This window comes from Anaeromicropila populeti (assembly GCF_900112775.1).
GTDB lineage: Bacteria > Bacillota > Clostridia > Lachnospirales > Lachnospiraceae > Anaeromicropila_A > Anaeromicropila_A populeti.
This window is the reverse complement of sequence record NZ_FOYZ01000002.1, coordinates 115,344-173,014: the sequence shown is the minus strand read 5'-3', so window position 1 is coordinate 173,014 and position 57,671 is coordinate 115,344. Positions and strand designations below refer to the sequence as shown.

The 57,671-nt window shown below is 35.7% G+C and carries 55 protein-coding genes (1 of these 55 only partly in view); 8 read left to right on the top strand and 47 right to left on the bottom strand.

Translation table 11 applies throughout. From position 1 onward, the window contains the following. Nucleotides 1-244 precede the first annotated feature (244 nt). Nucleotides 245-730 (bottom strand): Gx transporter family protein, encoded by a 486-nt coding sequence (locus tag BM305_RS02940; protein ID WP_092559203.1) that lies wholly within the window; start codon nucleotides 728-730, stop codon nucleotides 245-247. Nucleotides 731-751: 21 nt separating this feature from the next. Continuing rightward, nucleotides 752-1,117 carry a NusG domain II-containing protein gene (locus BM305_RS02935; RefSeq protein ID WP_092559202.1) on the bottom strand — a complete coding sequence of 122 codons (366 nt, stop codon included), beginning with the start codon at nucleotides 1,115-1,117 and terminating at the stop codon, nucleotides 752-754. 94 nt (nucleotides 1,118-1,211) lie between these two features. Here BM305_RS02935 and BM305_RS02930 point away from each other — a divergent pair, with 94 nt between their 5' ends. Next, the gene (locus tag BM305_RS02930; RefSeq protein ID WP_092559201.1) at nucleotides 1,212-2,228 is read left to right on the top strand and encodes an FAD:protein FMN transferase; all 1,017 of its coding nucleotides are present in this window, start codon (nucleotides 1,212-1,214) and stop codon (nucleotides 2,226-2,228) included. A gap of 246 nt (nucleotides 2,229-2,474) precedes the next feature. Here BM305_RS02930 and BM305_RS02925 read toward each other — a convergent pair whose 3' ends face one another. Genes BM305_RS02925 through rsxC form a run of 6 tightly spaced genes read right to left on the bottom strand, consistent with a single transcriptional unit; the run spans nucleotide 2,475 to nucleotide 7,548 of the window. Beyond that, nucleotides 2,475-3,266, bottom strand: coding sequence for an RnfABCDGE type electron transport complex subunit B (locus BM305_RS02925; RefSeq protein ID WP_092559200.1), 792 nt, complete (start codon nucleotides 3,264-3,266; stop codon nucleotides 2,475-2,477). Between the two features lie 15 nt (nucleotides 3,267-3,281). Further along, the gene (gene rsxA / locus BM305_RS02920) at nucleotides 3,282-3,857 is read right to left on the bottom strand and encodes an electron transport complex subunit RsxA (RefSeq protein ID WP_092559199.1); all 576 of its coding nucleotides are present in this window, start codon (nucleotides 3,855-3,857) and stop codon (nucleotides 3,282-3,284) included. A gap of 5 nt (nucleotides 3,858-3,862) precedes the next feature. Beyond that, nucleotides 3,863-4,582 carry an electron transport complex subunit RsxE gene (gene rsxE / locus BM305_RS02915; RefSeq protein WP_092559198.1) on the bottom strand — a complete coding sequence of 240 codons (720 nt, stop codon included), beginning with the start codon at nucleotides 4,580-4,582 and terminating at the stop codon, nucleotides 3,863-3,865. A 15-nt stretch (nucleotides 4,583-4,597) separates the two neighbouring features. Beyond that, nucleotides 4,598-5,233, bottom strand: a complete 636-nt coding sequence (locus BM305_RS02910; RefSeq protein ID WP_092559197.1) for an RnfABCDGE type electron transport complex subunit G — start codon at nucleotides 5,231-5,233, stop codon at nucleotides 4,598-4,600. Further along, entirely contained in the window at nucleotides 5,223-6,197 is a 975-nt protein-coding gene (locus BM305_RS02905; RefSeq protein ID WP_092559196.1) for an RnfABCDGE type electron transport complex subunit D, read from the bottom strand. The genes BM305_RS02910 and BM305_RS02905 overlap by 11 nt, the downstream gene beginning before the upstream one ends. 31 nt (nucleotides 6,198-6,228) lie before the next feature. Beyond that, on the bottom strand, nucleotides 6,229-7,548 hold the full coding sequence (gene rsxC, locus BM305_RS02900; protein ID WP_092559195.1) for an electron transport complex subunit RsxC: 1,320 nt from the start codon (nucleotides 7,546-7,548) through the stop codon (nucleotides 6,229-6,231). Between the two features lie 225 nt (nucleotides 7,549-7,773). Between rsxC and BM305_RS02895 the strand changes: the two genes are divergently transcribed. The 3 genes from BM305_RS02895 to BM305_RS02885 are packed head-to-tail and all read left to right on the top strand — an operon-like array spanning nucleotide 7,774 to nucleotide 10,007. After that, complete coding sequence (locus tag BM305_RS02895) at nucleotides 7,774-8,325, top strand: RNA polymerase sigma factor (RefSeq protein ID WP_177214517.1); 552 nt, start codon at nucleotides 7,774-7,776, stop codon at nucleotides 8,323-8,325. Next, nucleotides 8,315-9,004 (top strand): hypothetical protein, encoded by a 690-nt coding sequence (locus BM305_RS02890; protein ID WP_092559193.1) that lies wholly within the window; start codon nucleotides 8,315-8,317, stop codon nucleotides 9,002-9,004. The genes BM305_RS02895 and BM305_RS02890 overlap by 11 nt, the downstream gene beginning before the upstream one ends. A 19-nt stretch (nucleotides 9,005-9,023) precedes the next feature. Further along, entirely contained in the window at nucleotides 9,024-10,007 is a 984-nt protein-coding gene (locus tag BM305_RS02885) for a DUF4349 domain-containing protein (protein WP_177214516.1), read from the top strand. Between the two features lie 86 nt (nucleotides 10,008-10,093). Here BM305_RS02885 and spoIIID read toward each other — a convergent pair whose 3' ends face one another. The 13 genes from spoIIID to BM305_RS02820 form a co-directional block, all read right to left on the bottom strand. After that, nucleotides 10,094-10,363: a sporulation transcriptional regulator SpoIIID gene (gene spoIIID / locus BM305_RS02880; protein WP_092559191.1), complete on the bottom strand. Its 270-nt coding sequence runs from the start codon at nucleotides 10,361-10,363 to the stop codon at nucleotides 10,094-10,096. Between the two features lie 122 nt (nucleotides 10,364-10,485). Next, complete coding sequence (locus BM305_RS02875) at nucleotides 10,486-11,328, bottom strand: sugar phosphate isomerase/epimerase family protein (protein WP_092559190.1); 843 nt, start codon at nucleotides 11,326-11,328, stop codon at nucleotides 10,486-10,488. Nucleotides 11,329-11,362: 34 nt separating this feature from the next. After that, on the bottom strand, nucleotides 11,363-12,922 hold the full coding sequence (locus tag BM305_RS02870; protein ID WP_092559189.1) for a glycoside hydrolase family 28 protein: 1,560 nt from the start codon (nucleotides 12,920-12,922) through the stop codon (nucleotides 11,363-11,365). Between the two features lie 20 nt (nucleotides 12,923-12,942). Further along, the gene (locus BM305_RS02865) at nucleotides 12,943-13,800 is read right to left on the bottom strand and encodes a carbohydrate ABC transporter permease (protein ID WP_092559188.1); all 858 of its coding nucleotides are present in this window, start codon (nucleotides 13,798-13,800) and stop codon (nucleotides 12,943-12,945) included. 6 nt (nucleotides 13,801-13,806) lie between these two features. Beyond that, entirely contained in the window at nucleotides 13,807-14,748 is a 942-nt protein-coding gene (locus BM305_RS02860; RefSeq protein WP_177214515.1) for a carbohydrate ABC transporter permease, read from the bottom strand. Nucleotides 14,749-14,776: 28 nt separating this feature from the next. After that, nucleotides 14,777-15,664, bottom strand: a complete 888-nt coding sequence (locus tag BM305_RS02855) for a glycoside hydrolase family 88 protein (RefSeq protein WP_177214514.1) — start codon at nucleotides 15,662-15,664, stop codon at nucleotides 14,777-14,779. Nucleotides 15,665-15,737: 73 nt separating this feature from the next. Continuing rightward, on the bottom strand, nucleotides 15,738-17,111 hold the full coding sequence (locus BM305_RS02850; RefSeq protein ID WP_177214513.1) for an ABC transporter substrate-binding protein: 1,374 nt from the start codon (nucleotides 17,109-17,111) through the stop codon (nucleotides 15,738-15,740). 122 nt (nucleotides 17,112-17,233) lie between these two features. Then, nucleotides 17,234-18,022: a gluconate 5-dehydrogenase gene (locus BM305_RS02845; protein WP_092559185.1), complete on the bottom strand. Its 789-nt coding sequence runs from the start codon at nucleotides 18,020-18,022 to the stop codon at nucleotides 17,234-17,236. Between the two features lie 11 nt (nucleotides 18,023-18,033). Continuing rightward, nucleotides 18,034-18,861, bottom strand: coding sequence for a 5-dehydro-4-deoxy-D-glucuronate isomerase (kduI, locus tag BM305_RS02840; protein ID WP_092559184.1), 828 nt, complete (start codon nucleotides 18,859-18,861; stop codon nucleotides 18,034-18,036). Between the two features lie 20 nt (nucleotides 18,862-18,881). Continuing rightward, on the bottom strand, nucleotides 18,882-19,907 hold the full coding sequence (locus BM305_RS02835) for a sugar kinase (protein ID WP_092559183.1): 1,026 nt from the start codon (nucleotides 19,905-19,907) through the stop codon (nucleotides 18,882-18,884). Between the two features lie 33 nt (nucleotides 19,908-19,940). Beyond that, nucleotides 19,941-20,903 (bottom strand): bifunctional 4-hydroxy-2-oxoglutarate aldolase/2-dehydro-3-deoxy-phosphogluconate aldolase, encoded by a 963-nt coding sequence (locus BM305_RS02830; protein ID WP_092559182.1) that lies wholly within the window; start codon nucleotides 20,901-20,903, stop codon nucleotides 19,941-19,943. 57 nt (nucleotides 20,904-20,960) lie between these two features. Continuing rightward, nucleotides 20,961-22,451, bottom strand: coding sequence for a UxaA family hydrolase (locus BM305_RS02825; protein WP_092559181.1), 1,491 nt, complete (start codon nucleotides 22,449-22,451; stop codon nucleotides 20,961-20,963). A gap of 53 nt (nucleotides 22,452-22,504) precedes the next feature. Further along, nucleotides 22,505-23,968, bottom strand: a complete 1,464-nt coding sequence (locus tag BM305_RS02820) for a tagaturonate reductase (protein ID WP_092559180.1) — start codon at nucleotides 23,966-23,968, stop codon at nucleotides 22,505-22,507. A gap of 261 nt (nucleotides 23,969-24,229) precedes the next feature. On the opposite strand from BM305_RS02820, the gene BM305_RS02815 reads away from it, so the two are divergent. Both BM305_RS02815 and uxaC read left to right on the top strand, forming a co-directional pair. Then, nucleotides 24,230-25,234: a LacI family DNA-binding transcriptional regulator gene (locus tag BM305_RS02815; protein ID WP_092559179.1), complete on the top strand. Its 1,005-nt coding sequence runs from the start codon at nucleotides 24,230-24,232 to the stop codon at nucleotides 25,232-25,234. Between the two features lie 17 nt (nucleotides 25,235-25,251). Beyond that, on the top strand, nucleotides 25,252-26,658 hold the full coding sequence (uxaC, locus tag BM305_RS02810) for a glucuronate isomerase (RefSeq protein WP_092559178.1): 1,407 nt from the start codon (nucleotides 25,252-25,254) through the stop codon (nucleotides 26,656-26,658). A 143-nt stretch (nucleotides 26,659-26,801) separates the two neighbouring features. Here uxaC and BM305_RS18875 read toward each other — a convergent pair whose 3' ends face one another. From BM305_RS18875 to BM305_RS02770, 9 genes are all read right to left on the bottom strand, one after another. Further along, the gene (locus BM305_RS18875) at nucleotides 26,802-26,966 is read right to left on the bottom strand and encodes a hypothetical protein (protein ID WP_177214512.1); all 165 of its coding nucleotides are present in this window, start codon (nucleotides 26,964-26,966) and stop codon (nucleotides 26,802-26,804) included. Nucleotides 26,967-27,101: 135 nt separating this feature from the next. Next, the gene (locus BM305_RS02805) at nucleotides 27,102-28,052 is read right to left on the bottom strand and encodes an ABC transporter permease (protein ID WP_092559177.1); all 951 of its coding nucleotides are present in this window, start codon (nucleotides 28,050-28,052) and stop codon (nucleotides 27,102-27,104) included. Continuing rightward, nucleotides 28,042-29,154, bottom strand: coding sequence for an ABC transporter permease (locus BM305_RS02800; protein ID WP_092559176.1), 1,113 nt, complete (start codon nucleotides 29,152-29,154; stop codon nucleotides 28,042-28,044). The genes BM305_RS02805 and BM305_RS02800 overlap by 11 nt, the downstream gene beginning before the upstream one ends. Continuing rightward, the gene (locus BM305_RS02795) at nucleotides 29,147-30,664 is read right to left on the bottom strand and encodes an ABC transporter ATP-binding protein (RefSeq protein ID WP_092559437.1); all 1,518 of its coding nucleotides are present in this window, start codon (nucleotides 30,662-30,664) and stop codon (nucleotides 29,147-29,149) included. The genes BM305_RS02800 and BM305_RS02795 overlap by 8 nt, the downstream gene beginning before the upstream one ends. Nucleotides 30,665-30,708: 44 nt before the next feature. Continuing rightward, on the bottom strand, nucleotides 30,709-31,845 hold the full coding sequence (locus BM305_RS02790) for a BMP family ABC transporter substrate-binding protein (protein ID WP_092559175.1): 1,137 nt from the start codon (nucleotides 31,843-31,845) through the stop codon (nucleotides 30,709-30,711). 67 nt (nucleotides 31,846-31,912) lie between these two features. After that, nucleotides 31,913-32,488, bottom strand: a complete 576-nt coding sequence (locus BM305_RS02785) for a xanthine phosphoribosyltransferase (RefSeq protein ID WP_092559174.1) — start codon at nucleotides 32,486-32,488, stop codon at nucleotides 31,913-31,915. Between the two features lie 170 nt (nucleotides 32,489-32,658). Next, nucleotides 32,659-33,819, bottom strand: a complete 1,161-nt coding sequence (tig, locus tag BM305_RS02780; RefSeq protein WP_092559173.1) for a trigger factor — start codon at nucleotides 33,817-33,819, stop codon at nucleotides 32,659-32,661. A gap of 103 nt (nucleotides 33,820-33,922) precedes the next feature. Next, nucleotides 33,923-34,987: a GGDEF domain-containing protein gene (locus BM305_RS02775; RefSeq protein ID WP_092559172.1), complete on the bottom strand. Its 1,065-nt coding sequence runs from the start codon at nucleotides 34,985-34,987 to the stop codon at nucleotides 33,923-33,925. A gap of 180 nt (nucleotides 34,988-35,167) precedes the next feature. Then, nucleotides 35,168-35,626: an Lrp/AsnC family transcriptional regulator gene (locus BM305_RS02770; RefSeq protein ID WP_092559171.1), complete on the bottom strand. Its 459-nt coding sequence runs from the start codon at nucleotides 35,624-35,626 to the stop codon at nucleotides 35,168-35,170. Nucleotides 35,627-35,908: 282 nt separating this feature from the next. On the opposite strand from BM305_RS02770, the gene BM305_RS02765 reads away from it, so the two are divergent. Beyond that, nucleotides 35,909-36,574, top strand: coding sequence for a phosphatase PAP2 family protein (locus BM305_RS02765; protein ID WP_242940437.1), 666 nt, complete (start codon nucleotides 35,909-35,911; stop codon nucleotides 36,572-36,574). 50 nt (nucleotides 36,575-36,624) lie between these two features. Here BM305_RS02765 and BM305_RS02760 read toward each other — a convergent pair whose 3' ends face one another. The 13 genes from BM305_RS02760 to BM305_RS02700 form a co-directional block, all read right to left on the bottom strand. Next, nucleotides 36,625-37,641: a glycosyltransferase family 2 protein gene (locus tag BM305_RS02760; protein WP_092559170.1), complete on the bottom strand. Its 1,017-nt coding sequence runs from the start codon at nucleotides 37,639-37,641 to the stop codon at nucleotides 36,625-36,627. 97 nt (nucleotides 37,642-37,738) lie between these two features. Next, a complete protein-coding gene (locus tag BM305_RS02755) occupies nucleotides 37,739-39,064 on the bottom strand; it encodes a pyrimidine-nucleoside phosphorylase (RefSeq protein ID WP_092559169.1) in 1,326 nt (441 codons plus the stop codon). Between the two features lie 5 nt (nucleotides 39,065-39,069). Beyond that, a complete protein-coding gene (locus BM305_RS02750) occupies nucleotides 39,070-39,480 on the bottom strand; it encodes a cytidine deaminase (RefSeq protein ID WP_092559168.1) in 411 nt (136 codons plus the stop codon). Nucleotides 39,481-39,490: 10 nt separating this feature from the next. Next, nucleotides 39,491-40,156 (bottom strand): deoxyribose-phosphate aldolase, encoded by a 666-nt coding sequence (deoC, locus tag BM305_RS02745; protein ID WP_092559167.1) that lies wholly within the window; start codon nucleotides 40,154-40,156, stop codon nucleotides 39,491-39,493. 30 nt (nucleotides 40,157-40,186) lie between these two features. After that, nucleotides 40,187-41,104, bottom strand: coding sequence for an ABC transporter permease (locus BM305_RS02740; RefSeq protein WP_092559166.1), 918 nt, complete (start codon nucleotides 41,102-41,104; stop codon nucleotides 40,187-40,189). Further along, nucleotides 41,094-42,215, bottom strand: a complete 1,122-nt coding sequence (locus BM305_RS02735) for an ABC transporter permease (RefSeq protein WP_092559165.1) — start codon at nucleotides 42,213-42,215, stop codon at nucleotides 41,094-41,096. The genes BM305_RS02740 and BM305_RS02735 overlap by 11 nt, the downstream gene beginning before the upstream one ends. Next, nucleotides 42,199-43,710 (bottom strand): ABC transporter ATP-binding protein, encoded by a 1,512-nt coding sequence (locus tag BM305_RS02730; protein ID WP_242940449.1) that lies wholly within the window; start codon nucleotides 43,708-43,710, stop codon nucleotides 42,199-42,201. The genes BM305_RS02735 and BM305_RS02730 overlap by 17 nt, the downstream gene beginning before the upstream one ends. A 138-nt stretch (nucleotides 43,711-43,848) precedes the next feature. Then, entirely contained in the window at nucleotides 43,849-44,940 is a 1,092-nt protein-coding gene (locus tag BM305_RS02725; protein WP_092559163.1) for a BMP family lipoprotein, read from the bottom strand. Between the two features lie 134 nt (nucleotides 44,941-45,074). Continuing rightward, the gene (gene deoD, locus BM305_RS02720) at nucleotides 45,075-45,785 is read right to left on the bottom strand and encodes a purine-nucleoside phosphorylase (protein WP_092559162.1); all 711 of its coding nucleotides are present in this window, start codon (nucleotides 45,783-45,785) and stop codon (nucleotides 45,075-45,077) included. A gap of 24 nt (nucleotides 45,786-45,809) precedes the next feature. Further along, entirely contained in the window at nucleotides 45,810-46,997 is a 1,188-nt protein-coding gene (locus tag BM305_RS02715; RefSeq protein ID WP_092559161.1) for a phosphopentomutase, read from the bottom strand. 40 nt (nucleotides 46,998-47,037) lie between these two features. Further along, the gene (locus BM305_RS02710) at nucleotides 47,038-48,153 is read right to left on the bottom strand and encodes an aminopeptidase (protein WP_092559160.1); all 1,116 of its coding nucleotides are present in this window, start codon (nucleotides 48,151-48,153) and stop codon (nucleotides 47,038-47,040) included. Between the two features lie 45 nt (nucleotides 48,154-48,198). Then, nucleotides 48,199-50,748 carry a hypothetical protein gene (locus BM305_RS02705; RefSeq protein WP_092559159.1) on the bottom strand — a complete coding sequence of 850 codons (2,550 nt, stop codon included), beginning with the start codon at nucleotides 50,746-50,748 and terminating at the stop codon, nucleotides 48,199-48,201. A gap of 6 nt (nucleotides 50,749-50,754) precedes the next feature. After that, on the bottom strand, nucleotides 50,755-51,963 hold the full coding sequence (locus tag BM305_RS02700; RefSeq protein ID WP_092559158.1) for a class I SAM-dependent methyltransferase: 1,209 nt from the start codon (nucleotides 51,961-51,963) through the stop codon (nucleotides 50,755-50,757). Nucleotides 51,964-52,125: 162 nt separating this feature from the next. Here BM305_RS02700 and BM305_RS02695 point away from each other — a divergent pair, with 162 nt between their 5' ends. Then, entirely contained in the window at nucleotides 52,126-52,734 is a 609-nt protein-coding gene (locus BM305_RS02695) for a hypothetical protein (protein ID WP_092559157.1), read from the top strand. A 111-nt stretch (nucleotides 52,735-52,845) separates the two neighbouring features. Here the strand turns inward: BM305_RS02695 and BM305_RS02690 are convergent, their stop codons facing one another. From BM305_RS02690 to atpD, 4 genes are all read right to left on the bottom strand, one after another. Further along, complete coding sequence (locus BM305_RS02690; RefSeq protein WP_092559156.1) at nucleotides 52,846-55,902, bottom strand: extracellular solute-binding protein; 3,057 nt, start codon at nucleotides 55,900-55,902, stop codon at nucleotides 52,846-52,848. A 46-nt stretch (nucleotides 55,903-55,948) separates the two neighbouring features. After that, nucleotides 55,949-56,710: a YwmB family TATA-box binding protein gene (locus BM305_RS02685; protein ID WP_177214511.1), complete on the bottom strand. Its 762-nt coding sequence runs from the start codon at nucleotides 56,708-56,710 to the stop codon at nucleotides 55,949-55,951. Nucleotides 56,711-56,850: 140 nt separating this feature from the next. Beyond that, nucleotides 56,851-57,267 carry an ATP synthase F1 subunit epsilon gene (atpC, locus tag BM305_RS02680; RefSeq protein WP_092559154.1) on the bottom strand — a complete coding sequence of 139 codons (417 nt, stop codon included), beginning with the start codon at nucleotides 57,265-57,267 and terminating at the stop codon, nucleotides 56,851-56,853. A gap of 15 nt (nucleotides 57,268-57,282) precedes the next feature. After that, nucleotides 57,283-57,671 carry the 3' end of a F0F1 ATP synthase subunit beta gene (gene atpD / locus BM305_RS02675; RefSeq protein ID WP_092559153.1) on the bottom strand. It continues 1,003 nt past the right edge of the window, so the window shows 389 of its 1,392 coding nt (coding positions 1,004-1,392); its start codon lies beyond the right edge, outside the window — the gene reads right to left on this strand; it ends in the stop codon at nucleotides 57,283-57,285.

Below are 57,671 nucleotides of genomic sequence, written 5' to 3'. Positions count from 1 at the left end.
CTATTACAACTTGATTTATATATTTTTACCATTATAAACAAAATGTTTTCTTTTAAATTAAATTTTTTACCTTTTTGTTTCTAAACTGTTTCGAAACCACAATTTTATTTCACCTTATTCTTTAATGCATAACCTACTAAATAATACTATTATATCTTGGTTTTTCAGCATTTATGCTTAATTTATTTTATAATGCTAACAAAATAGTTACGAAACAAAACACGAAACTGACACATTTAATTATCTAATTTTTCCATTTGCTTAGTGTTGTTTTTGCTGCTATCCCTATAAAAAAACCAGTAATTGATCCACTAATTATCAAAACGCCTCCATAATACAACAACTCTTTCATCTCCAGTACTATCATTGCCACAATGAGCTGTCCTATATTATGAGCTACGCCGCCAGCAATACTAATTCCCACTGTGCTGAATTTCTTTGTTTTCATTAAAGTGACCATTACAATACCACTTAATAGTGAACCCGCCAGACTATAACTTAAACTGTACAGATTGCCGAAGGTAAAGCTTACCAGCAGCACTCTTAGAATTGAAATCTGAAGTGCTTCTCTCCCCCCAAATCGATAAAGTACCAGGACAGTTACTATATTAGCAAGTCCTAATTTAACCCCATAAATCCCAATATAAAAGGGTATCATATTTTCTATATAGCTCAAAATAAATGCCACTCCAATAAGCATTCCAAATTGTGTAATTTTCTTTACATTCATGTAGACTTCCCCCTTCAAACTTTATGATACGGCATCCAATTCTGCCTCTTCATCTCCCTTAATACTAACCACCACCTGATTAGGAAGACAGATAATAGATTCACCTGCTTTACTAATTTCTTTATGATGCACGCAATACTGGTTGGGGCAATCCGCATGGGTAATAGAAGCTTTTCCGTCCTTAATCTCCAAAACGTTCTTTTTACCTTTTGAATTTACAATTTCCAGAAAAATATCCTCCCTCAGACTTACAGTTTTATAAACTTGTCCTTCTACCTTTACTTGTACTACCAAGTTATTTTCTGAAAAAACAAACTCCCTTCCTATAAAAAAAGCACCTGCTAGAACCACCATTACAAGCACCAGAATAAAGTCATTTTTTTTCATTGCTTTTCCTCCAATTCATTTTCTTTCTTGACAGTATTTATACAAATTCCTATAATGAAGCTACAACTACTATTTATAGTTTAGGAGACTATATATGAAAAAATTAATAATACTCTTCATTATCTGTTTTACACTTTTGTTATCTGGATGCGAGAAGCTGTCTCTTTCCACCAAGAACCAGTCTTCTGATGAACCAGTTAGTGACACACAATTTGCTTTCAACACCTTTGTAACGATTACTCTTTATGATACAACTGATACTAGTCTTTTAGAGCAATGTTTTTCATTATGCAGGGAATATGAAAATAAATTCAGCCGTACACTAGAATCCAGCGAATTGTGGAATCTAAATCATTCCACCCTGTATCAAACCACTTTGTCTGATGACTTGGAATCACTTCTGGAGAAAGGCATGTATTACAGCCAGCTTTCTGACGGAAGCTTCGATATTACTATTGGAGCAGTCAGCCAACTGTGGGATTTTACAGCCGAATCGCCTGTACTTCCTGAAGAAAAAGAGATTCAGGCTCATCTTCCTTTTGTTAATTATAAAACAATTTCAATAGAAAATCATCAACTTATAAAAGAAAATACAAATACAGTAATTGACTTAGGTGCAATTGCAAAAGGTTACATTGCAGACAAGCTAAAACAGTTTTTGTTGGAAAACGGCGTAAAGAGTGGCATGATTAACCTTGGGGGAAATATCCTTTGTATTGGAGAAAAGCCAGATGGAGAGCCATTTAAAATTGGTATTCAGAAGCCCTTTGAAGACCGCAATGAAACAATCTGTGCTGTTGAAATCAGTGATTTGTCAGTAGTATCCTCTGGAATTTATGAACGTTATTTTAAAGCTAATGGTGTTTTATACCATCACATCCTAAACCCTCTAACTGGATATCCCGTTGAGAACAATTTAATATCTGTAACCATTATATCCAAAAATTCCGTAGACGGAGATGCCTTGAGCACACTATGCTTTTCTAAGGGGCTAAAAAATGGTTTAGAACTGATTAATTCTCTTTCTGATACCTATGCGGTTTTCATTACAGATGATTATGAACTTCATTTTTCAGAAGGGTTTGAAGATCATTTTAAAATAATTTCTTAGTTCCTTATACAAGAAATACGGATTAATTTCTATCGCAGAACAAAGTGTGTGTTCCACACACTTTGCCGCGCCTTGTGGGTGTGGCTGTCCTTTAGCCACAATATTCCTTGCCCACAAGTGCGCATCATCCTGCACCCTGTTTTTTAGGGTGCTATTTTATGTAATAGGATATGCGGAGTAACTTCCTATTACATAAAATAGACAATAGCCTGCTTATATGCATTCTATTGTCTATTTTACTTTTTCCTATATAATTACTTTTGCAGGACATTTTTCTGCACATTTTCCGCATCCAGTACATTTAGACTGATCAATATGCGCCAGATTATTTTCCAATGTAACTGCTCCTGCTTCACACTGTTTTACACAGATTCCACATCCTATACAACCTGCCTTACATACTTCTCTTACTATCTTACCTTTATCCTTAGAATTGCACTGTACAATGTGGGTTGCACTATATGGAACCAGTTCAATCAGCTGATTTGGACATACAGCAATACATTTACCGCAAGCCTTACATTTATCCTTATCCACTACTGCAACGCCATTCACAACTTCAATTGCATCAAACGGACACGCTCTTACGCATGTACCATATCCCATACAACCATAGGAACATTTCTTTTCCCCGTTTCCTGGTATTAATGCAAGCTTCTTACAATCGTGAATTCCATAATAATTATATTTAATTCCTGCTTTATCACAGGTACCAGCACACTTCACAAATGCAACCATTTTTTCTGCATCGCTGCTGTCTACTCCCATAACCTTTCCTATCTCCACAGCCTTATCTGGTCCGGCAACAGGACAGCTGTTAACAGGAGCATCTCCTGCGGCAATTGCCTTTGCCAATGCATCACAACCTGCAAATCCACATCCGCCACAGTTATTACCTGGTAAAAGTTCTCTGACAAAAAGTTCTTTTTCATCTACCTCCACTGCAAACTTGATTCCTGCTACACCAAGAAGAAGTCCAATTAATAATCCAGTGACTCCAATAACAGCTGCTGCTGTTATAACTGCTACAATATCCATCTAATCTCCTCCTTCCTAGAGCAAGCCTGCAAATCCACAGAATGCAATTGCCATAAGTCCTGCTGTAATCAAAACAATTGGTGATCCTTTAAACGACTCTGGCACATCATTATTTTCACACTTTTCACGAATTCCTGCTAAAATAATAATTGCAATGGTAAATCCCAGTGCAGTTCCAAAGCCATTCACAATACTATCAATAATTCCGTATTCCTTTTGCACATTAATCAATGCCACACCCAATACAGCACAGTTAGTTGTAATCAGAGGCAAGTACACACCTAAAGCACTATACAAAGATGGCATATTCTTTTTCAAAACCATTTCAACAAACTGAACAAGAGCAGCAATCAGCAAAATAAATACAATTGTCTGTAAATATTCCAGTTTAAATGGTACTAAAATCGCGTTATAGACAATACTGGTTAACGCAGATGCAATGGTAATAACAAAAATAACTGCTCCTCCCATTCCAGCTGCTGTATCTACTTTTTTGGAAACGCCTAAAAATGGGCATAGTCCAAGGAACTGACTTAGTACTACATTATTAACCAATGCTGCCGAAATCAAAATAATAACCATTTCTTTCATCTAAATCATTCCCCCTTTTCCTTACTTGCTTTTTGCTCAGATAACTTACTGTGATTTGCTGCACAAGCGGAACCACTGCAGCTGCTGCAATTCCCCCCACAGCTTATTGCTTCTGATGTTTTCTTATTGGTAGCACTTGGTGCCTTAAACTTATTCTGAAGCGCTGTCAGCATTGCCAGAACAAAGAAAGCACCTGGAGCCATAACAAAAATTGCGGCTGGCTCATAAGCATCTGGCATAATATTTAAGTCAAATATAGTTCCATTTCCAATAATTTCTCTGAAAATACCAATTGCTGTAAGTCCAACAGTAAATCCAAGTCCCATTCCAATTCCATCCAGTGCAGACAAAATAACTCCATTTTGTGATGCATAAGATTCTGCACGACCGAGAATAATACAGTTAACAACAATTAAAGGAATATAAATTCCTAGTGAATCATATAAAAACGGAATATACGCCTGCAATAACAACTGTACAATCGTTACCAGCGAGGCTACTACTACAATAAATGCAGGTATTCTAACCTTCCCAGGAATCACCTTTCGTAGTGCTGAAATTAGCATATTTGACATAATAAGTACTGCTGTTGTAGTCAAACCCATACCCATACCATTAATTGCTGATGAAGTAACTGCCAGCGTTGGACACATACCAAGCATCAGGACAAAGGTAGGGTTTTCTTTAATAATTCCGTTAAAAACACGTTCTGAATATTTGTTCATTTTTACCCCTCCTTACTAACCTTGTAGTGAATTGCAGTTTTTTGCAAAAGCCAATGCAGCATTCACTCCTTTTGTCACTGCCTTTGTTGTAATGGTTGCACTACTAATAGCATCAATTTCATTATCTTTTGTTTTACCAGTTTTTGTATACTCTATTGCATCTGCCTGTATTCCTACAAATTGATTCTTGAAATCACTTGTCGTACATTTTGCACCTAAACCAGCAGTCTCTGACATAGATAGCACTTCAAACCCTGTAATCATTCCATTAAAATCAATTCCCATAGATATTTCAATATTACCGCCATATCCTTCTGTAGCAGCAAAAGACATTACATAACCCAGTGGTGTTCCACTGTTATCTACAGCATAAAGAACCTCATTCATCTCTGCTCCTGTAATATCATTGTCAGTAAAGAACTGGGCTGAATTATCAACCAATGCTTTCAATCCTTCGTCTGCAACAAAATTATCTGCTTCTGAAAATACATTTGCATACGCTTCCTGTTTAGCCTTTTCATTAGCCTCTTTTATGGGCTCCTTTGTAATTCCATAACAAACGCCTAATAATAATCCCGCAACTAAAGTTATAGCAAACAGAATAACGGCATCCTTTACAAGTGTATTCTTTTTCTTCGTCTTATTTTCCATCTTTCAGCCCCTCCCTTCCAAAAGGTACCGGAATGGTAAATTTTTCGATTAATGGCACCAAGAGATTACAGAAAATAATGGCATAGGATACTCCTTCCGCAGAAGCTCCAAACATACGAAAAATCCCTGTAAAGCATCCTAATAAAATTCCATAAGCTATCTGTCCCATTGGTGTAATCGGGCTTGTTACATAATCTGTTGCCATAAAGAAGGCTCCCAGCATTAATCCACCTCCGCAAAGCTGTGCTGCAAGATAGTTCATGTCTAACCCTTTTCCACCAAAAAGCACTACAAAAACCGCAAATGTACCAATGTAAATAAATGGGATTTTCCAGTTTATTATTTTTTTCACAAGTAAGTAAACTGCACCCAATAAAATAGCTATTACGGATGTTTCACCTATAGTACCAGCAATTGTTCCAAAAAACATATCGCTAATACTTGTACCACTGGCACTAAGTACACTTACTACAGAAGCTGCTTTATCACCTTCTTTTAAAACAGCAAGAGGGGTTGCTCCTGTTACTCCGTCATAGGTAAATGAAGTCATTCTTCCTGCAAAGGAAATAAGCAGAAAGCACCTGGCTCCCAACGCCGGATTCATAAAGTTCTGGCCAAGGCCTCCGAAAAGCTGTTTTACAATAAGAATAGCAAACACTCCGCCAAGAAATGCAATCCAAAGCGGCAGTGTAGATGGAAGGTTCAGCCCTAACAACAATCCAGTAACAACTGCACTGTAATCATTTATTGTAATGGACTTTTTCATAAGTTTCTGATATACATATTCAGTAAGAACACACGAAATTATTGCTGTGAGAACAACAAATAATGCTTTTACCCCAAAATTGTAAATTCCAAATGCCGTTGCTGGCAGTAATGCAATTGCGACATCTCGCATAATACTTGATGTTGAATCTTTACTACGGACATGAGGCGAAGCTGAAACATTTAATAAATCATTCAAATGGTAACACCTCTTTCTTTTCTAATGCAGCTTATTTTTTTCTATTTTCCAAAATGCTTCTTCTTGTTTGTTTGAATGATTGGGTCAGTCTGCGCTTTGCTGGACAAACATAAGTACAACTGCCACATTCATAACATTCCATTCCATACAGCTTCTGGAATCCTTCATCATCAAAATGATCGGAATATTCCAGCATCTTCTGTGGAATCAACTTACTTGGGCACGCTGCAACACATCGTCCACACCGAATACAATTGGTAGGTTCATGCTCCGCTACCTGATCCTTTGTAAGACAAAGTAATGCGGAAGATGTCTTTGTTACTGGTACATGTAAATCAAACAAAGCCATTCCCATCATTGGACCACCTGAGACAACCTTCGCAGGTTCTGTCGTAAATCCACCTGCTTCTTCCACTAACTCTTCATATATAGTACCTGTTCTTACATTAAAATTCTGCGGAGTCTTAATAGCATCTCCCGTTACAGTAACAATCCTGCGAATCAATGGTGTAGATTCACATACTGCCATATAAACAGATATCACCGAGTCAATATTGTTTACAACACACCCCACATCCGACGGCAGCATGGAGGAATTAATCTTACGGCCTGTGGATGCATAAATTAATTGTCTTTCTGCTCCTTGGGGATATTTAGTTTTTAACACCTTGACTGAAATCCTGTCTTCATTCTTAACCAGTTCCTGTATCTTCTTAATTGCCTCTGGCTTATTGTCTTCAATCGAAATAATTCCCTGCGCTTTTTCAAAAAGCTGTAAGATTACTTTTAAACCATTCACTATTTTCTCTGGCTCTTCTAGCATCATCCGATAATCTGATGTTAAATAGGGCTCACACTCTGCACCATTTACGATAACATAATCAATGCTGGTATCATCCTTTGGTGTGAGCTTAATGTGCGTTGGAAATCCTGCACCACCCATACCAACAATACCAGCTTCCTTAATGTACGTTCGTATTTCCTCTTTGGATAGTTTTTTTAATTCTCTCTTCTCGCCAAATCCTTTTACTTTTTCATACTTGTTATCATTTTCAACTATGATGGATTGTGACATAGCACCTGATACGGTTAGCCTTGGTTCAATTGCCTTTACTGTACCAGATACAGAACTACAAATGTTTGCAGAAACAAAACCGGATGCCTCGCCTATCTTCTGACCTACCAGAATCTGCTGGCCTACTTCTACAATTGGTTTTGCAGGTGCTCCAATATGCTGTGACATTGGGAATACTAATTCCCCTTTGGGTTGTACAATTTTAATGGGCAAGTCTTTTGACAAGTCTTTTCCCTCAAAAGGATGTACCCCCCCTAAAAATGTTGCAGCCTTCATATTATCCCTCCTTTAAACATTGCTTTCATGCCATTATACCATAATTAATAATTTTTATAAATAAGTAATTAAAGTTATTTTTGAAGTGACAAAAGTTACATGTTATTGTATTCACTTCCAGTCTTTGATATAGTTATTTTATAAAAATTTTTTATAATTCTTGTAGTAAAGTTTAAATACTCTTCGTTTTTATAGTTAGAAAGCGAAGACATGGAGGTGGTTCTCATGTTGCTTTTCCTCACCTTAATTGACTTACCAGAGGATAAAGACAAATTTAATGAAATATATCAACGTTACAAACACATGATGTGGTACGTGGCAAATGAGATTGTAGTGGATCCTCATTTAGCAGAAGATGCTGTGCAGGATGCATTTCTTTCTCTATCCATGCACATGAACAAGGTTGGGGAAGTTACAAGCAGCCAGACAAAAAAATTTATTTTTACAATTGTAAAACATAAGGCAATTGACTTGCTTAGAAAACGCACACGGCAAAACGAATTTTTAGGAGATACCTACGAAGACTTATCCACAAAACAAGACTTGTTAAGTGATTTTATCCACAAAGACAACTATAAAGCCTTGCTTATTTGTGTAAAAAAGCTGGATGCTATTTATCGTATAGTGTTTGAATACAAGTATGTTCATCAGCTTACAGACAAAGAGATTGCAAAGTTGTTAAATGTAACAGAAAAGGTAGTAAATGTGCGTATTTTCAGAGCTAGAAAAAAGCTTCAGAAACTGCTGGAGGAGGAGGTTGGATTCCATGAAAAATAGTAATACTTTGCCAGAGGCAGAACTCCTGTCAAAAGTCCTAAATCAGATTATGGAGGAGGAACTGGCGCAGATTCCGCCTGAACGAGAATTAAAAATAATGCATGACTTTTCGGAAGAATTTGTAGTATCTATTTCTCAGCTTAGTGACTCAATTAAAAAGAAGCCGCCTAAAAAAGGACTGTTTGAAAAACGTCGCTTGTCCTCTTATCTAAAAATTGCTGCGGCTTTTGCAATTGTTTTGAATGTACTATTTGCACTTGCATTTATAAAAAGTTTATCCATAGAAAAAAAGGACTCTTGCAATAAAACCGAATTGGCTAATGATTCATCAGAATCTGCGTGTGACCAACGCAGTATAACAATAACTGCTGATTCCGCTTCTTTAATCAATGGGTATCTTCAAGTTACAATTACCTTTGAAAATGTAACATCCGATTCCCTATCTATAGCTCCATCCTTTGAACTGTTTGGTGAAACAGAATCTGGCTGGGAATCTATTAATTATGAATTTGCTTTAAATTGTGGTGAGGCTGTTTCTATTTCTGGCCACCAATATGTAACCAAAACCTATTATCTGGACACATCTGCTGTTTATACTGCCTCAAACCACTATCGTCTTAGGCTTTTATACCAAGACCAGTTATATGAAGCAGATTTCGTTGCAGAAAATCCAAAATAAGATTGAGAGGAAGATTTTTATGAAATATCTTGTACGCTATTTTTATTTTATTCTAATAACAGCTTTTCTTACCGCAGGCCTTTTGGGGTGCAGCAGTAAAAAAGACAGTACCCCTTATGAGATGACTCAAGATCAAACTTCGGAAAGTCAGTCATTAGAAAACGGTGTCTCCTATGAAACAGATTTTGACGAAAAGATAACCGTTGCTGATGAAGCGGCAGAGCCCGAAACAGCTGGTGACACAAATACAACTGAATCCTCCACTATTACAGATGCCGTTATTGATACGAGAAAGCTAATTAAAAATGTTTATATGGATATTGAGACAAAAACGTTTCAAAGCATGATTTCAACAATTAATACGCGAGTAAACTTTTATGGAGGCTACTTTGATCAAACCAACATAAATGGAACCAGCTATGGAGAAGAAACAGAAAAGAATGGACATATGGTAATTCGTATACCACAGGCAAGCCTAAACGATTTTATTGATGATTTATCTGGATTAGGTAACATAGTTAACAGAAAAGACTCTGTGGAAGATGTTACATTAAAATATGTAGATCTTGAAACTCATGTAAAAACATTAAGAATTGAATTGAATGCATTATTAAAACTGTTGGAAGAGTCTGCGGATTTACAAGACATATTTACTATTCAAAGCCAGATTACACAGGTACGCTATGAAATCGAATCCTACGAATCCTCATTACGTGCATTGCAAAATCAAGTTACCTATAGTACTGTTACTTTAGATTTATACGAAGTCAAGGATGAGGAAATAGCGGAGGAAAATCCTGGGGCTTTTGAGGAAATTGCAGAGAATTTTAAAAATAACATAATTGAAATTGCAGATGGATTAACTAATATACTTGTAGTTTTCATTAGTAATATTCCTTACATTATATTATGGGGCATTTTTATTTTTATCCTATATCGTATTTATAAGATAATAAAAGTAAAAAGCAAAAAAACTGCCGAAAATACAGAGGATAACAAGTAAACTTATTTGTTCATTAAATAGCGGCTGCACGATACCCATTATTATCCTATCGTGCAGCCGTATTTGTATTCCCAGTGATTCGATTACTAATACCTTGTATTGCACTGCTGTTTGTGCAGATATTTCTCCTTTGTTGCCAGTCCTCCACGTATATGCCTCTCTGACTTGTTTAAGTCAAGTACAATTCTTGCCTTACTGGCTAAAGTCGGATTAATCTGAACTAACCTTTCGGTCACATCTTTATGTACTGTAGATTTTGATATGCCAAATTGCTTTGCTGTCTGTCTGACAGTTGCATTAAAGTCAATAATGTAGTTCGCAATATCTACAGCTCTTTCTTCAATATATCCTTTCATATTTAAGCTCCGAAGCCTCGGAAGACCCCCTACAATACTTGTTTTTACATTGTATGCAGAGGTTAACCTAAGTATGTATTTGGATATATCAGATTATCCGTTATACTCTAGTTCTGACTCATTTACTCACAGCATTCGTTCCACAGTCTCTGTATATACTTTCTAGCTTCTACAGCATTAGCAGGAACTGTGTTTTCCAATGTAACATGAATGTGTGGCTTCTTTTTCTTAATAAACTCTATAATCTTGTCATATTTCATTAATCCAGTACCTGCCGCAACAGATACAAGTTCCCTGTTATCCACGATAAAGTCTTTAATATGAACAACAGACACATAATCTCCTAATACTTCAATTGCTTCTGCTATAACTTCTTGCTGATTCATATAATTTTCAATTCCAAGCAGATTAACTGGATCTAAAATTATTTGCAAATTAGGCGACTGAATTCTGTCTAAAACTTCTTTTGCACGAAGAGGATTATACACAATATGCTTCCATACAGGTTCAATTGCTACAACTACTCCCATACTTTCTGCATATGCTACTACTGTACTCAGATTATCTATAAAAAAATTTAATGCTTCTTCACTTCTACAAGCAGGTTCATATTGATATGCTTCATTGGGGGCTCCTGTTTCCGTACCAACAACGCCACAGCCTAAAATGGAAGCAAATCGGATATTTGCCATGTAAGTTTCCTTAATTTTTTCAAGTTTATCTGCATTTGGATTTGCCAGATTTAAATAGCATCCTAATACCGCGATATCAATTTCATATTGATTAAAGAGTTTTTTCAGATACATGGCAAAACCAGGTGTTAATGCCTCATTTGCCACAGAATATTCTTTTATTACTTTACTAAGTGCCAGATGTGCGCACTGAAACTTCTGTTCCTTCACTACAGCCAGGCGTTCTTCTAATGGTAAATTAATTGTATCATGTAAACGAATTCCTATCTGCATATCGATTCTAACCTTTCCTTATCTCATCTATACTCTATTTGTTCTGCTGAACAGAATCTACATTTTCCAGCTGAATGGTTTCTCCAGCATTTCCTGAGATATGAACATTATTTAATAGTAATGTAGTAACATTATATGCGTAAATTCCCAGCCTGCTACATGGCTCAATATCATCCATCATGGCCGGAATACCTTGTTCTGGATTATCTGCAAAGGTAGCTGTAATATTTGTCATTTCAATCATATCAATTTTCTTTTCAGGCAAACCACAAAAATAAGCTACTGCATAATGACAATTTTCACAAGTAATATTTCTAAAAAACAAACTCTTTATATGAGGTGTTCTGTCATCAACAGGAAGGCATTCTTTACTTTTCACATACTCTGAATGTCCATCTGGATCACAAAAATAGAAGCTGTTTGCCACAAAAGGAGATAGGACATGATTCATAGTTATATTTTCAAATATAACATCTTCAATTACAGCCTGCTTACCTCTGCCTCTTCTGGTTTTAATACGCAGACCTCTGTCCGTATTCTGAAAAATACAGTCTTTGACAACCAACTTTCTTATGCCGCCAGCCATTTCACTTCCAACCGTAACTGCTCCATGTCCATTTTCCATTAAGCACTGCCTAATTAAAATATTTTCGGATGGAACTTTATATTTTGCACCCATATAAAGCTTTCCGGATTTCACCGCAATACAATCATCACCTAGGGAAAAGTGCACGCCCATAATCGTTACATCTCTGCATGATTCTGGATCCAATCCATCTGTGTTAGGAGAATCTGCTGGGTTATTAATAAATAAATTATAAAAACTTAAATTTTCACTAAAATAAGGATGAATTGTCCACGATGGACTGTCCTTAAAAGTAATTCCCTGCACCGTAACATTTTTACAATGGTTTAAAAACAACAGTCTTGGTCGAAATGCACCTCTCATAAGCTTAGCATTTTCCCACCAGTTATCAAAGCTTGCCATTCCATGAATTGTCCCTTGTCCATAAATCATTACATTTTCAACTTCAATTCCTGTAATAATGGAAGAAAACATCGGAAGTGGATTCCCTTCCCATGTACCAAGATTATATTCACTCTTTTCATCATAGCTTTCAATTAATCCAGGTAATACAGCAAATCTGCTGCGATCAGTGATAGCCACCAGTACTGCACCCTTTTCAAGTTCAAGTTTTATATTGCTTTTTAAAAATAAGCTGGTAACCAAATAATTACCAGCTGGAATTAGTACTCTTCCGTCCTTGGGGCATGCTAAAATTGCTGTTTGAATAAAAGAAGTATCGTCAGATAAGCCGTCTCCCTTTGCCCCAAATGCCTTTACGTTAAGAGTTACATATTCATAGTCTGTCGTAAATTCAATTGCTTCTGATTGATTCAGAGAGCCCTCTACCCTTATCATGTAATGAGTAGAGGGTTTTAAATCTGTCAGACTGGTTACTACTTGATTTGTAGTACCATATTCTATATTATTTACAACTAACCTGTATTCTTCCTTGCAATAGAAAACTCCACCATCCTCAATTTCAATTACTGCATTTCTTGCAGATTTCATAATTAAATTAAGTTTCATTTTCTCTCACTTTCTATTCCTTATCCCTTAACACTACCTGCTGAAATACCTTCTACAAAGGAATTCTGAGCCAAAAAGAAGATAATCAGAGAAGGAATAATGGATATTAATGATATTGCTAATACACGGTTCCATTGGAAACCAACATCACCGTCCATAGACAACTTAACAAAAATTGCTGCTGGATAGCGTGCAGGTGTTTTAACATAAAGCAATGGTCCCATAAAGTCATTGTTCGACCACATGAACTGGAACAACGCACAAGATACGATAGCTGGCTTTAACATTGGTACAATAATCTTAACAAGTGTCTGTACTACGTTACAACCATCAATTTCCGCTGCCTCTTCAAGTTCTTTTGGAATATTACGTAAAAACTGAATTAACATAAAGACGAAATAAGTATCAATAGCAAATAGGGTAGGTACTATAATAGGAAGATACCATTTAGAATCAATCCAGCCCATTTTACTATACATCATATATTGAGGTATATTCAAAACTACCTGTGGCAAAAATAAGGTTGACATCATAACTGCAAACAGAAAACTTTTTCCTTTGAAATTAAATCTGGCAAATCCATATGCTGTAACAGTTGCTGAAATAATTGTAAATACAACCTTAGGAATAACATATTTATAAGTATTAATCATGGCAGTCATAATATTAATATCACCACCATAGCTTTTAAATGCATTTTTATAACCACTAAATGTTGGATCATTTACCCACAATGAAATACCGCTAAATATTTCATTGTTTGTTTTAAAGGTTGCCGATATCATCCACAATAACGGATAAACCATGATAAATCCAACAATAATTAAAACAGCATATTTTAAAAATGTTGCTAAATATTTCTTTTTACCCAATGTCATTTTTAATTACCTCCCATCTTCATCAGAATAATATACCCAATATTTCTGACTTAAGAATGAAATTACTGTGAATATCATAATAACGATAAACATCACCCATGCCATAGCACTGGCAGCCCCCATTTCGTGAGCTCTAAATGCACTATTATAAATTAAAAGTGATATTAATGTTGTAGAATTTCTAGGACCACCGTTAGTAATGATATATGGTCCATTAAACTCCTGAAATGCCTGGCATAATTGCGTAACTAAGTTATAAAAAATAACCGGAGTAATCATTGGCACTGTAATACTGAAAAACTGACGCCATTTACCTGCTCCATCTATAGATGCAGCCTCATATAAATCCTGTGGCACACCCTTTAAAGCCGCTAGAAAAATAACCATCGCGGAACCGAACTGCCATACTCTCAACAAACAAATAATAAATAATGCATATTTTGGATCGCTTAACCATGGTATTCCATTTATACCAAAGATGCCTAATAGTGTGTTTAACAATCCATCATCCTTAAATAACGCTTTCCATAAAACAGCAATTGCAACAGAACCACCTAAAATAGAAGGAATATAGTAAGCCGTTCTAAATAAGTTTACTCCCTTAATCTTAAAGTTCAAGATATACGCAATAAACAATGCAGCAACTAATTTTAGTGGAACAGTTAAGAAAGCATATTTAAATGTAACAGTAAACGCTCTCATTATTTTTGTACTTTCAAAAATATCCTGATAATTCATGAGTCCCCACTTTGTGACTCCATTAAATAAATGTTGATCTGAAAAACTATAAATCAGTGATGAACCAAAAGGATATAGCTTGAACCAGATAAAACCGATTAACCATGGTAAGATAAAGAGAAATCCAGCATTATCTTTACACACCTTTTTAAAGGTTCTTTTTTTAATTGGTTGCTTTATATCCTTACCAGCAACTGCGCTTGCGCTCATAAAAACACCCCATTCTAAATTTTTAAATTCATTGTTTGCTTATAAACTGTGCATACGCCATAATTATTGCACTTGTATCTAAATAACCAGCAGATACATCTGAGCTAAGTAAATCCCTAAAATCTAATTTATTCTGAATAAGACTATCGAGAAGCTCCTCTCCAATAAACCAATATTTTTCTGAAAGTAAGACACCTTTATTACAAGCTTTTAAAATTGCATATGCAGCCGGTGCAGAATTTGATGTCCTTCTAAAATCACTTTTTAAAAAATAATTCAATGCTTTTTTAAACATTTCTTCTAACGCCTTATAATACTCGAAGATTTCCATGGACATTACATTTAAAGTATCTATCAGCGTCATTAAATATAATTCTATTATTCTCAAGTCAACTTCCTGAGAAACATTTACTTCTGAATTAAATATTATGTTATTCACCTTTTCAAATTCTTTTAATATGTCACTGTAATGCTCTTTATATCCAAAAACTGTTTCATATTCCACATAAAACGATTGGGTGATATACCATTCATGCAAGAAGGCCTCACTTGCATCCTGTAAACCAGTTTCTAATTGAATGCTTTGCTTTTCAATCTTTGCTCGTAACGGTTTAATCAGTTCTTCAACTGCCTTTTTGTACTCGTCCTTCAATGATACATGATACATCCACAGTAATACTTTCCCGTAATAAATATCTATAATTTTCAACTTATCTGTGCAGCCTTCCATCCTTGTATGCTTATTACACATAAGGTCATTCATGTACTCAAAAACAAAGTCTCTATAAAATAAGTCCTGCGTTGCCTGATACATTTCTACACAACTTAGTAGTATGCAGCCGTCTTTAAAACTCCAAGCTGATTCTATGTTCTTATACTGTTCAAAAAACTGCTTGATTTCATCATTGACAGCCATAAACATCTCCTATTTCTATAAAAAGCTGGCAAAGCAAAGAATTTGCCAGCTTTTTAATTAGTCTATATCTTTATTAATTTCCTAAAACAGTATTAACACCTTCGATTAAAGTATCAGCAGCTTCATCTGCATTATAATCACCATAGCTTAATCCTGCAAATACGTCATAATACACACCATCTGGCTGACTCTTTAAAGCTGCATCTTCAAATTTAGGATCTAATTTGAAAGAAGTCCAAGCAAGAACTTTTGCGTTTGCTTCTGATACAGTTGCATCTAATAATCCCTTGTCAGTAGTATACTGTAAAGCATACTTACTTAGTGGAATACCTCTTTCAGATGCGCCAAGTTCAATACCTTCATCTTCATTTACTAAGAAGTTAATTAACATTGCACATTCTTCTGGATGTTCTGTAGTTTCAGAAATTGCAAATCCCAGAGAAACCTTTGAGTAACCTCCTTGGTAATCTCCCATATCCTTAAAATAGTCACCTACTACAAATGTTGAAGAATCAGTTAATGCATCTCTGAATTTTGTTGCGGAAGAATCCCATTCAAAGATACCTGCATATCTTCCATCCATCCACTTAGGATTCTTGTCTAAGGATTCTGCACCATCACCAGTAATTGTCTGAATAGATGGTGTTACATGAGCATCTTCTAATGACTGAATAAAATTCATACCATCAACGATTTCTTCTTTTGTATAATTTAATGTATTATCTGTTACCCACTCTTTACCATACTTAGACTCTAAGTAATAAACCATAAGAATCATTCTGTCAAATTCGCCTAAAGCAATTGGGTAATATTCTTCACCTAATTTTGTTTTAAATGTTTCACCAGCAGCCATTAACTCTTCTAAAGATGTTGGAGCAGCAATACCAGCTTTTTCAAATGTTGCTGTGTTCCAGTAGAAAATTCTACCTGTTTTGGACACAGGAATTGCCTGTAATTCACCAGCCACTGTACAATCATCTAATGCAGCCTGATCAAATTGTGTTAAATCAATAACATTGCTGTATTCATTTAAATCTTTGAATATACTGCCATCTGAACTAAAAGAAGAAATCCAGTTCCAGTTAATCTGGTTTACATCTGGTGCTGTTCCACTTGCAAAAGCAGTAGACATACTATCTTCCCAGCCAGTCCATGCGCCAAACTGATTTTCAACTGTAATCCAGTCATATTTCTCCATGAATTTTTCTACAGCTGCCTGAGTAGCTGCATGTCTGGAGTCACCACCCCACCAGGAAAACTTAATTGTAACAGGTTCTTTTGTTTCTCCGTCAGCTGCTGGAGCTTCGCTTTGGTCAGCTGTATCAGCTGATGCTGTTGGCTCTTCAGATGCTGTGTTGCTTTCGTCGTCGCTTTTACCACATGCTGTAGCAGATAAAGCCATGAGAAGTGCTAAAAGTAATGCTGTAGCTCTTTTAAATTTAATCATAATTCTCTCTCCTTTAAAATTAAAATATTTGCGTTTAACGCATTAATTTATTTAATATGCAAATATAGAAAATTACATACCCTTTTTTCTATGCACATTAAAGTTCAATTATTGTCCAGTCTCTATTGTGGCTGTTTTCCGATATAAGCAAGAATACCACCGTCAACATATAAAATGTGTCCATTTACAAAATTAGAGGCATCTGATGCTAAAAACACTGCTGGTCCTACCAAATCATCTGGCTCACCCCACCTTGCAGCAGGTGTCTTTGCAATAATAAAACTGTTAAATGGATGACCTTCCTCTCTTAATGGTGCTGTCTGAGGAGTTGCAATGTATCCAGGTCCTACACCATTACATTGAATATTGAATTCACCATATTCAGAAGCAATATTTTTAGTAAGCATCTTTAAACCACCTTTTGCTGCTGCATAAGCAGAAACAGTTTCACGGCCCAATTCACTCATCATAGAACAAATATTGATAATTTTTCCATGACCTTTTTTTATCATACTTGGAATAACCGCTTTTGAAACAATAAATGGACCATTTAAATCAATATCAATTACCTGTCTAAACTCAGCTGCTGTCATATCACACATTGGAATACGTTTGATAATACCAGCATTATTTACAAGAATATCAATAACTCCAACTTCATTCTCAATTTCCTTTACCATATCATTAACTTGTTCTTCGTTGGTAACATCACAAACATAACCATAAGCAGTAATCCCTGCTTCTTCATATGCCTTTAACCCTTTATTAACAAGTTCCTGATTAATGTCGTTAAATACAATTGTCGCACCAGCTTTTGCATATCCTTCTGCAATCGCAAATCCAATACCATAGGATGCTCCTGTTACTAAAGCTACCTTGCCTTTTAACGAAAAGTTATCTAATATGCTCATTTTGAAACCTCCTATTTAATATCCTTCATCTGAACTCCATCCATATCATCAAAATCCTGGTTTTCACCAACCATACCCCATATAAATGTATAAGCCTGTGTACCTGATCCTGAATGAATGGACCAACTTGGAGCAATAACCGCCTCCTCGTTCCGCATAACAATATGTCTTGTTTCTGTTGGCTCACCCATATAGTGAAATACTAATGCGTCTTCTGGCATTTCAAAATATAAATATACTTCCATTCTGCGATCGTGTGTGTGACAAGGCATTGTATTCCATACACTTCCTGGCTTTAAGCTGGTCATACCCATTACAAGCTGGCAGCTTTCTACCTGACCTGGCAAAATATATTTAGTAATCACTCTGTGGTTTGATCCTTCCAAAGAACCTAATTCCACATTAACACAATTTTCTGGCTTAATAAGAACTGTTGGATATGTGGTATGTGCTGGTGCACTATTAAAATAAAATTTAGCAGGCTCAGCCTCATTTTCACTTGAAAAAACGATTTTTTCAGATCCCATTCCAATATATAATCCATCTTTGTAAGAAAGTTCATAAACCGTTCCATCTACTGTAACGGAACCCTTCCCACCAATATTTATAATTCCTATTTCTCTTCTCTCCAAAAAATATTTTGCACGAATTTCTTCTCCAGCAGTTAATTCAAGAGGTTTTGTTGGTACAGCACTTCCTACAATTATACGGTCGATATGACTATAAATTGTTTTAATTGTACCTGCCTGAAACAAATCCTGAATCAAAAATTCCTCTCTTAATCGATCTGTTGTATAATGCTTAACATCTTTTGGTGATGCCGCAGTACGTAATTCCATAATGCTCATCCTTTCCCTTACTATCTTTGAACTCTTCCTGAAGCATCTCCGCCTGCCAGCTTTAATACTTCATCTACAGAAACCTGATTGAAATCTCCTTCAATACTATGTTTTAAACAGCTTGCAGCTACTGCAAATTCAATTGTGTCCTGTGGTGCAAAATCATTCAAGCTGGCATATATTAATCCTCCGCCAAAAGAATCTCCTCCACCCACACGGTCTACAATATGCATTAAATAACTTTTACTAAAATAATATTCCCCATCTACATATAACATAGCCGCCCAGTTATTGTCATTTGCTGAAATAGAGCCTCTTAATGTAATGGCAACTTTTTGAAATCCAAATTGATCCGCTAATTTTTTTGCAACCTCTTTATATCCTTCATGGTTTACTTTGCCTGAAGTCACATCTGTATCAGATGCCTTGATGCCAAATACATCTGATGCGTCCTCTTCATTTGCAATACATACATCTACATATTGGCAAAGCTCCGTCATTACTTCCTTTGCTTTTTCTTTTGACCACAACTTATTACGATAGTTCAAATCACAACTGATTGTAATTCCCTTTTCCTTTGCTGCTTTACATGCTTCTAGACAAATTTCGGTAACGTTATCTCCCAAAGCTGGTGTTATACCTGTAAAATGAAACCAGTCTACTCCTTGAAAAATCTCATCCCAGTTAAAATCTGCTGTGCTTGCTGCTGCTATGGAAGAACCTGCTCTGTCATATATAACCTTAGATGGTCTTTGGGACGCTCCTTTTTCAAGATAATAAATACCTACTCTGTCACCACCTCTAGCAATAAAAGAAGTATCTACGCCATATCTTCTTAAAGAATTAACCGCTGCCTGACCAATCTCATGCTTTGGAAGTTTTGTAACAAATTTTGCATCCATTCCATAGTTTGCTAAAGAAACTGCTACGTTTGCCTCTCCACCGCCAAAAGTCGCACCATATGTTTCTGCCTGCACAAAACGAAAATATCCTTCAGGTGCAAGTCTTAACATAATTTCTCCAAATGTTATAACTTTCTTGCTCATTTCTATTATCCTTTCTTCTATGAAATTTGTTTCTTATTTCTGTAATAAATGTATTGCAAAACCACCAAATTCATCTTTTAAGTAAACTGCTGCTAATTTACCCTTAGCATCATACTTTGCTGTTTCCATATCAAACACGTATCCCTTTTGCTCTAAATGATACATTGCTCGTTCAATAAAGTTTGTTGCAATTGCAATGTGACCATTAGCTCCCAGATATGGGGTTTTCATAACTTCTACTTCTGAACCAGCAAATATAGAACTGTTTCCAACCTTTTTATGAAATCCAAATAAACTTTCAAAATCAGATGCAACTTTATCTGCTTCTTCTTCACTTGGCATATTTATTCCAACATGCTTCATTTCAAAGCCAAGCATGGTCTTAACTGCTTCCTTTGTCAGCTCTGTAATCTTGTCAAACTCTTTGGCATTTATCATTGCCTTGTCAACCATCCAGCTTCCACCACAAGCAATAATTGGTGCAAAACTTAAATATTCCACAATATTCTTGGCATTTATACCTCCCGTAGGCATAAATGTCATTTTATTATAAGGTGCAGACATAGCCTTTAACATATTCAGCCCGCCTGCTGCTTCTGCTGGGAAAAATTTAACCGTTTTTAGCCCCTGCTCAATCGCCTGTTCAATATCACTTGGGTTTGCACATCCTGGTACAATTGGAATATTTTTTTCCACACAATACTTTACAATCTTAGGATTTAATCCTGGACTTACAATAAACTTAGCACCTGCTTCCCAAGCTTCGTCTACCTGGTCTGTTGTCAATACTGTTCCTGCACCAACAACCATTTCTGGAAATTCTGTTGCCATTACTTTAATTGCTTCTGCCGCTGCTTCCGTTCTAAATGTAACCTCTGCACAAGGCAGCCCTCCATCACAAAGTGCTTTTGCAAGTGGTTTTGCATCTTCCACCTTATCAATCGCAATTACTGGAACGATTCCGATTTTTGAAATAGTGTCTAATATATTGCTCATACTTCCTCCTTGAGATTTCTGATAACATCAAAATATCTGCCATTTATATTAATTTTTCTATAAAGTAACACCTGTTTTAAAAATTGCCATATCGTGAAAACCAGCTTCCTCGCTTTTTACTTTTTTTCCCGACGCTACCATTAAAACAAAATCAAATAGCTCTTTCGCCAGCAATTCTTTTTCTTTTCCCTCTACCATTTCTCCTGCATTAAAATCAATCCAGTTATTTTTATTAGTAGCAAGCTGAGAATTGGTTGCAATCTTTACGGTAGGAACAGGGCAGGCAAAAGGTGTTCCTCTTCCTGTTGTAAACAACACAATATGGGCACCAGATGCAGCCAATGCTGTTGAAGCAACCAAATCATTTCCAGGAGCACTTAAAAGATTCAAACCCTTTTCATTAGTTCTTTCTCCATAGCCCAGCACATTTTTTACTACAGCCATACCAGCCTTCTGTACACATCCCAATGATTTTTCTTCCAAAGAAGAAATACCGCCCTTTTTATTTCCTGGTGAAGGATTTTCATAAATGGTTTGGTCATGGCTCTTAAAATAATGTTTGAAGTCATTTATAAGATTAACTGTCTTATCAAAAGTCATTTCATCTTTACAACGATTCATAAGTAATGTCTCTGCACCAAACATTTCTGGCACCTCAGTAAGAATGGTTGTTCCGCCCTCTCTAATAAGTAAATCAGAAAATTCACCCACCACAGGATTGGCAGTAATTCCTGATAATCCATCTGAACCACCACATTTCAGACCAATTATTAATTCACTTGCGCTAATTTCTTCTCTTTGAAAGGATGAGGTAAAATCAACTAATTGCTGTATTAATTCTAACCCTAAATCAATCTCGTTTTCAACCTCTTGACACACTAAAAATTTTACTCTGTCCTCATCATATTCTCCAATATAACTTTTCAAGATGTCAATATTACTATTTTCACAACCTAACCCCAGCACAAGTACCCCTGCTGCATTAGGATGGTTCACTAAATCTGCCAGAATTCTTCTTGTACTCTCCTGATCTTCTCCCATTTGAGAACATCCATATGGATGTGGATATGCAATAATATCTTCAACTGTTCCTTTAAGTAATTTCATAGCTTTCTTCTCCAAAGAAACAGCAACATTGTTTACACATCCAACAGTAGGAATAATCCAGATTTCATTTCGTATCCCCACAGAACCATCTTTTCTGCGGAACCCCTGAAAAGATGCCTTTGATGTAATATCTTTATCTGTAAACTTTGGTTCTACTGGATCAAACTGATAACTCAGCATATCTCCTAAACCCGTCTTCAGATTTTGTGTGTGAATCCAAGAACCTTTTTTAATGGTGGTTGTGGCAACTCCAATCGGATAACCATATTTAATAATTTTTTCTCCTTCATGTATATCTCTCAGGGCAACTTTGTGTCCTTGAGGAATATCTTCTGTTACCGCAAAGGTTTCATCATTCACTGTAATTTCCGTAAATGCTGATATAGGCTTTAAGGCAACTGCCACATCATCTTCTTTATGAATCTTAATAATATTTTGCATTTTCTTTTCCTTATCCTTTCCTTTTTCAAAGCAGGATATTAGCTTTTATCATTTTACTTTAAATTATTTTGTAAAGCAGTTCTCATACCTAAATTTTTAATATCATTCAAATCACTGATAACTACATTCATTAATCCATTTATTTCTGTTAAATCACATCCAAAAAAGTTTTCATTCTTCAGAAACGCTTCCACGATTTCCTCTGTCGGTTTACATGAGTAATCTCTAAAAAATTCCAAAACTTCTTGGTCATCACGAATTTTGTATTCTTCATCCTTACGGTATGCTGTTAATGCACCATCCTTTAATTCTCTGCCCGAATAAAACGCAATTAAAGATGCGATGGAAAATGTAAGGTGTTTCGGAAGCTTATTAAACTTTTCAACATACTTCAGAAGACTTGGCATACATCTTGCTCTCCATTTAGAAACAGAGTTTAAAGAAATTGCAAGTAGTGCATGTTTAATATATGGATTATAAAATCTTTCCACCACCGATTTAGCAAATTCTTCACATTCTTCTTTTGATAAAGATAATGTTGGAATAACTTCCTCAAAAATAGTTTCTTCCATAAATGTCTTAACATCATTATCATTCATTGATTCCAAAACGTAATTATTGCCTGCCAGGAAAGATGCCAGCACAAATGATGTATGTGCCCCATTCAGTATTCTTACCTTTCGCTCTTTATATGGTGCCTGGTTATTGGTAAATATTACAGGAAGCCCTGCTTTATCTAAAGGCAAATCTCCCTTTATGTCTCTTTCACTTTCTATTACCCATAAGGCAAAAGTTTCAGCTGTTACAATCAGTTGATCCTTATATCCACATTCATCCCATATCGCATTTGCTTCTTCAGATGGAAATCCTGTTACAATCCTATCTACAAGAGTACTGCAAAACTCACATGCTTCCTGTATCCATGCAGAAAATTCTGCTTCCAGCTTCCAAAGCACTGCTAATTTCATAACACACTCTTTTAATTTTTTCCCATTATTATCAATTAGTTCAACAGGTAACATAATTAAACCTTTGTTTCTATCTCCATTAAAATGTTTGTATCGTTCATACAAAAACTTAGTTAATTTACCTGGAAAAGTTTTTGGTGGGTTTAATTCAAACTTATCCGTTTCATCGTATACAATTCCTGCTTCTGTAGTATTAGATACTACAAATCTTAAAGAATCTAACTTTGCAAGTTCTGAATACTTTTCATATTCTAAATACGCATCTACTGCATCTGCAACACTGCTGATACTACGCTTTTCTTTTGCTTCTTTACCATCCACAATCCCTCTAAGGTAAACAGTATACTGACACTCTTGTTTGTGAAACATTTCCAAATTACCATACTCTATTGGTTTTACTAATACAATGTTTCCGTCAAAAAATCCTTTTTCATTTGCAACATCCAACATGTAATCTACGAATCCACGTAAAAAATTACCCTCACCAAACTGTACTACTTTAATAGGTCTTTCTTTCATTTTTGAAATACTTTTATTCAGTAATTCCATACTCTTACCTCTTTTCAAAATTGTAAGTGCTTACATTTGTATTTTACAATTAATTTACCAATTAGTCAATATTTTTTTTCATTGATTTTAGCAAAAATGCTATTTTAACTTAAAGTTTCTATTCTGAATTGTATATTTTTTATATTTTATTATCTTTTACTTGTAATCATGGTAAAAATATTGTATAATTGCTAGTGTAAAAAAAGCGTTCATTTGAAAGCATTTACATACGGAGTATAAATAACAAGTCGAGGTACAGATATGAATATTTATGATATATCCAATAAAGCTGGTGTTTCTATTGCTACGGTTTCCCGTGTAATTAATGGCAACACCAATGTAAGCCCTAAAACCAGGGAAAAAGTTATGGCCATTATAGATGAATATGGATATACACCAAATGCTTTCGCAAGAGGATTGGGACTTAATTCAATGAACACTGTAGGAATATTATGTGCAGATAGTTCAGATCCATACCTTGCACGCGCAATATATTTATTGGAGCGTGATTTAAGAGGTAATGGTTATGACTCTATTTTATGTTGTACGGGATACCATGTAAAAACAAAACAAAAGTATTTAAATCTAGTATTATCCACTAAGAGAGTAGATGCCGTAATTTTAGTTGGTTCTAATTTTGTAGAAGTGCAGGATGAAAAGAACCAGTACATCCGCGATGTTGCTAAAAATGTTCCTATTATGATAATAAACGGAGCAATGGACGGAGAAAATATTTACAGCGTTTTGTGCGATGATTTCCGTGCAGTGTATGATGTAACCAAGGCATTAATCAGATGTGGTCAAAGTAATATCCTATATTTATATAATTCTTTATCTTATAGTGGTTTAAAAAAAGTTGCTGGCTACCGAGCTGCTTTTGAAGATGAACATCTTATGGTAAAAGAGGATTATATTCAATATTTTGAAGGTAACATCATAGAAGTAAAAAACCACCTGTTAAAGCTTTCTAATAAAGGATTTGATTTTAATGCTATTATTACGTCTGATGATAATCTTGCCATTGGTGCATTGAAATATGCGAAAGAAAAAGGAATTAAAATACCTACTGAATTATCTATTATTGGGTATAATAATTCTATGATAACAGAATGTTGTGAACCTGAACTTACAAGTATTGATAATAAATTAGAGACAGTCTGCAAAAACTGTGTCAGCTCATTGATGAGTGTATTTGCTGGCGATGATGTACCGTTAAAAACGGTTTTTTCAGCTGATTTGGTGAAACGAGGCACTACATTTTTATAAAAAGGAGATTTATATATATGAAACAGTTTATGGATGAACATTTTTTATTATCTACTGATACAGCACAAACCTTATTCCATGAGTATGCTGGTAAAATGCCGGTACTAGATTATCATTGCCATATCAATCCACGGGAAATTGCGGAAGATATTCAATTTGAGAATATTACAAAGGTATGGCTGGGAGGCGATCATTATAAATGGAGACTTATGCGCTCTAATGGTGTTGATGAACACTATATAACTGGCGCCGCATCTGACTGGGAAAAATTCGAGAAGTGGGCTGAAACTTTGGAGAAAGCAATTGGCAATCCTATTTATCACTGGAGCCACCTTGAATTACAGCGTTATTTTGGTTACAAGGGGACATTATGCAAAAAAACAGCAAAAGAAGTATGGGACATTTGTAATAAGAAGCTTCAGGAACCATCCATGAGTGTCAGGAATCTTATAAGACAGTCAAATGTAACACTAATATGTACCACTGATGATCCTGTTGACTCATTGGAATGGCATAAAGTAATTGGGGAAGATGATGATTTTCAAATTCAGGTTCTCCCAGCGTGGCGTCCTGATAAATCCATGAACATCGAAAAGCCTGAATATGTGGATTATATTAATCAACTAGGTTCTGTCAGCGGCATTGAAATCACTTCCTTTGCCACTTTAAAAGCTGCGCTTCTTAACAGAATGGCATTTTTTCATTCAATGGGCTGTAAGGTATCCGACCATGCTCTTGAATATGTAATGTATGTTCCAGCACCTGAAGACGAAGTTAACTCCATTTTTGAAAAAAGACTTCATGGAGAGGCTCTTACTGCTGATGATATACTAAAGTTTAAAACAGCATTTATGCTTTTTGTTGGAAAAGAATATAAGAAGCTTGGATGGATTCTTCAGCTTCATTATGGTTGTAAGCGTGATAATAATTATCTTACTTATCGTAAGTTAGGACCTGATACAGGATATGACTGTATTAATAACTACGCACCATCCGCTCAATTGGCAGATTTCTTAAATGCTTTGAATCAAACAGATGAACTGCCTAAAACTATTATTTACAGCTTAAATCCTAATGATAATGCAAGCATTGGAACTATTTTAGGATGTTTTCAAGATTCCAGTGCCATTGGAAAAATTCAGCAAGGTTCTGCGTGGTGGTTTAATGATCATAAGACTGGTATGACAGATCAAATGACTTCTTTGGCTAACCTTGGATTACTTGCAGGTTTCGTAGGAATGCTTACAGATTCAAGAAGCTTTTTATCTTATCCAAGACATGAATATTTTAGAAGAATTCTGTGTGATTTAATTGGTAAATGGGTTGAAAACGGTGAATACCCCGCAGATATTGAAACATTAGGAAAAATTGTTCAAAATATTTCTTATAACAATGCAGTGAACTATTTTGAATTTGACTTATAATTTGTTTTATTAATTTCGTTGTAAACACAAATGTGTTCTACAAATATACCCTTTTTTCTTCTAGGCTGCCTTTTAGATTCTCCCTTAACACAAAGGCAGCCTTTTTACATTCATAGTTGCTCTACTTAATCATCAAAAAACATTCAGTCAAAAAATTCATCCTCAGCGTCATAGTTGTTCATATAGCTATCTTCTACAAAATAGTCTTCTGCATCATCTGTAATATCATATTTCATTGAGCCTGTTCCATACGAGTTATTATTAAATTTAGGCTTGTGACTGAAAAACTTTTGAAAATTTTCTATCATACTCATCATTATCCTTTCTTGTCTATACTATCATGACATACTACTTACATCAATTTTATTTTGCCATACTTACATTAAGAATATTCATTGATTATGCAAAAAATAATTAAAATTTTCCAAATCACTTTTGCCTTTTTATCTTTCCTCTCGGTAATAATTTTCTCCACAACTAGCTGGCTGTGCATGTTTTTTGGATTTTTGCATGGAATTAACAACTAATACAAAAATAGTTACCAGGAATGGAAGCATTACATAAAATGCATTTGGAAGATTTACTGTGCTTTTTGGAATATAAAATTGTAATACAGTAAAACCACCAAATACAAAGGACCCCAAGATTGCTTTAAATGGACTCCATCCTGCAAAAATTACCAGTGCTACCGCAATCCATCCTTGTCCGTTTACACAACTGTTATTCCAAACACCGCCTCCATTAATAATCGACAGGTATGCTCCTCCTATTCCACATATTCCACCGCTTATAATAATGTGAATATACTTTACTAAACTTACATTAATTCCAGCAGCATCTGCTGTTGCCGGATTTTCACCGACTGCTCTCATATTTAGTCCAGATTTTGTATATTTTATATATACACCACATATAACAGCTATGAAAACAGCCAGATATACAATCGGATTATGAGAAAAAAACAACTTACCAACTACAGGTATTTTCCCTAAAACAGGAATTGATTTTTCGGCTAAACCTGCCACAAAATCTGAGGAAAGTTTTGGTGTCCCATCAACTGAATTTTTTATTAATAATTCGCCAAAGAAACTGGCAAAACCCGAACCAAAAATAGTTAATGTTAACCCTGTCACATTTTGATTTGCTCTTAACGTTACCGTTAAAACGGCATATAGTAATGCTCCTAACATTCCTGCTCCAGCTGATGCTAAAATGGCAAGAAATACATTATCTGTATAATAACCAACTGCAAAGCCGCAGAAAGCTCCCATAAACATCATTCCTTCCACTCCAAGGTTCAGATTTCCAACCTTTTCTGAAAGGATTTCTCCCGTTGTACCAAACAAAAGAGGAACACCAGCCTTTATTGCTGCAAATAGAAATTTAATAATCATTTTTTGCTCCTCCTTTCTTTTGCTTTTTTATAACTAGCTTGTAACTGCTAAAAAAGTCAAATGCCAGAATAACAAATAGTATAATTCCTTGAAGAATAGAGGATACTGCTGTTGAAATTCCAAATGTACTCTGCATAACACTGCAGCCCTTTTCCAAAATACTAAAACCAGCTGTAATAACCAGAATAATGAATGGATTTAACCTGGCAAGCCAGGCAACTATGATTGCTGTAAACCCAACTCCGCCTGCAACGCCTTCACTTAATGTAAAAGCGGCACCACTTACCTGACACATTCCTGCGATTCCACATATGGCACCACTTAAAAATAATGTCCGGACTACAATTCCCTTCACATTCATCCCGGCATATCGGGCCGTATTTTGACTTTCTCCTACTATTGATATTTCAAACCCCTGTTTTGTATATTTCAAATAAGCATATACAGCAAGAACTAGCAGAAGTCCAATCAGCCAGCCAGCATGTACATTAAAAATCTTGTCCAGCCTGGCATTTGCCTCGAAAGATGCAATTTTAGGAAACCCTGAAGCCTCTGGATCTTTCCATGGCCCCTCCGTTAAATATTTTATTAAATACAATGCAATGTAATTTAGCATTAATGTAAACAATGTTTCATTGGTTCCATATTTTGTTTTAAACCAAGCCGGAATAACAGCCCACAGACCGCCTCCCAGAATTCCTGCCAAAAGCATAACCGTCATAAGTACAAAGTGTGGCCAGTCTGCATGAAACAGCGCAAAATAAGTTGAAAAAATTCCTCCCATAATGATTTGTCCTTCAGCGCCAATATTCCAAAATTTCATTTTAAATGCCAGTGTAATTCCTAATGAAGAAATTAATAGAGGAACTGCTAGTTTAATCGTAGCTTCTACCGCCATTTTACTACGAAAAGCACCTTCCACTATTTTCCCATACGCTTTTAGCGGATTCACTCCTACTGCTAGAAGAAATATTCCACCAACAACAATTGCTGTAAAAAATGCACTGGTGTACAGCAGCCATTTTACTTTTGAGGATAGGTCAGCACGTTTTTCAATTCGAATAAATGGTTCCTTAATTTTTTTCTCTACACGGTTACTCATGCTGTCCTTCCTCCTTTTCCATAGCATCTGTCATGAGCAAACCCAACTGCTCCTTGGTAGTTTGATCTGCTTTTACAATACCAGTCACTTTGCCGTGGCATAAAACCATAATCCGGTCACAGAGTTCCAGCATAACGTCCAAATCCTCTCCAATAAATAAAATGCCAACTCCTTTTTTCTTTTGCTGATTCAGCGCATCATAAATTACGTAAGAAGAGTTAATATCAAGCCCTCGTACTGCATAAGCAGTAATTAGAACATTGGGATTAGATTCTATCTCTCTTCCCAACAGTACCTTTTGCACATTACCACCAGATAAACGTCTTACTGGTGTCTCTACATCTGGTGTCACAATTTGTAACTCCTGAACTAGCCTTTTTGCCAATTTTTTTGCTTCCTTTTTATTTACAAAGGGACCTCTACTTGTACCTGCATAATTTTTCAGCATCATATTTTCCACCATACCCATAGATGCTGCCAAACCCATTCCCAGCCTGTCCTCTGGAATAAAACTCATGCTGATTCCCATTTTTATAATATCTCGTGGTGATTTCCCAACGATATTTTCATTATGATACAAAATAGCACCTTTTTTCACAGAAAGTAATCCTGCCATTGCCTCACAAAGTTCCTTTTGTCCACTTCCTGCTACTCCTGCTACCCCAAGTATTTCACCTTGGTTCAGCTCAAAGCTGACATCTTTGAGAGCTTCTAGCCCCTCTTCATTTTCAACGGTTAAGTGGTGAATTTCCAATAAATTTTCATTCCCTTTACTTTCTTCACGCTGAATAGATAATTCCACCGGACGCCCCACCATTAGTTCGGTCAATTCATGGGCATTTGTCTCAGCTGTATTTACTGTTGCCACACTTTCGCCTTTTCTCAAAATAGTAACACGATCACTTAGTTCTAACACTTCATTTAGTTTATGAGTAATAATAATAACTGCACAACCCTGCGCCCTCATTTTTTTTAAAATTGCAAATAATTTTGTGATTTCCTGTGGAGTAAGAACCGCTGTTGGCTCATCCAATATTAAAATATCTGCATTTCGATATAGCACTTTTACAATTTCTACTGTTTGCTTTTCACCCACTGACATATTGTAAACCATTTTTTTAGGTTCAATTGCCAGTGAAAATTTTTCACTAATCTCTTTGATTTCTTCATAACGCTTTTTCGAAAGCCACTTGCCTTCTTTTTTGCTGCCTAAAATAATATTATCTGTAGCAGACAAAACCTCTACTAATTTAAAATGCTGGTGAATCATACCGATTCCCAGACGATTGGCATCCTCAGGTGATGTAATTTTTACTTCCTTTCCCTTCACATAAATAGAACCGCTGTCAGGGTAATAAATTCCTGACAGCATGTTCATAAGGGTAGTCTTTCCTGAGCCGTTTTCACCAAGCAGGGCTAATATCTCCCCTTGCTTTACACATAAGTCAATTTTATTGTTCGCTACAACCGAGCCAAAGGTCTTAGTTATTCCCTTTAGCTCAATTGCCATTTTATCCTTCTTTTCTGCACTCACGCTGACACCTTTACCTTATTTTATTGAACTACAACGTTGCGATAATACCAGTTAATTCCACCTGTTATTGTTGCATCATCCAGTACTTCCCCATCTTTGCAAACAATATTTCCCTGATTATCTTGAAGCTCACCTTCAAATACCTGGAAAGAACCATCCACAATTTTAGCTTTAACTTCATCAATTGCCTCTTGTGTTCCTTCTGCACAATTATCTGAAAGTGGTGAAATGTCTACCAAACCATCTGCCATACCACCGAAATAATTCTCACAGTTCCAGTTTCCTTCCATAACAGCCTTTGTTGTCATTGTATAGTATACACCCCAGTTCCATACAGCCGCTGTCAAGTGAGCCTCAGGTGCATCCTTGGTCATGTCTGAATTGTATCCACAGCCCCAAACCCCTCTATTTTGTGCTGCCAGCTGTGGTGCTGTTGTATCGCAGTGCTGTCCTAATACATCACAGCCTAGATCAAGCAATGCTTCTGCCGCTTGTTGCTCTAAGGTTGGATCATACCATGAATTTGTAACTTTAACATACACCTTTGCATCTGGATTTACTGATTCCACACCCATTGCAAATGCATCCAAACCACCTGTAACTTCTGAATTCTCGCTGCCCATGGCTGCTACGTACCCAACCTTATTGGTTTTAGTTTTTAATCCAGCTGCAATTCCAGTCAGATATCGTGCCTGATAAATACGTCCAAAATAGTTATTGAAATTTGTTCCATTACTTTTATAACCTGTTCCATGGGAAAACATAACATCTGGATATTCATTTGCCAGCTCTTCCATGGTGTCCATGTATCCCCAGCTTGTACCAAAAATAAGTTTACATCCTTCTTCAATACACTCTTCAATTGCTGCTCTTGTTGCCGCTGCATCTGAATCTGCCACATTGTTCTTACGAATTATCTGTTCATCTGATAATCCTAATTCCTGCTGCATTGCAACAATCCCCTGATCATGTGTATAAGAATAGCCTGCGCCGTCAGCTGGGTCTCCAATATGAATTACTCCAACTTTAAAATCTGAATCTGCTGAGTTAGATGATGTAGAATCTTCCTTTTCACTTTCCTTTGTACCACATGCTGTCATTGACAAAAGCATGGTAAATACAAATAACACTGCAAGTAACCTTTTCACTTTTTTCATTTTTTTATGTCCTCCATATATTTATATTAGTGGGTTTCCCCTTACTACCAAACATTTGTCGAAATACTTAGCGAAACGTAATGGTTCCTGTATTCTCATCCATAGCATCAACAATTGCTAAGGATTCCACTCTCACCCCTGCATTTCTTACGGTTTCTCCACCCCTTTGAAAGCCCTTTTCAATTACAATACCAGCTCCTACAAGTGTAGCTTTTGAATCCTTCACCAGTTTACTAAGACCTAACAGAGCTGCACCGTTTGCCAAAAAATCATCAATAATTAACACCTTGTCCTCTGGTTTTAAAAATTCCTTAGCAACAATAATATCATACACCTTGCCATGAGTAAAAGATTCTACCTGACTCGTGTAAGTTTCACCAGCTATATTCTTGGTCTGTGTCTTCTTTGCAAAAACCACAGGCACATTAAAATATTGTGCTGCAACGCAAGCAATACCTATTCCAGAAGCCTCAATCGTTAAAATTTTTGTTACCTCAGCATCGGAAAAACGTCTTTTAAACTCTTTTCCAATTTCACCAAATAAATTGATATCCATCTGATGGTTTAAAAAACTGTCTACCTTTAGTACGTTACCTTCCTTTACTTTGCCATCATTCCTAATCCGTTCCTTTAAAAGTTCCATGGAATCTCTCTCTCCGTTTCTACTCTGCTATTTTAATGTGTTTATTTTATACTATGCATCTAAATTTTGCAACGTTATAATGTAATTTCCATTGCATCAGAACTATCTGTCAAAAAAGAACCCGTAAAAAGTATTTAACCTCTTTACGGGTTCCCAGTTCCAGACAGCTATTATTTTATATTTGCATTCGCAACTAACCAATCCATAACTGCAATTCTATACGCTTCTTCCACTGCTGTATTAGCTCCAAAATCAGCAGCAAAAGTATCTAAATCTGTATAACCATTCTGCTCTACTACTTCCTGTACCTTTGTAACTAAATCATTTCCTTTTGGTAAGATTCCTTCTACTTCACCAATTGTAAGAATAATCATTTTTTGTGCCAGTACTGTTTTGGCATTTTGCAGCATGTTCTCGTCCATCTGCTCTGGCTGCATTGTAAACAAGCTGTAAATTAAATCTTCATATGCCATATTGTATTCATCTGCCATATCGGTATAATAATCCTTCAGCTTTTGAACAAAACTATCTAATTCATCCTGTGGAAATTCTTTTACCTCACAGTTAGTAAGCAGTTGGCTTAAAAGTAACTGTTGTGTATTAGAATCAGCAGTTGCCTGTTCTTCAACAAGTAAATCAGCTCTCAATTTATCTTCATAATCTTTGGTTGTTGTATATTCAGAACTTGTAACCTCTGCTACAAATGCATCATTCCACTCTGGAAGGATTTTATCATAAAGATAATTCACTTTCACCTTAAACATAACGTCTTTTCCTTGAAGATCTTCTGAATAATAATCCTCTGGGAATGTTAAATCTAATTCTTTTTCCTCTCCAACCTTTGCCCCAATCAGACCCTCTTCAAAACCATCAATAAATGCAGCTGAACCAATTGTTAAATCATAACCTGTAGCAGAACCATTTTCAAAGGCTTCTCCGTCTATATAGCCAGTAAAATCGATATTAATCATATCTCCGTCTTTTACTTCACCTTCCTCTAACTTTGGTCTATCTGCATTCTCTTCCAGAATACTATCTACTTTTGCCTGAAGCTCCTCGTCTGTTACCTCAACCTCTTCTTTTGCTACTTCTAACCCTTTATACGTTCCTAATGTAACATTATCTTTATATGATTGAATACTTGCAACTACTTCGTCCAAGTTAACTGATGTTATGGTACTCTCCGTTGCTTCTGCTCCCTCTGTTGCTTCTACAACTGCTTCTGTAGCCTGAGCTGTACTCTCAGCATCTTCACTACTATTATTTTCCTTTTTACATGATATTAGTAAAAAAGAAAGACATAACATTAATATATATATTTTTCTTCTCATTCACAAACCTCTTTCTCAAAGCACCCTTTGTATTATTTCTTCTGTTATACTTATAACATATTATTGTGCAAAATAAAAGATTTTCTTACAATTACCTATATTTTTATTGTACAATAACACAATTTTTTCCCATTTCCTTACCCTTAAGCATACACTGATCAGCATTTCTAATTAAAGCCTCAGCGTTCACTCCTTTCTTTCCAAAGGCCAATCCACATGTAATTGTAACATTGACTTTTTTATTTTCATACTGTATACTTTGTTCTTCTACAGACATGCGAATTATTTCCACAAGTTTAGTTATTTCTTCTATATTACAGTCTGGAAATACCACTACAAGTTCTTCGCCACCCCATCTTGATACTTCTCCACTGCCTGTAACTACTTTACTTATTAGATCGGAAACCTTTACAAGAACCTGATCTCCAAAATCATGACCATACACATCATTAAAATTTTTAAAATTATCAATATCAAAAAATGCAATACCTACTCTACTGTCCTCTTTGAGAGCTGTAATTGCTCTTTGAATTCTCTCCTGCATACTTCTTCTGTTCAAAAGCTTTGTTAAAGGATCATGTTCTGACAAAAACAATAGAATCTTATTCTTATCCTCTAGTTCCTGTCTGGCTTGAACCACCTCCTGAACCATCAGATAACATAAAACGAATAATCCCAACAGCACAATAAAACTATTAAAAATATGTAAAGCTACTTCCACCTTTTTTGAAGAAAATGTGTAAAGCGGCTTATGGTAGCAGCTAAATACTTTCAAGCTGCAGTATATTGCACTGGACATAAGCCCCAGTGAATACAATAAATAATTTCTACTTCCATACAGCAGCGAAAAAAAGAATATAATCGGAATAAATACAAGTAAATATAATTCAAAGCCACCGCTAAATCCTAAATAAATAACAGCAATAATGGAATGTAAAACCATCTCGGTATAGCAGATTGCTACTGCTCTTTTTATACTTTTCTCCAATAGCAGCTGAAAAATCAGCAGGTAAGAAAGTACACTTGCTAAATTAAATAATGCAAGGAGATGTATTTTTTGATAATAGAATATGAGTAGAAAAAGAATGTGTATTAGCAAACATATAACATCCATAAAAAAGTACTTTACCATAGTATCTACTTTTTTTAATCCTACCTTACTTCTCATTTTTTTACCACCTGATCACACTCCCAATTTACACACTATATACAGTATAATATAATTATTATATTGTTTCAATAGATTTTATAGTATTCGAAAATTACATGTTATGCAAATCTAACAAAAAGCGGTTCATATCTATCGTATTTTACAACAAATAATGAACCACCTCTTTATATCATTAAATTATTCTTGTTCCAACCTTTCAACATCCCCTACCTGTATTCCTCTTGGTCTTACGGCAGTTGAGAATACAATTTGAGTCTGTGTGTTTCCAAATTTTTGCAATTTACCTATAAACATATCTAGTTCTTGTGTACTGGCAAATGCCACCTTGATTAGCATTGAGTATTGTCCCGTCACACAATTGCACTCTAAAACATTTGGACATTCACTGATAAAAGGATAAAAAGTTGGTTTTTGCTTTGGCGTCATCTCTAAATTAATAAATGCTTTGATATGGTATCCCAACCTCTCCTCATCAATTTGTGCCTGGTATCCGATTATATATCCTTCCTTTTCTAGTCTTTCTATTCTAGATGATACAGCTGGTGAAGATAAAAAAACCTGTTCTGCCAACTGTTTCAAAGAAAATCTTGCGTTTTTTTGAAGCAGACTAATTAATTTTAAGTCGATTTTATCCATAATACCTCTCCTTTCTTACCTTACTATTTCTTTATCAAATAAAATTTTTACTATATAAACCTTTATAAAGCACAAAAAGCACATGACAACGTCATATGCTTCTTCGCTCAAAATTTATTCAATTTTCTTTCACTCATTATACAATTACTTTCTAAAAGTTACAAGCATTTTTTACTTATATTATTAACTTTCTATTAACTTTTTCTACAAATATTGTATTTGCCGTTTGTTTTATGCTATAATTTTTTTGGATTACACTAAATCTTGAAAGGATTGAATCAATTGAAAACCTTTATTTATAAATACAAGCACGGCTGGATTTTGTCTTATATGTTTATTTATTTTATTTGGTTCTTGTACTTGGAAAATCGAACAGATATTATTTATACGTCCATGCACAGCTGGGTAGATGATTACATTCCATTTAATGAACTCTTTGTCATTCCCTACATTTTATGGTTTGCTTATATTGTAATTACCGTTTTATATTTTTTCTTTACATCAAAAGAAGAGTTTTATCATTGTACTGCATTTTTATTTATTGGTATGACCATATGTCTGATTATCTACACACTTTGGCCTAATGCACAGGATTTGCGGGTAACTGATTTTGAGCGTAATAATATATTTGTTGATTTAGTAAAAGTATTTTATGCAAATGATACCTCTACTAATGTATGCCCCAGTATTCATTGTTTTAACTCCATTGGTGCCCATATTGCCATTAGCCGCAATGCACGTTTGAAGAAATATCCCGTGATACAGGCAGTATCCTTTGTATTAATGATATCTATCTGTCTATCCACTATGTTTATTAAGCAACATTCCTTTGTTGATTTTGTGGCTGCTATTGTTCTTTCGATTATTATGTATTTTGCTGTATACAAATTAGATTACTCTGCTCTTTTTGTTAAAGAAAAAAAGACAGAGGAAGAAGCTTCTTTATAGCATTAAAACCGCCAGAGTCTATGCAACTTTGGCGGTTTTCTATAACCTTTCTAACTAAACCCATAAATCTTTCTGGAAATATGATAACCGATTATGATAATTTTTCTTCCAGTACGGCTGGACATCTGCATGGACTTACCAAGGAAATACTTGTTTACTTCATGATAAAGGCGCTTATTTTTCTTTTTTAAATAATCCCAAAGCTCATCCCTCTTTTTCAGACTTTCCTCACTTCCATCTTTTACAAGAAAGACTGTGCTGACCGTAAGCATCATAACCAGATATTTAACCATATAGTGACGCAGCTTTTTGCACTTAATTTTTGTCAAGTCATGGCAATCAATTATAATCTTATTTACCTTTAATTGCTGGTCAATACGTTGCATCATAATTTGTTCATTCACCGACTGCCCTTCTCGTCCAATAAAATACCTATAAAAATCCACATTTAAATAGTACATAGTTTTTACATACGTCAGTGGGTAATACACAAAAATATTATCCACATAGAATGTATGCGAAGGAAGTACTAATCCACATTCCTTCAAGAGCTTTGTTCTGTAAATAACAGAGTGCATTATAATATTCTGGCTATTCTTAAAATGCCCTGTGTCTGACCATGTAAAAATGCAGTTTTCTGGCAATGCACCTTTATACTCAATTACCTTCTGCTTTCCTAAACTGACCTTTTCATAAACATAATTTGCAATAAGCATATCCAGACTTTGAGCATTTTCTACCATTGTCCTCAATACTTCCAAAATTTTCTGCAATGCTTCTTCATTCACCCAGTCATCACTATCAACTACCTTAAAGTATAGCCCCGATGCGTTTCTCAAACCTGTATTTACAGCTTCACCATGTCCCCCATTTTCCTGGTGAATTGTACGGATAATCCCTGGATAGCGATTTTCATACTCTTTGGCAACCTGTAAGGTTTCATCTTTAGAACCATCATCTACTAAGATGATTTCCATATCCTCCCCGCCTGTCAATAATGTCTCTATAGCATGATTCATATATGACGAAGAATTATAACAAGGTATTGCAACTGATAAAAGTTTCATCCTAGACTGCCTCCATAAAACTACAATGTATTTTCTTATACTATTATAAACTTTTATTTCTAATCTTTAAAGCCTTTTTTATTATGATTATTAGACTTTATAACCATTCTACACCTTCTTCTGTCACCCGGGCAATTACTAATTTATCTTTCGTTGCTTTTTTCTCTTTCTCAATTTTATATGCTTCCAATACCAGTTTTGTTGCAGAATCAAATACATCACTAGAAGAAGAATATAACGTGGCAATAGAATCCCCTGCTGTAACGAAGTCATTTGTTTTTTTATGAAGAATAATTCCTGCTGAATAATCAATAACACTTTCCTTCGTTTCTCTGCCTGCCCCCAGAACAACTGATGCAATTCCTATCTGCTCCGCATTCATATGATTAATATATCCTGAAACTGGTGCTATCATGTCAAAGACAAACTCTGCGGTCTTAAATCTGCTGGTATCTTCTATAACCGAAACATCCCCACCCTGAGCCTTTACCATATCAATAAGCTTCGATAGGGCGCTTCCATCTCTTACAACCTTAGAAACTTCTTCTCTACAATCCTTTAACGTACCCTTACCTGCTAAATAAAGCATATTTGCCGCTAATTCAAAAGAAACCTCTGCCAAATCAGCTGGACCATTTCCCTTTAATACCTCAATCGCTTCTATTACTTCAAGAGAATTACCAATTCCATTTCCCAGTGGAATATCCATATTAGTAATCAGTGCAGCAATTTTTCTCCCTGCATTCTTCCCAATCGCAACCATTTTTTCCGCAAGCTTAACAGAGTCCTCTTCTGATTTCATAAAGGCTCCGCTGCCTGTTTTTACATCCAATAGAATGCAGTCACTTCCCGCTGCAAGTTTTTTGCTCATGATAGAAGCTGCAATCAGTGGAATACTATCTACTGTTGCCGTTACATCCCGTAACGCATATAATTTTTTATCCGCAGGTGCCAGATTCCCAGACTGTCCAATCACACTTATTCCAACTTGATTCACAATATCAAAAAAATCTGCATTCGGAATCGCTGTCTGAAATCCTGGAATTGACTCAAGCTTATCAATGGTTCCTCCTGTATGCCCAAGCCCCCGGCCTGACATCTTGGCAATTTTTACACCACAGGCAGCTACAATGGGAGCTGTAATCAACGTTGTTTTATCCCCAACACCACCTGTACTGTGCTTATCTGCCTTAATTCCATCTATTTTAGACAAATCAACCATATCACCCGAATGAGCCATGGCCAACGTAAGCTGAGAAAGCTCAGCATCTGTCATACTGTTAAAATAGACTGCCATTAAAAAGGCAGACATTTGATAATCAGGAATATCACCCTTTACATATCCATCCACCATCCATTTTATTTCATCGTCTGACAGCTCTGTTCCCACTTTCTTTTTTTCAATCAAATCATACATTCTCATAGAAATCACCTCAAATTTCCCGGACCAAATCCCATTGGCATCAGTTCCTCTAATTTAAACTCTTTATAGTCTTCCGCCGATATAGCAAGAATAATGGTAAATTCTTTCGGATTACAAAATTCCATCATTACCTGTCTGCATACTCCACAAGGTGGACAATATTCCGTTAACTTGCCATCCTTCCCGCCAACAATTACTATTTCAGCAAATTCACGCTCTCCTTCGCTGACCGCTTTAAAAAATGCTGTTCTTTCTGCACAATTGGACGGTGAGTATGAGGCAGATTCTATATTGCACCCAGTATATACTTTTCCACTCTTTGTTTTTAATGCTGCTGCAACTTTAAACTGTGAATAAGGAGCATAAGAATAATCCAGTGCTTCGATTGCCTTTTGAATCATTTCCTTTTTATCCATCATTTCCTCCTTAATAGCCATTGCCTTCTTCACTTTTCATAATTTTAATTAATCTGCTGGTTCCTAACCTTGATGCTCCCAGCTCCATAAATTTTCTGCCATCCTCAAAGGATGTAATTCCTCCTGCTGCTTTTATTTTAACATCTTTGCCCACATATTTTGCAAACAGCTCCACATCCTGAAAGGTTGCACCACTGGTAGAAAATCCTGTGGATGTTTTAATAAAATCTGCACCAGAATTCGTTACTACCTCACACATTTTTATTTTTTCCTGATCTGTGAGAAGGCATGTTTCAATAATAACCTTTAACACTTTGTTTTGGCACACCTCTTTTAATGCACGTATTTCATCTAGGATTTTAGAATAGTTTCCCATTTTCACATCTCCCAAATTAATGACCATATCTATTTCACCAGCCCCCTTCAGCAAAGCATCCTTTGCTTCAAAAGCTTTAGTTTCCTTGGTCATATACCCATTGGGAAATCCAATTACTGTGCAGACAGGAATTTTTCCCTCTACAAATTCATATGCCTGTTCTACAAATGCAGGTGGAATACAAACTGAAGCTGTGCCAAACTGAATTCCATCCTGACAAATTGTTTTAATTTCATCCCAGGTTGCCGTCTGAGTTAATAGCGTATGATCTACCATACTTAAAATTTGTTTTTTATCCATTTTAACCTCCTGCCTGATTTATCAGGTCTTTTATCTAGAACCCTTCTGATAAGGTTCACCACTTGCTTTTGGTGCCACACTTCGTCCCACAAAAAATATTAAAATTACAATAGTCAATACATATGGAAGCATAGCCATAATTTGTGATGGAACTGGAAACTTTCCACCTCCCAGTAAAATTGTAAGCGCCTGTGCAAATCCAAACAAAATGCAGGCAAAGTAAACACCATGAGGCTTCCATTTACCAAAAATCACTGCTGCTAATGCAATAAATCCCTGACCACTAATTGCAGTAGGTGAAAACTGGGATACAATGGCCAATGTAACTGCTGCTCCACCAAAGCCTGAAAGCATACCAGAAACAATGACGCAGCCATAGCGGATTAATTTTACCGAAATTCCCAGTGTGTCCGCTGCCGCAGGATGCTCTCCCACTGCACAAATTCTAAGTCCCCACTTTGTTTTGTATATGATAAACCACATTAGAACAGCAAGAATCACTGCTAAAATAACAGTTATGTCCACGTTAAAATAATTTACTATTTTGTTTTCTATGTTATTTCCTAAAATTTTAGGAAGCTTATGAGGAACAGCAGGTGTATTGACTGCTCCAAATACTAATCTGCAAAGGAAAAAAGAAAAACCTGAGCCTATTAAGTTGATTGCAATACCAGATACTGTCTGATCGGCCATTGCCGAAACACATGCAACGGCATGTAACAAACCGATGATTCCTCCTGCAAGTCCCGCGGCAAGGAATCCAACCCATGGATTTCCCGTATTATAGCCAACACAAACAGCTGTTGCAGCTCCCACAGTCATCATGCCCTCGATTCCAATATTAACAACACCAGAACGTTCTGATATCATACCACCTAGTGCACCAAAAATTAATGGTGTGGAATACATTAGAGTAATGCTGATTAATAATAAAATATTATTTAACATGCTTTCCACCTCTCCTTCCATATTTATCAACCAGTACAGGAATAAACCGGGATAATGCCACAAAAAATACAATTGTACCAATCATTATATTAATTATCTCAGAAGGTGCCCCAATTTCTGACTGGATAGAACCACCTCCGTAAAGCAGACCAGCAAAGAGAAGTCCAGCAAATATACAGCCTATTGGGGAATTGGTAGCAATTAAAGAGATAGAAAGTCCATTAAATCCATAATTCTCAAAGGTTCCCAATGTAGACAGCTTATGTGATATACCAGTTACCATCAATGCACCAGCAAGCCCTGACAAAGCACCCGCAATCAGCATGGCATGTATCATATTTTTCTTAATATTAATTCCAGCAAACTCAGCCGCATCTTTATTAAATCCAACTGCCCTAAGCTGAAATCCTTTTGTGGTTTTGTTCAATACAATTGTAATAATAATAGCTGCTGCAATGGCAAAAATAATTCCTATGTTTAAGTCTGTTTTTCCTATTATCTCCATTAATGTGGGATTTTCTTTTAAAAAGCTTTTTCCACCAGCTGATTTTTTCCAGTTATAAATTATATCAAAGCCAGCCTCACGAATATTTTTACTTCCTGTAGAATTATCTTGGTGAAAGGTGTGGGTATTTACAATATAATTGCAGAAGTAAAAGGCTATCCAGTTTAACATAATACCTGTTATTACTTCATGTATTCCATATTTTGCTTTTAAAAAACCTATAATTGCTCCATATAAGGCACCTGCTGCCATGCCAATAAGTATCAACAGCGGAAATTGCAGAACAGCTGGTAAATCCAGTAAAATACCTGCCATGGCAGCCGCAACCGTTCCTATTATAAATTGTCCTTCTGCTCCAATATTAAACAACCCCACCTTAAAGGCAAATGCTACACTAACACCTGTTAAAATAATAGGGGTAGCCTTAATGATTACATTTGCCATATATTTTGGCCTAGAAAAAATACCCTTGAATAGAACTGCAAATGCCTCAAAAGGATTATATCCTGCAACAGCTAAGATTACTGTGGCAACTAAAAAACCAAAGAAAATTGCAATAAAGGTTGCTGTAATCTGTTTCTTCAGTATTTTATTTAATCTGTCCATTCTTATTACCTCCCGCCATTAGTAATCCAATCGTCTGCTCATCTACTGTGCCCTGTTCAAAGGACTGGACAATTTTTCCATCATAAATTACAGCAATCGTATCGGCAACATTCATAACTTCATCTAATTCAAGGGAAATCAATAAGACAGCCTTTCCTTTGTCCCGCTCTCTCACAAGCATTTTATGAACATATTCAATTGCTCCAACATCAAGTCCCCTTGTTGGTTGAACCGCAATGAGCAGATCTGGTTCATTTGCAATTTCCCTTCCTATAATAACTTTTTGCTGATTACCTCCTGAAAGTCCTCGTACAAGCTGGTTTTCACAATCCTCAGGCCGTACATCATATTCTTTTATTAATTGTTTGGTATGTTTTAAAACTGCCTCTTTATTTAAAAAGCCTTTTTTTGAAAATTCATTTTTCTTATATGTTTCAAGTATTGTATTCTCTGCAACAGTAAAGTTCAGTACTAATCCTCTTTTTTGGCGATCCTCATGTATGGTTGCAATCTTATTACGAATCACGTTTTCAGGAGAAGTATTTTGAATTTCCTCATGATTCATTTTAATAGAACCACTTTTTACCTTTGTCAGACAAGTAATTGCTTCAATTAGTTCCTTTTGTCCATTTCCATCAATTCCGGCAATTCCTACAATTTCACCTTTTCTGACCTTTAAATTCAACTTCTTAACGGCTTCTAATTTTCTTTCATTCTCTACAACTAAATCATTAATTTCAAACACAACTTCCTTAGGTTCTGCTTTCTCTTTTTGGATTACAAGCTTTACAGCATGTCCTACCATCTTATTTGCTAATTCCTCTTCAGTAACATCAGACACTTTAACAGAATCTATATATCTGCCTCTTCTTATAATGGTACAAATATCCGCGGATTCTTTAATTTCTTTCAGCTTATGTGTAATAATAATAATGGTTTTTCCATCCTTGGTTAAATTATGCATAATATGAATTAATTCCTGAATTTCCTGTGGTGTTAATACCGCTGTTGGTTCATCTAAAATCAAAATTTCTGCCCCACGATACAGAGCCTTTAATATTTCTACTCTTTGCTGCATTCCTACTGAAATTTCTTCTATTTTTGCATCTGGATCTACATGAAGCCCATATTTTTTTACCATTTCCTCAATTTGCTCTTTTGCCTTTGCCATTGAAATTACACCAAAGCGATTTGTCACTTCCTGACCCAGAATAATATTTTGTGCTACGGTAAAATTTTCTACCAGCATAAAGTGCTGGTGTACCATTCCTATCCCTAGTCCAATTGCAACATTGGGATTTTTAATATTAACCCTTTTTCCTTTTACTTCAATACTACCTTCTTCTGCCTGATAAAGTCCGTATAACACATTCATTAACGTGCTTTTTCCAGCTCCATTTTCTCCTAATATTGCATGAATCGTCCCTTTTTGTACTTCTAAATCTACTTCCTGCAAAGCAGTAAAATGACCAAAGCGTTTCGTAATGCCTTTCATCCTTACTGCACAATCTTTCCCTTGATCCACACGCTCTTCCTCCTGTTTTACATATAGTATAAAGCAGCTTTTTGCTAAAAAGACTGTCACACAGCTAACTAATGTTAGTCGCATAACAGCCCCTCAGATTTCTAATAACTATTGATTAAATGCTTCAAAAGTTTCTTCATTATAAGGAGGAGTAATTTCTCCTGCTGCTATCTTATCTTGAATAGCCATTACCTTTTCATAAACCTCTGGTGCCATGTTTGGATTATTTTCTGGAATACCAACTGCTCCTTCTGCTAAACCAAAGCTGAAAGTTTGTCCACCAATTGCTTCGCCCTCTAATAATTTTTTAGAAATTAACGAAATAGCAACATCTACTCTTTTTAAGGCAGAAGTCAAAACATTTTCTGGAGCTAAATCAGATTGATCAGAGTCTACACCAATTGCAAATTTTCCTGCATCCTTAGCTGCTTCAATTACGCCGATTCCTGTTCCACCTGCTGCATGAAATACAATGTCACAGCCATTAGAAAACATAGTTGTAGCAATGGCTTTTCCCTTTGCAAGATCGCTAAAACTTTCTGCATACTGCACATCTACTGTAATTTCTTTTCCTAATTCCTTTGCTGCATATGCAACACCTGCACGGTATCCATATTCAAACTGATCAATTACATCACTTGTCATACCACCTACAAAACCTACTGAATTTGTCTCAGTCGTATAGGCTGCTGCATAACCTACCATAAAGGATGGATCCTGAGCAGAGAATACTACACCTGTTAAGTTATCTGGTGTTTCTGCATAGGCATTATCGATGATTGCATAATTTGCATCTGGATTCATATCTGCTGCTTCTAAAATAGCATCCGCCATTGCAAAACCAATTCCCCAGATTAAGTTTTTTCCTTCATCTACCTGTTTATCAAGATTAGAGCTATAATCTGCTTCTTGAGTAGATTCTAAATAGCTTACCTGCGCTCCTGTTTCAGCTGCAAACTGCTGTAAACCTTCCCATGCTGACTGATTAAATGATTTGTCATTTACACCGCCCGTATCAGTAACCATTCCCACATTAAAATCAGTTGCTGCTGCCTCTGTTTCCTGAACAGCCTCTTCTGTCTCAACAGCTGGCTCGTTTGTCTGTGTCCCATCCTCCGAATCAGTACTGCTCTTGCCGCAAGCTGTAGCCATTACACTTACTGTAAGGACCAGCAGCAATGCCAATAATCTTTTTTTCATATGCATTTCCTCCTGCTTAATTTGATCGAATCTATAATTATATAGAATCTGCAATTTATATATAATCTATGATTCATATAGAATTTAGCATAAAATATCTTTTTATACAACAAATTTTTAATTGCTTTTTACAATTATGCTAATTCTAATGCAACTTCCATCATGTTCCGGAAGCCTACCTGTCTCTCTTCTGCCGATAGGGATTCACCTGTGAACAAATGATCCGAAATCGTCACCATACATAATGCCTTTTTTCCTGCCCTTGCTGCGTTCATGTAAAGCGCAGCAGCTTCCATCTCTACCGCCAGAACATTCATTTTCTTCCAAAGATCTTTTGCATTACTTTCATCCTCATAAAATGTATCTGAAGACAAAATGTTTCCTACCTTTACAGATATCCCCTTGTTTTCTGCTATCTCAACTGCTTTTCTTAATAATCCAAAGTCAGCAGTAGGTGCAAAGGTTCCTGGCAAATGATACTGATGGGCAAAGTTAGAATTTGTAGATGCACCTATTCCCATTACAAGATCATGTACTTTAACGTCATCCGCATACCCTCCTGCTGAGCCTATGCGAATAATACTGTCAACCTCATAAAAATGAAATAATTCATAGGAATAAATTCCGATTGATGGCATTCCCATTCCACCACCCATTACAGAAACTTTTTTTCCATTATAAGTACCTGTATAACCTAGCATATTACGTACAGTATTAAAGCAAACCGTATTTTCCAAATAGGTCTCGGCAATAAATTTTGCACGTAAAGGATCTCCTGGCATTAAAACAGTTTTTGCAATTTCGTCTCCCCTTGCTCCATTATGGGGTGTAGGTATATTTGACATGTCCTTTTCCTCCTAAATCGTTTTTTATTTTACTATTTGTTCTAAAAATGAAGTTCCCTTAGTTTTGCATGGAATTTGAAAATAGTCTAGAATAGTTGCTGAGATGTCCGCAAAGCTTTCTCTTGTTCCAAGGTTTACATCCTCTTTTAATGGTTTTCCATACATAAGAAGCGGCGTATATTCCCTGGAGTGATCGGTTGAAGGCGTGCTTGGGTCACAGCCATGATCCGCAGTAATCATTAAAATGTCCTCGTCACCCAAAAGCTTGATCATGTCTGGCAGCTTTTTATCAAAATAGGTTAAAGCCTCTGCATAGCCATCTACGTCATTTCTATGACCGTAAAGCATATCAAAGTCAACTAGATTAATAAAGCACAGGCCTTCAAATTCTTTTTCCATATATTCTAATGTTTTTTCTATGCCTTCCTCATTTCCACTAGTGCGAATCATGGAACTAATGCTTTTTCCTGCAAAAATATCATATATTTTTCCCACTGCAATCACATCAAAATCTTTTTCTAGCAGCTGATCTAACATAGTAACCCCAGGTGGCGTCAATGAATAATCATGACGTCTTTTTGTTCTTTGAAAATTAGGTGCTTCTCCCTCAAATGGTCTTGCAATCACCCTTCCAACTCCTGTCTCACCTGTACAAAGCTCTCTGGCAATCTCACAATAGCGGTACAATTCCTCAATAGATACAATGCTTTCGTGTGCCGCAATCTGAAGCACACTATCCGCAGAGGTGTACACAATCAGTGCTCCCGTTTTTACATGCTCTTCTCCGTAGTCTTTGATTACCTCTGTTCCTGAGTATGGTTTGTTGCAAATAATTTTGCGCCCCGTTTTTTCTTCCAGCTGATTAAGAAGCTCTTGTGGAAACCCATTAGGGAAGGTTGGTAATGGGCACTCTGAAATATGTCCTGCAATTTCCCAATGACCTATGGTTGTATCTTTTCCTTTAGAAGCCTCTGTCAATCGTCCATATACACCAGCCAGCTGTTCCCTTTGTCTGCTCCAGTCTTCCTTACAAGGAGAAACATCTACACCGTCAATATTAAATAGTCCCAAATGCTTCATATTAGGAATGTAAAACTTTTGACTTCCTGAGCAGGCTTTTAATGTATTACTTCCTGCATCTAGATATTGATCTGCATCTGGCATTTCTCCAATTCCAAAGCTATCTAAAACAACTAAAAACACTCTTTTCATTATGTTTGCCTCCTTACTTTTCCACACTTATTCCACATATCTACTTTAGTTGTTCTGGATTTAAGCATTTCAATTCTTCTACTACAAACAGTCCATCTTTTCTAATAAGCACATCATCAAAATAAATTTCTCCTCCGCCGCACTCAGGAGTTTGAATACACACCAAATCCCAATGAATGGAGGAACGGTTTCCATTAGGAGCCTCATCATAGCAGTTTCCTGGTGTAAAATGAAATGAACCCATAATTTTTTCATCAAATAAAATGTCTTTCATAGGATTTTTAATATAAGGATTTACTCCAATGGCAAACTCCCCTATATATCTGGCTCCTTCATCTGTATCAAACACTTTATTAATCCTCTCAGAATCATTTGCAGATGCCTTTATAATCTTACCCTCTTTAAATTCTAAGCAAATATTTTCATAAGTAAACCCTTGGTATAAAGATGGTGCTGTATAAGTGACTACCCCATTTACTGAGTTTCTAACAGGAGCTGTGTAAACCTCTCCGTCTGGAATATTCATATTTCCAGCACATGGAATAGCCGGGATATCTTTAATGGAAAAAGATAAATCCGTTCCTTTTCCAACTATCCGAACCTTATCTGTACGATTCATATAATCAACAAGGTTTTCCATGGCTTTTCCCATTTTTGAATAGTCTAAATTACATACATCAAAATAGAAATCTTCAAATGCTTCCAGGCTGGAATTAGAAAGCTGCGCCATTGCAGCATTTGGGTAGCGGAGCACAACCCATCTTGTCTTCTTTACCCTGATATCATGGTGTACAGGAGTCTGATACAACCGCTCATATAAACGCATTTTGTCATTAGGTACATCTGAAAGTTCTGATGCATTTTCAGTTCCCCTCACTGCTACATAACAATCCATCTCATTCATTTCCTTGCAGTCAAATTCAGCCATTAATTTTAACTGCTCTTCTGTACAATTTAAAAGAGTCTCACGCAGCACCTTTTGGGAAGTATAATGTGGAAATGGAATTCCTCCTGCCACATAAACCTCCTTTATAAGCTGTCTTGCCAAATCCTCTGTGTCCATTCCAATATAATCAATATAAACCTTATCCCCCTCTTTTACTCCCATTGAATAATTCACAAGATTTTTGGCTAATTTTTTTATTCTTTCATCCATAATTTTTCCTTTCTGCCTGCAAATGCAGACTCTGAACTACTTAATTTATTGTTTTAAATAACTAATAAATATATTTCCATAGCTTTCAAATATTGTATTTGCCATTGTCAGTAATACTTTCTTTTGCCCCTGTGACTGTGGGTCCAAATAATAAACGTAATACTCATCGTATCCTGTTAATAATACTGCCTCATCGTTACTTCTCATGGCAATAACCGGACTGGAGCAGCTTACATAATAAAGCACCTGATCCAATGTGCACCCAGTTAAATTAATTCCCTGATACCCCAGCTCATCTGACAAAATTTCACTGATAGACAATTCGGACTTGCTTATTTTAGCTGGCGAAGCTGAAACACCGTTTAATTCTAATATCATGGAAATAGAAGCCCCAATACTGTTCACATTTGCACTTGTATACACTGGCTCAATAAAATTAATTTGATTTCTTAAAAATTTACCGCCTCTTTCCCATACAATCTGGTGATTACGGTTTGTAACCAGCCCCATTGCCTTATCAGCACATATTATAGCATCTGAAAGCCTTGCAAAGGAGTCAATAATGCTTCCGTACCCATACACATAGTACTTTTCTTCTTTGCTCTCACGATTAAGTGTAAGAGTCGTATCCTCTGTAATAATTGTATTAACCGTTCTTCTAGATGTTGGTGTCTTTTTCAATTCTACCCCATCAGGCAGAGAAATGTAATACTCCGTCAGTGCCAAATCAGTTACCCTGGTTTCTAATACAATTCCACCTTCTGCGGTCTCCAGATTATTAATAATATTATCCTCTTTTACTGCAATATACTGCATTTTACCACTAGTGACAGATTTCTTAACTCTTGTCAACTGTATCACATTTTCATTTATTTTTACATCTGTAACATATATATCTTCAACCTCATACGTTTTTAATATATCTCCACTTCCATTACAAATAAAGACTTGGTAAAGTGGAACAATAATAATCCCGTCTTTCGTTTTTACGATATCATCAGTATGTGCAAATCCATACAGAATATTACTCTCACTACTTCCTAAGAGTTTTATACAATCTCCACTATCTGCTTCTATTACGCTCTTTTCCTCTGTTTCCAAGTTTAACAAGGTAATTGTTTTTGCTTTTTCTGGTATGGAAGAATTCTGCCACCCAACATAACTTCCATCTTTCACATAAATAAGTTCATCTTCAGTAATATTAGATGCTATAATATCCAGCTTCTTTGCTATAATGTTATAAGAATAAATTACATTTTCAAGTGTAAAATAAAATATTCCTTTTTGACTTACATATCCAAACTGATTCACGTCTTCCTTTAAAATTTGATAGGTAGTTTCCATTGGAATATAAACTAGTTCTTCTATACGGTTCTGGTCTGCATGAAACTGATAAACAAGCACTCCAACTCTTCCTTCATAATCACCCCGGTTGAAATACCCATATACCATAAAATCTAAATCACCGTTATCACTCATATTTAGAATCCGTATATTGTGCTCCATATAGCCATTCCGCACATAGTCCAAATTTTTATTATCTAAAAAGCTAAACACTTTCACAGCTTTATTAGCTGAAATATTATAATACCATAACGCTCCCTGGCGCACAAATGACAGCTTTGTATTTTCCTTGTTTTTAAAAATCTCCAAGTCGGTTTCATTGGTAATACCAAGTTTTAATTCATTTTTTGTAATACTAGTTAACGCAATATCAAAAACTGCTTCCATTGTCCTCTGATAATACAATAAATACATTCTCTCATTTGTATAGCGAACACGATAAAACTCTTTGACATGGTACGTTTCGTCTTTTTGAGATCCTGCATTTGCTGAAATGTAATAATCAAATTCCACTGCTGTGGTCTCTATATTAAATTCCTTTATTACCGGCATCATATCTGTAATAACAGATGGCTTTAAATTTCCCCATGTCACATTTTCAACGCTAGAATTAATGTTTACATATGCCAGCGAACTATTATCTGCTTGACTATCTGGTTCTAGATACTTCACAATATTTTCAGTATTTTTTTTATTAATTATGGAATCCTGAAGTGTTTGAATAAAGTTCATTTTATCATTCAAATGTGAGTCCGTATCATAATACTTTAATCTTGTATAATAATGTATTTTCCGGCCGTTGCTTGTAACAGCCGTAATCTTTACTGCATACTCTCTGCCTGTTTCCAAATCTGCTTTTAAGCGGATTTTAACAGATTTTCCACTCTCTGTTTCATCCAGTGCACTAATGGTATCGGTTTCCATTAGTTCATTTTCTGAAATTCTCCGAAGTTCATATTTTATTTTTCTAATTTCATTATTTTGATCCTCCATATAAAGCTCAAAATTCTTATCTGTTCCAATTGGAGTCACGGATTCTCTAATTACATTTGCTTCAATACTACTGCTATAACCATGCAGCACATTTATTTCATAGTTACTCGTCTTTACATGTAAAATAGGAAATGTTGCCTTAGCCATTTCCACCGTTGTATCAAAGCTAATAGTAACTTCCTTAATATTCTTTTGCATGAATCCAATCGATACTACAAACACAACCAGTAAAACAAGCGCTCGATATACATGCTTCATTTATCCTCATCCTATTCTATTATTACTTTTTTCTTTTAATAATTCTCCCAGAGTTGGTGTTACACCTAAAAAATTTACTAGTTTTTCATAGTCACTCCATTCTGCTTTCCCTTTTTTCTGGTCTTTAATTGCTCGGATTAGAAGGTTCTTAGGGGTATGCTCCATATCAATAAACTCAAGTATTTGTGTTCTGTATCCACTTAATTGTAATAGTTGGGCACGTATGCCGTCAGTAAATAGAGCAGCCGCACGTTCTTTCAATATACCATACTCAAGTATTCCCTCTAATTCTTTGCACTTAATTTGCCTGTTCAATTCCTTCTGGCAGCATGGAACTGATAAAATTACTTTTGCATCCCAATCGATTGCCTTATAAAGAGCATAATCAGTTGCGGTATCACAAGCATGAAGTGTTACTACCATATCTACCTTTTGAACCCCTTCATATTGAGCAATATCACCTAAATAGAATTTTAAGTTTTCATATTGATATTTCTCAGCTAGCTCATTACAAGTATGAATTACATCTGGCTTCAAATCCAAGCCAATGATATGAATCGGATACCCTTTTAAATTTTTCAAATAATAATACAAGGAAAAAGTCAAATATGACTTGCCACAGCCAAAATCCAAAATAGTAAGTTCTCTATCCTTTGGCAGCTCATCTAAAACATCTTCCACAAACTCAAGGAAACGGTTGATTTGCTTATACTTGTCGTATTTAGCTGCTACTATTCTGCCCTCTGTCGTCATAACACCTAAATCAACTAGAAAAGGAACTGTAATTCCTTCCTCTAAAATATATTTTTTTGTTCTATTATGCTCCATTTCTGGCTTTTTCATTTCTTTCATCAGTTTGGTTGCTTTTGTTGTTATTTTACCCTTTTTGCTGACTAAAACATTCACCTGCTGTGTTGTTGTACGTATTACTGCCTGTTTAAACTTTATTTTTTTTATTTCTTTGGTTTCAGCTTGTACATCAATTCCACAGAACCACTTGATCATTTCCTCTTTTAGTTCTTGCTTAGAGCAATTTTTATGAAATACCTTTGCCCCCTGGTAACTGGTCACCTGGTAAATTTCCGCATTTTTAAGCCTGATTGGCCTTACTTTAATTTTTTTTATAAAATTGGTGTCTGATGAATTACTTACTACCATATCTATATATGTTTCATTTATATAATTTTCAATTATTTTAATAATTTCTTCTTCCATTTTTACCTCTCTTGGGTTACAGATAATTTCTTCCTTTTTATTGTAACGATTTTTTCTAGAAAGTGCAATACATTCCAGCTTACCTTACAAAAAAAACTGCAACAATTCACCGTTTTCTAAATTACTCATATATTAATAGAGAAAGAATCTATAGGAGTTATTATGAAAATTTTTGATTATACTGACTCACCCTTTGAAAAACATATTCATGAATCATCTCCTTTATTACAGCAAACATCTCTTAGCGTATCTTATGAACAAGATGTTGAATATATGCGAAAGCTGCTTCCTTCCTTTGTGTCTGATATTCAAAAGGAGATAGATGAAGAATGTGATAAACTGGAATATGAAGGCAGTGTTATGTTTGATGAATATCCTGACTCTTCTCACCTTAACATGATTATTGACTCCGTTGTAAGCCGTATAGATGCTGAAAATACTGACATTGCTGCATCTGAACTTAATTCTTACCCAACACAGCCGTATCATCATGGTGGTCCTCCTCCATGGCCTCCTTACGGTCCTGGTGGTCCTCCTCCATGGCCTCCTTATGGCCCTGGCGGTCCTCCTCCTCCGCCGCCAAGACCTTGCTTCGGTCCATACTGTCCAATCATTAACAGACCTTGCGGTCCTGGACGATATTGTCCTCCTCCTCCATGTCCTACTTGTCATCCTGGCGGAAGACCAAACTGGCTGCGAACTCTAGTGGGTTCTATGCTTTTAAATGAAATGACTTTCCGGAGAAATCGTTATCGCAGCAGACGTTTCTAAAAGGGAAAGCAGTCTCCCATCACATAAAAAGGAGATATTCCTCAGTTTTTACTGCGTAATATCTCCTTTTTTCCTTTATTCTTTCTTAATCAAATGCTTCTTTCTACTCTGTCATGAATTAATTCTATACCCATTTCTTCCTTCCTTTTTCATTAAATAAAGCTGCTCATCGGCCTGAAACATTAACTGCTTAAATGTTATTTCTACACTAGAAATCTTAACACCCATACTAACCGACAATTTTGCTTTTTTTGTTTCATATTCCAGTTCAAAATGGATTGTCTCACAAAACGTTTTACATAACTCCTCAATTTTTTCCTTGTCACTGCAATGATCTATGAAAACTATAAACTCATCTCCGCCATAACGGCATTTTATAGCTTCCTCTGGAAATAATTCTGCCATTTTATCTGCCATCAATGTTAATGCAAAGTCACCACCCGCATGCCCTAGCGTATCATTAACTAATTTGAAATAGTCCAAATCTAACATAATCAGGGTGCAGTCTTCCAACATACCTGCTGCATTTTGAAGAACATCAATTTTACTTTGAAATCCTTCTCTGTTAAATAAACCTGTCAAAGGATCCGTCTGAGCCTTTTTAGTCAGAATTTTCTTTTCCTGAACCGATTTTGTGACATTGGTTATTTTACCAATTAGGTGGGTTGGCGCATTTTTTTCATCTAAAATATATGAATAAACCATGCAAAACCATTCCTGGTCTCCATCAGGCATCGAGCAGCAAAATGAATTTTCCTCTTTCAGTTCTCTATCTTTTGCCATCTTTAATATTTCCAAAAAACTGTTTAATGTTTGGTTATCATTCTCATAATAATCTAGCTCTATAACGGCATCTGTGCCAAACTTACTTTGTAGCTTTTCTGTCAATGTCAGTATGTTCTTTTGCACCTGGTATTCAAAGAAATATTCGTCTGCCAGTTCTGCAAGGATTTCATATCGCTTTGCAGTAATCGCATTCTTTTTGTGAAGCCTTAATCTTTGATATAATAAAAATATAACAAGCAATGCCACAATACTTAAGACAGCTAATGAACCAAAAATACTTGCTATTGGATTGGCCTCTACAAAATGCCTAACTGTAATAATATCTTTTATAGAACTTAAATTACTCTGAACAATCCTCTGATAGGTTCCATCTGAAATACCATAAAGCACTTTATTTGTTATGGAAATCATTCTGGAATCTGCGCCTGGAACAAATCCAATGCTCACTTCACATTTATAATTTAGCGGTATGACTGATATGTTTTTGTATCTTCTCTCAATGGAATAATAATTGGCTGTGTAGTAATTAATAAAGGTGTATGATGCTTTATTTTGGTTTACTGCTTCAAAACACTGGGTTACTGTATCGTAATATTTTATATTCTTCTCATCCACTGTTAGCTCTGCTGGTAGTATTTCACCTTTTAATACCGCTAACGGCTTGTTCTGAATTTCTTCCAAATTAGCTTCTTTATTTTTTACTAGTACCATAGTATCACTTAAAAAGGTTTTAGAAAAAGTAATTTTCTCCTTTGGCTTCTGCTCCCACTTCCCTACATTGACCAGCAACTGAATTTCTCCATTTTTAGCCGCCTGAAGCATTTCCTCATCAGAAGCGTATGCCTTATATTCTAACTGTAACCCTGTTTTTTGCTCCAGTATTTTCAATACGTCCGCAGAAATGCCGCAAAATTCTCGTTTTGTTTCACAAAAATACGCTAATGGTGGCATATCATCCACATATCCCACTGTAATAGTATCTGCTTCTTGAAATAATTCTTGCTCTTTTAAGGAAAATCTTATTTCATAATCTCCTGTAATATCAAAAATTGTTCCTTGATTAGAAATAACAGGCGTTTCTTTTTCTGCTGGAATGGTTCTGCCGCTTTCCCATATCTCATTCCATTCATCCATTATTTCTTCAAATGTTTCATTTCTTTTATAAAGTGCTGCCTCTACAATCCGCTGTTGATTTGCTGTATCACTTAAATCCAGTTTTGCCGACAATTCCAACAGGCGGCTATAATTTTTACTTGTAAACTGTGAATTAACTAAAAAGTTAACATTATTCATTTCGGAAAAGCTTTCTGGATATGGATCTGATTTTACAATAGAAATACACTGATTATTAATGGCATATCCAGATTCTTCAATCATAAAATCAATATATTTTCTTGCCATTTCTTGATTGCTGCTTGTCCTGCTAATAGCATAGCTATAATCTGCTGATACCGTCATGTACTGTTTTCCATTAATAGTATGTGGAAACGGCATATAGCACACATTTTCTGGAAATGGCCCTGCCGCCTTTATTTGCGATACAGCCCATGTTCCCAGTGCCATACATCCAATTTTTCCTTCGTTTAATAACTTTTTTGACTGATCCCAGTTGCTTGCCTCTGGATTATCTTCGCACAACCCATTGGCAACTAAATCATATAGTAACTTATACACCTTAAAATGTGCCGTATTTTTTGAAAAGGGTTTTTCCTCATTCAGAAATCCATTATTTCTATAGGTAGAATCCCCTGTCATAGAACCAAATGTGTACTCTTCCCATATTCCTAATGCCCATCCCGATGCATAGTTTGTATATAACGGAGTTGCTTCTGTCCGTTCCTTGATTTTTTCCATATCATTATAAAAATCTTCTATTGTGGCAGGCAGTTCGGTAATACCTGCCTGTTCAAAAACTGCCTTATTATACACTAGTCCTAACGCATTGGCAAATGTGGGAAGGCCATAAACCTGAGTTCCATTTGTGGAATTAATATAGTTATATTTTAATTCCATCTGCTGCCTGCTTCCTAGGGATTTAAAATATTTACCATACTCACTTGAACTTATGGAACCAGGTATCAGCAGCACATCTCCGCAGTTACCTTCCTGTAGCAATTGAGTAACTTCTGTTTCATAATCCTTAGGACACTTATAAACCACACTTACATTATTATATTTTTTTTCAAAAGCTTCTTTATAAGGCTGCAATATCTCCTTTGATTGATTTGTATATACAACAATTGTCTGCTTGTCACCTGTGCTTTCTGATGCAACTATAGTTTGTGATACACTAACCACAACGTATAGTATACTGATTAAACAAATTAGCCACTTTACCCATGGGGGCTTATCCTTTGTCCATTTCAAAACTTTATCCTTCATAAATACCACCTACTTACATTAACCCTTTTGATTTAATGCTTAACCATTAGTAGTCCTCATTTAAAACTGGTGACGCCAAATATAACATAGTTTTGTCTGCTTCTTCGTCATACGTTAAAGCTATATTTATATTAATCCGGCAATCAGATACTTTAATATAATCTTTAACCAAACCTGTATATGCATATACTGTGTACAAATTTCCATCATCTACTGTATTTACTTTCTTTGCCTGAAGCCGCTCTAAAATGTCATTTACCCTCTGTTTCTTTTCAACCTCAGACAACTTACCATCATAAGCGCCAGTAAATTTTAGCAGTGTTTGATATTCCTTTACATCCATTTGCTTTGCAGCATTCTCCAAGCTGTTTTTATACTCTAAAATACTGTTAATTTTTTCATAAATACTAAGCTCTACTATAATGAAATGGTTTGTCTTGCTTAACTCCCCATCTATCTTCTGTTCTACTGAAATAAGTTCTATTGTTGTTGTTGCATTTTTACCTGACTTCTTTGCTGTCATTGTAACAGTATTATTACCTTTTTCTGTTTTGATTTCGTAATCTTTTTTCAACTGTATGGTGTCAGCAAAATAGGCAATCAAATCCTCTTTGTCTGACTGGCTTAAAAATTTATCTCCATAATCAATGGAAATGCTTAATTTACTTTCTGATACCCTGGTATTGGAATCCATAAAGGCATCAATAATCCGCTTGTCATTAATAAACATCCTGTTTACAATTATCTGTGCAATTACTGCTACCCAGAGAACCCCAACAACATAAAGAACAACCCTTGTCTTTTTCATATTCAAACCTCCTACAAATGGTTCTGTTATCAAAATCATTACCATTTATTAGAAGTTTTATACTTCTTTAGAAAAAAGAACTCTAAGAACAGGTTTTTCCTTTCCTAGAGTATTCTTTTTCATAAAGTGCTTCTTTGCAGTTACCTTGGATATTTATCTGCCAGCTCAATACGAATTAAAGACTTCTTAAGAGCCATCTCTGCTCTGGAATAATTAACTTCACCATTGCCTCCGGACAACCGCCTCTCTGCTCTTATTCTCGCTTCGTTAGCGCGATTTTTATCTATTTCATCTGGCCATTCACAACTTTCTGCCAAAACAATAACTTTGTCGCCTAAAATTTCAATAAATCCTTCGTGCAATGCTGCTTCCTTTGCTTCACCATCTTTGGTAATTTTCATAACACCAGGAGCAACAATGGTTGTCAGCGGAATATGACCTGCTAAAATACCAATGTCTCCTTCCGTTGTTTTCAACTCCAATAGATCGGCTTCACCTTCATAAAAAATCCTGTCTGGCGAAATCACCTTTACCATAAAATATTTATTATCTGCCATAGGCTCCCTCCGTTCCTACTTTACTCTTGCAAGAACGTCGTCAATATTACCTGCATTCAGAAAATAACTTTCTGGAATCTCGTCATGTTTACCTTCCAGAATTTCCTTAAATCCCTGAATTGTTTCAGCTAAAGGCACATACTTACCTTCCAATCCTGTAAACTGCTCTGCAACATTAAATGGCTGTGACAAAAATCTTTGCACTTTTCTTGCTCTTGCAACTAAAAGCTTATCATTTTCAGACAATTCATCCATACCGAGAATTGCTATAATATCCTGCAACTCTTTATAACGTTGTAAGATTTCCTGCACTCCACGAGCCACTTCATAGTGTTCCTCACCCACAATAAGGGGATCCAGTATACGTGATGTGGATTCCAGCGGATCTACTGCGGGATAAATAC

Bases quoted from the DNA above. Each gene is read 5' to 3' on its own strand.
- BM305_RS02940 (WP_092559203.1), bottom strand. From the start codon at position 730: ATGAATGTAAAGAAAATTACACAATTTGGAATGCTTATTGGAGTGGCA.
- BM305_RS02935 (WP_092559202.1), bottom strand. From the start codon at position 1,117: ATGAAAAAAAATGACTTTATTCTGGTGCTTGTAATGGTGGTTCTAGCA.
- BM305_RS02930 (WP_092559201.1), top strand. From the start codon at position 1,212: ATGAAAAAATTAATAATACTCTTCATTATCTGTTTTACACTTTTGTTA.
- BM305_RS02925 (WP_092559200.1), bottom strand. From the start codon at position 3,266: ATGGATATTGTAGCAGTTATAACAGCAGCAGCTGTTATTGGAGTCACT.
- rsxA (WP_092559199.1), bottom strand. From the start codon at position 3,857: ATGAAAGAAATGGTTATTATTTTGATTTCGGCAGCATTGGTTAATAAT.
- rsxE (WP_092559198.1), bottom strand. From the start codon at position 4,582: ATGAACAAATATTCAGAACGTGTTTTTAACGGAATTATTAAAGAAAAC.
- BM305_RS02910 (WP_092559197.1), bottom strand. From the start codon at position 5,233: ATGGAAAATAAGACGAAGAAAAAGAATACACTTGTAAAGGATGCCGTT.
- rsxC (WP_092559195.1), bottom strand. From the start codon at position 7,548: ATGAAGGCTGCAACATTTTTAGGGGGGGTACATCCTTTTGAGGGAAAA.
- BM305_RS02895 (WP_177214517.1), top strand. From the start codon at position 7,774: ATGTTGCTTTTCCTCACCTTAATTGACTTACCAGAGGATAAAGACAAA.
- BM305_RS02890 (WP_092559193.1), top strand. From the start codon at position 8,315: ATGAAAAATAGTAATACTTTGCCAGAGGCAGAACTCCTGTCAAAAGTC.
- BM305_RS02885 (WP_177214516.1), top strand. From the start codon at position 9,024: ATGAAATATCTTGTACGCTATTTTTATTTTATTCTAATAACAGCTTTT.
- spoIIID (WP_092559191.1), bottom strand. From the start codon at position 10,363: ATGAAAGGATATATTGAAGAAAGAGCTGTAGATATTGCGAACTACATT.
- BM305_RS02875 (WP_092559190.1), bottom strand. From the start codon at position 11,328: ATGCAGATAGGAATTCGTTTACATGATACAATTAATTTACCATTAGAA.
- BM305_RS02870 (WP_092559189.1), bottom strand. From the start codon at position 12,922: ATGAAACTTAATTTAATTATGAAATCTGCAAGAAATGCAGTAATTGAA.
- BM305_RS02865 (WP_092559188.1), bottom strand. From the start codon at position 13,800: ATGACATTGGGTAAAAAGAAATATTTAGCAACATTTTTAAAATATGCT.
- BM305_RS02860 (WP_177214515.1), bottom strand. From the start codon at position 14,748: ATGAGCGCAAGCGCAGTTGCTGGTAAGGATATAAAGCAACCAATTAAA.
- BM305_RS02855 (WP_177214514.1), bottom strand. From the start codon at position 15,664: ATGGCTGTCAATGATGAAATCAAGCAGTTTTTTGAACAGTATAAGAAC.
- BM305_RS02850 (WP_177214513.1), bottom strand. From the start codon at position 17,111: ATGATTAAATTTAAAAGAGCTACAGCATTACTTTTAGCACTTCTCATG.
- BM305_RS02845 (WP_092559185.1), bottom strand. From the start codon at position 18,022: ATGAGCATATTAGATAACTTTTCGTTAAAAGGCAAGGTAGCTTTAGTA.
- kduI (WP_092559184.1), bottom strand. From the start codon at position 18,861: ATGGAATTACGTACTGCGGCATCACCAAAAGATGTTAAGCATTATACA.
- BM305_RS02835 (WP_092559183.1), bottom strand. From the start codon at position 19,907: ATGAGCAAGAAAGTTATAACATTTGGAGAAATTATGTTAAGACTTGCA.
- BM305_RS02830 (WP_092559182.1), bottom strand. From the start codon at position 20,903: ATGAGCAATATATTAGACACTATTTCAAAAATCGGAATCGTTCCAGTA.
- BM305_RS02825 (WP_092559181.1), bottom strand. From the start codon at position 22,451: ATGCAAAATATTATTAAGATTCATAAAGAAGATGATGTGGCAGTTGCC.
- BM305_RS02820 (WP_092559180.1), bottom strand. From the start codon at position 23,968: ATGGAATTACTGAATAAAAGTATTTCAAAAATGAAAGAAAGACCTATT.
- BM305_RS02815 (WP_092559179.1), top strand. From the start codon at position 24,230: ATGAATATTTATGATATATCCAATAAAGCTGGTGTTTCTATTGCTACG.
- uxaC (WP_092559178.1), top strand. From the start codon at position 25,252: ATGAAACAGTTTATGGATGAACATTTTTTATTATCTACTGATACAGCA.
- BM305_RS18875 (WP_177214512.1), bottom strand. From the start codon at position 26,966: ATGATAGAAAATTTTCAAAAGTTTTTCAGTCACAAGCCTAAATTTAAT.
- BM305_RS02805 (WP_092559177.1), bottom strand. From the start codon at position 28,052: ATGATTATTAAATTTCTATTTGCAGCAATAAAGGCTGGTGTTCCTCTT.
- BM305_RS02800 (WP_092559176.1), bottom strand. From the start codon at position 29,154: ATGAGTAACCGTGTAGAGAAAAAAATTAAGGAACCATTTATTCGAATT.
- BM305_RS02795 (WP_092559437.1), bottom strand. From the start codon at position 30,664: ATGGCAATTGAGCTAAAGGGAATAACTAAGACCTTTGGCTCGGTTGTA.
- BM305_RS02790 (WP_092559175.1), bottom strand. From the start codon at position 31,845: ATGAAAAAAGTGAAAAGGTTACTTGCAGTGTTATTTGTATTTACCATG.
- BM305_RS02785 (WP_092559174.1), bottom strand. From the start codon at position 32,488: ATGGAACTTTTAAAGGAACGGATTAGGAATGATGGCAAAGTAAAGGAA.
- tig (WP_092559173.1), bottom strand. From the start codon at position 33,819: ATGAGAAGAAAAATATATATATTAATGTTATGTCTTTCTTTTTTACTA.
- BM305_RS02775 (WP_092559172.1), bottom strand. From the start codon at position 34,987: ATGAGAAGTAAGGTAGGATTAAAAAAAGTAGATACTATGGTAAAGTAC.
- BM305_RS02770 (WP_092559171.1), bottom strand. From the start codon at position 35,626: ATGGATAAAATCGACTTAAAATTAATTAGTCTGCTTCAAAAAAACGCA.
- BM305_RS02760 (WP_092559170.1), bottom strand. From the start codon at position 37,641: ATGAAACTTTTATCAGTTGCAATACCTTGTTATAATTCTTCGTCATAT.
- BM305_RS02755 (WP_092559169.1), bottom strand. From the start codon at position 39,064: ATGAGAATGTATGATTTGATTGAAAAAAAGAAAGTGGGAACAGAGCTG.
- BM305_RS02750 (WP_092559168.1), bottom strand. From the start codon at position 39,480: ATGGATAAAAAGGAAATGATTCAAAAGGCAATCGAAGCACTGGATTAT.
- deoC (WP_092559167.1), bottom strand. From the start codon at position 40,156: ATGGATAAAAAACAAATTTTAAGTATGGTAGATCATACGCTATTAACT.
- BM305_RS02740 (WP_092559166.1), bottom strand. From the start codon at position 41,104: ATGTTAAATAATATTTTATTATTAATCAGCATTACTCTAATGTATTCC.
- BM305_RS02735 (WP_092559165.1), bottom strand. From the start codon at position 42,215: ATGGACAGATTAAATAAAATACTGAAGAAACAGATTACAGCAACCTTT.
- BM305_RS02730 (WP_242940449.1), bottom strand. From the start codon at position 43,710: ATGAAAGGCATTACGAAACGCTTTGGTCATTTTACTGCTTTGCAGGAA.
- BM305_RS02725 (WP_092559163.1), bottom strand. From the start codon at position 44,940: ATGAAAAAAAGATTATTGGCATTGCTGCTGGTCCTTACAGTAAGTGTA.
- deoD (WP_092559162.1), bottom strand. From the start codon at position 45,785: ATGTCAAATATACCTACACCCCATAATGGAGCAAGGGGAGACGAAATT.
- BM305_RS02715 (WP_092559161.1), bottom strand. From the start codon at position 46,997: ATGAAAAGAGTGTTTTTAGTTGTTTTAGATAGCTTTGGAATTGGAGAA.
- BM305_RS02710 (WP_092559160.1), bottom strand. From the start codon at position 48,153: ATGGATGAAAGAATAAAAAAATTAGCCAAAAATCTTGTGAATTATTCA.
- BM305_RS02705 (WP_092559159.1), bottom strand. From the start codon at position 50,748: ATGAAGCATGTATATCGAGCGCTTGTTTTACTGGTTGTGTTTGTAGTA.
- BM305_RS02700 (WP_092559158.1), bottom strand. From the start codon at position 51,963: ATGGAAGAAGAAATTATTAAAATAATTGAAAATTATATAAATGAAACA.
- BM305_RS02695 (WP_092559157.1), top strand. From the start codon at position 52,126: ATGAAAATTTTTGATTATACTGACTCACCCTTTGAAAAACATATTCAT.
- BM305_RS02690 (WP_092559156.1), bottom strand. From the start codon at position 55,902: ATGAAGGATAAAGTTTTGAAATGGACAAAGGATAAGCCCCCATGGGTA.
- BM305_RS02685 (WP_177214511.1), bottom strand. From the start codon at position 56,710: ATGAAAAAGACAAGGGTTGTTCTTTATGTTGTTGGGGTTCTCTGGGTA.
- atpC (WP_092559154.1), bottom strand. From the start codon at position 57,267: ATGGCAGATAATAAATATTTTATGGTAAAGGTGATTTCGCCAGACAGG.